The sequence below is a fragment of the Micromonospora sp. CPCC 205546 genome, assembly GCF_036902715.1.
Classification (GTDB): domain Bacteria; phylum Actinomycetota; class Actinomycetes; order Mycobacteriales; family Micromonosporaceae; genus Micromonospora.
Genome location: NZ_JBAKHL010000029.1, coordinates 1 through 57,671, shown reverse-complemented (window position 1 = coordinate 57,671; position 57,671 = coordinate 1). Strand labels below are relative to the sequence as shown.

37 protein-coding genes and 1 riboswitch (1 of these 38 running past the window's edge) are annotated in these 57,671 nt (G+C 75.0%); of the genes, 18 read left to right on the top strand and 19 right to left on the bottom strand.

What is annotated here, in order from left to right; all coding sequences use genetic code 11:
• Positions 1-198, bottom strand: partial view of a serine/threonine-protein kinase gene (locus V6U77_RS16025; protein ID WP_334607128.1) — the 5' end (the start) only. 1,428 nt of this gene lie to the left of the window's left edge; 198 of the gene's 1,626 nt are visible here — the first part of the coding sequence; its start codon is at positions 196-198; the stop codon falls past the left edge of the window.
• A gap of 263 nt (positions 199-461) precedes the next feature.
• Here V6U77_RS16025 and V6U77_RS16020 point away from each other — a divergent pair, with 263 nt between their 5' ends.
• On the top strand, positions 462-2,021 hold the full coding sequence (locus tag V6U77_RS16020; protein WP_334607127.1) for a sensor histidine kinase: 1,560 nt from the start codon (positions 462-464) through the stop codon (positions 2,019-2,021).
• Positions 2,022-2,175: 154 nt separating this feature from the next.
• Here V6U77_RS16020 and V6U77_RS16015 read toward each other — a convergent pair whose 3' ends face one another.
• From V6U77_RS16015 to V6U77_RS15995, 5 genes are all read right to left on the bottom strand, one after another.
• Positions 2,176-5,577: a DUF3892 domain-containing protein gene (locus V6U77_RS16015; RefSeq protein ID WP_334607126.1), complete on the bottom strand. Its 3,402-nt coding sequence runs from the start codon at positions 5,575-5,577 to the stop codon at positions 2,176-2,178.
• 62 nt (positions 5,578-5,639) lie between these two features.
• On the bottom strand, positions 5,640-6,650 hold the full coding sequence (locus tag V6U77_RS16010) for a hypothetical protein (protein ID WP_334607125.1): 1,011 nt from the start codon (positions 6,648-6,650) through the stop codon (positions 5,640-5,642).
• The gene (locus tag V6U77_RS16005; RefSeq protein ID WP_334607124.1) at positions 6,647-7,933 is read right to left on the bottom strand and encodes a hypothetical protein; all 1,287 of its coding nucleotides are present in this window, start codon (positions 7,931-7,933) and stop codon (positions 6,647-6,649) included. Before V6U77_RS16005 ends, V6U77_RS16010 begins: the two co-directional genes overlap by 4 nt.
• Positions 7,933-17,514 carry a DUF6603 domain-containing protein gene (locus tag V6U77_RS16000; RefSeq protein WP_334607123.1) on the bottom strand — a complete coding sequence of 3,194 codons (9,582 nt, stop codon included), beginning with the start codon at positions 17,512-17,514 and terminating at the stop codon, positions 7,933-7,935. The genes V6U77_RS16005 and V6U77_RS16000 overlap by 1 nt, the downstream gene beginning before the upstream one ends.
• Positions 17,511-19,679, bottom strand: coding sequence for a hypothetical protein (locus V6U77_RS15995; protein WP_334607122.1), 2,169 nt, complete (start codon positions 19,677-19,679; stop codon positions 17,511-17,513). The genes V6U77_RS16000 and V6U77_RS15995 overlap by 4 nt, the downstream gene beginning before the upstream one ends.
• A 565-nt stretch (positions 19,680-20,244) precedes the next feature.
• Between V6U77_RS15995 and V6U77_RS15990 the strand changes: the two genes are divergently transcribed.
• The 8 genes from V6U77_RS15990 (at position 20,245) to V6U77_RS15955 (ending at position 28,434) form a co-directional block, all read left to right on the top strand.
• A complete protein-coding gene (locus V6U77_RS15990; RefSeq protein WP_334607121.1) occupies positions 20,245-20,370 on the top strand; it encodes a hypothetical protein in 126 nt (41 codons plus the stop codon).
• A 2-nt stretch (positions 20,371-20,372) separates the two neighbouring features.
• A complete protein-coding gene (locus V6U77_RS15985; protein ID WP_334607120.1) occupies positions 20,373-21,233 on the top strand; it encodes a peptidoglycan-binding domain-containing protein in 861 nt (286 codons plus the stop codon).
• A 137-nt stretch (positions 21,234-21,370) separates the two neighbouring features.
• Complete coding sequence (locus tag V6U77_RS15980; RefSeq protein ID WP_334607119.1) at positions 21,371-24,610, top strand: hypothetical protein; 3,240 nt, start codon at positions 21,371-21,373, stop codon at positions 24,608-24,610.
• Between the two features lie 198 nt (positions 24,611-24,808).
• Complete coding sequence (locus tag V6U77_RS15975; protein WP_334607118.1) at positions 24,809-25,501, top strand: RraA family protein; 693 nt, start codon at positions 24,809-24,811, stop codon at positions 25,499-25,501.
• 135 nt (positions 25,502-25,636) lie between these two features.
• Positions 25,637-25,748, top strand: a riboswitch (SAM riboswitch).
• Positions 25,749-25,780: 32 nt separating this feature from the next.
• On the top strand, positions 25,781-25,912 hold the full coding sequence (locus V6U77_RS15970) for a hypothetical protein (RefSeq protein WP_334607117.1): 132 nt from the start codon (positions 25,781-25,783) through the stop codon (positions 25,910-25,912).
• 109 nt (positions 25,913-26,021) lie between these two features.
• Entirely contained in the window at positions 26,022-26,876 is an 855-nt protein-coding gene (locus V6U77_RS15965; protein WP_334607116.1) for an ABC transporter substrate-binding protein, read from the top strand.
• A gap of 41 nt (positions 26,877-26,917) precedes the next feature.
• A complete protein-coding gene (locus V6U77_RS15960; RefSeq protein ID WP_334607115.1) occupies positions 26,918-27,694 on the top strand; it encodes an amino acid ABC transporter permease in 777 nt (258 codons plus the stop codon).
• A 2-nt stretch (positions 27,695-27,696) separates the two neighbouring features.
• Entirely contained in the window at positions 27,697-28,434 is a 738-nt protein-coding gene (locus V6U77_RS15955) for an amino acid ABC transporter ATP-binding protein (protein WP_334607148.1), read from the top strand.
• A gap of 133 nt (positions 28,435-28,567) precedes the next feature.
• Here V6U77_RS15955 and V6U77_RS15950 read toward each other — a convergent pair whose 3' ends face one another.
• Entirely contained in the window at positions 28,568-29,305 is a 738-nt protein-coding gene (locus V6U77_RS15950) for a phosphotransferase family protein (protein ID WP_334607114.1), read from the bottom strand.
• A gap of 191 nt (positions 29,306-29,496) precedes the next feature.
• Here V6U77_RS15950 and V6U77_RS15945 point away from each other — a divergent pair, with 191 nt between their 5' ends.
• The 6 genes from V6U77_RS15945 to dinB all read left to right on the top strand — a co-directional run bounded on the left by V6U77_RS15945 (position 29,497) and on the right by dinB (position 37,191).
• Complete coding sequence (locus V6U77_RS15945) at positions 29,497-29,910, top strand: VOC family protein (protein WP_334607113.1); 414 nt, start codon at positions 29,497-29,499, stop codon at positions 29,908-29,910.
• A 188-nt stretch (positions 29,911-30,098) separates the two neighbouring features.
• Positions 30,099-32,246, top strand: a complete 2,148-nt coding sequence (locus V6U77_RS15940) for an amylo-alpha-1,6-glucosidase (protein ID WP_334607112.1) — start codon at positions 30,099-30,101, stop codon at positions 32,244-32,246.
• Positions 32,247-32,312: 66 nt separating this feature from the next.
• Entirely contained in the window at positions 32,313-33,533 is a 1,221-nt protein-coding gene (locus V6U77_RS15935; protein ID WP_334607111.1) for a PP2C family protein-serine/threonine phosphatase, read from the top strand.
• Positions 33,534-33,618: 85 nt separating this feature from the next.
• Complete coding sequence (locus tag V6U77_RS15930; protein ID WP_334607110.1) at positions 33,619-35,193, top strand: FMN-binding glutamate synthase family protein; 1,575 nt, start codon at positions 33,619-33,621, stop codon at positions 35,191-35,193.
• A 173-nt stretch (positions 35,194-35,366) separates the two neighbouring features.
• A complete protein-coding gene (locus V6U77_RS15925; RefSeq protein ID WP_334607109.1) occupies positions 35,367-35,891 on the top strand; it encodes a GNAT family N-acetyltransferase in 525 nt (174 codons plus the stop codon).
• 112 nt (positions 35,892-36,003) lie between these two features.
• A complete protein-coding gene (gene dinB, locus V6U77_RS15920; RefSeq protein WP_334607108.1) occupies positions 36,004-37,191 on the top strand; it encodes a DNA polymerase IV in 1,188 nt (395 codons plus the stop codon).
• 77 nt (positions 37,192-37,268) lie between these two features.
• Here dinB and V6U77_RS15915 read toward each other — a convergent pair whose 3' ends face one another.
• Entirely contained in the window at positions 37,269-38,873 is a 1,605-nt protein-coding gene (locus V6U77_RS15915; protein WP_334607107.1) for a Na+/H+ antiporter, read from the bottom strand.
• A 233-nt stretch (positions 38,874-39,106) separates the two neighbouring features.
• On the opposite strand from V6U77_RS15915, the gene V6U77_RS15910 reads away from it, so the two are divergent.
• Both V6U77_RS15910 and V6U77_RS15905 read left to right on the top strand, forming a co-directional pair.
• A complete protein-coding gene (locus V6U77_RS15910) occupies positions 39,107-39,586 on the top strand; it encodes a hypothetical protein (protein WP_334607106.1) in 480 nt (159 codons plus the stop codon).
• Positions 39,587-39,735: 149 nt separating this feature from the next.
• Entirely contained in the window at positions 39,736-40,068 is a 333-nt protein-coding gene (locus tag V6U77_RS15905; RefSeq protein ID WP_334607105.1) for a hypothetical protein, read from the top strand.
• A 186-nt stretch (positions 40,069-40,254) separates the two neighbouring features.
• On the opposite strand, the gene V6U77_RS15900 is transcribed toward V6U77_RS15905, so the two are convergent.
• The 10 genes from V6U77_RS15900 to V6U77_RS15855 form a co-directional block, all read right to left on the bottom strand.
• Positions 40,255-41,142: an SDR family oxidoreductase gene (locus V6U77_RS15900; RefSeq protein ID WP_334607104.1), complete on the bottom strand. Its 888-nt coding sequence runs from the start codon at positions 41,140-41,142 to the stop codon at positions 40,255-40,257.
• Positions 41,143-41,295: 153 nt separating this feature from the next.
• Complete coding sequence (locus V6U77_RS15895) at positions 41,296-43,716, bottom strand: carbohydrate-binding module family 20 domain-containing protein (RefSeq protein ID WP_334607103.1); 2,421 nt, start codon at positions 43,714-43,716, stop codon at positions 41,296-41,298.
• Positions 43,717-43,968: 252 nt separating this feature from the next.
• The gene (locus tag V6U77_RS15890) at positions 43,969-44,898 is read right to left on the bottom strand and encodes an ROK family protein (RefSeq protein WP_334607102.1); all 930 of its coding nucleotides are present in this window, start codon (positions 44,896-44,898) and stop codon (positions 43,969-43,971) included.
• A 40-nt stretch (positions 44,899-44,938) separates the two neighbouring features.
• Positions 44,939-46,396, bottom strand: coding sequence for an argininosuccinate lyase (locus V6U77_RS15885; RefSeq protein ID WP_334607101.1), 1,458 nt, complete (start codon positions 46,394-46,396; stop codon positions 44,939-44,941).
• Between the two features lie 65 nt (positions 46,397-46,461).
• Positions 46,462-47,415, bottom strand: coding sequence for an amidohydrolase family protein (locus tag V6U77_RS15880; RefSeq protein WP_334607100.1), 954 nt, complete (start codon positions 47,413-47,415; stop codon positions 46,462-46,464).
• On the bottom strand, positions 47,412-48,311 hold the full coding sequence (locus V6U77_RS15875) for a creatininase family protein (RefSeq protein ID WP_334607099.1): 900 nt from the start codon (positions 48,309-48,311) through the stop codon (positions 47,412-47,414). Before V6U77_RS15875 ends, V6U77_RS15880 begins: the two co-directional genes overlap by 4 nt.
• Positions 48,308-50,092, bottom strand: a complete 1,785-nt coding sequence (locus V6U77_RS15870; protein WP_334607147.1) for an ABC transporter permease — start codon at positions 50,090-50,092, stop codon at positions 48,308-48,310. Before V6U77_RS15870 ends, V6U77_RS15875 begins: the two co-directional genes overlap by 4 nt.
• A 5-nt stretch (positions 50,093-50,097) precedes the next feature.
• A complete protein-coding gene (locus V6U77_RS15865) occupies positions 50,098-51,171 on the bottom strand; it encodes an ABC transporter ATP-binding protein (RefSeq protein ID WP_334607098.1) in 1,074 nt (357 codons plus the stop codon).
• 93 nt (positions 51,172-51,264) lie between these two features.
• Positions 51,265-52,317 carry an extracellular solute-binding protein gene (locus V6U77_RS15860; protein ID WP_334607097.1) on the bottom strand — a complete coding sequence of 351 codons (1,053 nt, stop codon included), beginning with the start codon at positions 52,315-52,317 and terminating at the stop codon, positions 51,265-51,267.
• Positions 52,318-52,366: 49 nt separating this feature from the next.
• Positions 52,367-53,530: an ROK family protein gene (locus V6U77_RS15855; protein WP_334607096.1), complete on the bottom strand. Its 1,164-nt coding sequence runs from the start codon at positions 53,528-53,530 to the stop codon at positions 52,367-52,369.
• A gap of 416 nt (positions 53,531-53,946) precedes the next feature.
• On the opposite strand from V6U77_RS15855, the gene V6U77_RS15850 reads away from it, so the two are divergent.
• The gene (locus V6U77_RS15850; RefSeq protein ID WP_334607095.1) at positions 53,947-56,640 is read left to right on the top strand and encodes a sugar-binding protein; all 2,694 of its coding nucleotides are present in this window, start codon (positions 53,947-53,949) and stop codon (positions 56,638-56,640) included.
• A gap of 159 nt (positions 56,641-56,799) precedes the next feature.
• On the opposite strand, the gene V6U77_RS15845 is transcribed toward V6U77_RS15850, so the two are convergent.
• Positions 56,800-57,561, bottom strand: coding sequence for a sulfite exporter TauE/SafE family protein (locus tag V6U77_RS15845; RefSeq protein ID WP_334607094.1), 762 nt, complete (start codon positions 57,559-57,561; stop codon positions 56,800-56,802).
• Positions 57,562-57,671: the final 110 nt, after the last annotated feature.

Genomic DNA, 57,671 nt, shown 5'->3' with positions numbered 1-57,671 from the left:
GTCGTCGATCCCGGCCAGCAGCCGCGCCTCCGCGCGGAACGCGGTGCGGAACGCCGGATCGTCGCCGATCACGCCGGTGAGGTACTTGATCGCGACCGCGGTGCCGGTGGCGTCGTGCACGGCGAGGTCCACCCGCCCGGACGCCCCGGCGCCCAGCTGCCGCACCGGGCGGTAGCCGGAGACCTGCCAGCCGCTCACGCGCACACCTCCCCCGTCGCGGGGACGGTGGGGCCGCCTCCGGTCGTCATTGTGGTCGCGGAAGCCGGCGCGGCCATCGGCGCAACGGCTGCTTCCGGCCCCCGGACGTCCGGGACGTCCCGGCGGGTGGTGGCATGGTCGGTTACGGACACACGCCACTGGTACCACCCGCCGGCAAGCGCACCGCGCTCCCACCCGCCGACTCGACTAGGGTGCAGGCCGTGGGCAGCGAGGCGACTCCCGATGCAGCGACCCGTCGGCCGATGACGACCCGTCGGTGGCTCACCGTCCTGTTGCTGACGATGACCGCCCTGGTCCTGCTCGGCGGCGGCGCCGGCGCCGCCGCGCTGCGGCACACCGCCGGGGTCTCCAACCACCTCGCGGACCGCGTCGCCCCGGCCCGTACGGCGGTCGGCCAGCTCGACAGCGGCCTGCTCGCCCAGGCGGCGGCCGTACGCGGCCACGTCGTCACCGCCGACCCGCGTTTCCTCGACTCCTACCGGCAGGACGTCGAGAGCGAACGCGCGACCATGTCCCGGCTGCGCGGTCTGCTCGCCGGTGAACCGGAGGCGTTGGCCGACCTGGACCGCGCGCAGCGGCTGGCCGACCGCTGGCGCACGGAGTTCGCCGAGCGCCTGCTCGCCTCCCGGCAGGCCGGCAGGACGCCGGAGGAGCTGGCGCCGCTGGTGACCGGGGACGCGGACACCTTCGCGGCGGTCCGCGCCGAGCTGACCGGGCTGGTCGGTCGCCTGGACGGGATCCGCGACGCCGGCCGGGACGACCTCGACGCCGCCCGGGCGCTGCGGGACCTGACCTTCGTGGTGATCCTGGCGGCCCTGCTGCTGTGCGGGATCGTCGGCTCCGTGCTGGTACGCACGAGGGTGCTGCGGCCGCTGGACCGGCTGGGCGCCTCGGTGCGCCAGGTCGCCGGCGGCGACTTCCGGCACCGGCTGCGGCCCGACGGTCCCGCCGACATCGCGCGGCTGACCAGCGACGTGGAGACGATGCGCCGCACGGTGGTGGAGGCGTGGGAGCGCAGCCAGCACGACCGCGACGCCCTGGAGCAGCAGGCGGCCGAGCTGCGCCGCTCCAACGAGGACCTGGAGCAGTTCGCGTACGTCGCGTCGCACGACCTGCAGGAGCCGCTGCGCAAGGTGGCGTCGTTCTGCCAGATGCTGGAGCGCCGCTACGGCGACCAGCTCGACGACCGGGCCCGGCAGTACATCGGCTTCGCCGTCGACGGGGCGACCCGGATGCAGGAGCTGATCAGCGACCTGCTCACCTTCTCCCGGATCGGCCGGGTCTACGGCGACCTGCGGGACGTCGACCTGACCGAGGTGCTCGCGCGGGCCGAGGCGAACCTGTCCCGGGCGGTCGAGGAGTCCGGCGCGACGATCACCCGCGACCCGCTGCCCACCGTGCGGGGCGAGCCGACCCTGCTGACCATGCTCTGGCAGAACCTGCTGGGCAATGCCGTCAAGTTCCGCAGCCCCGACCGGACGCCGCTGATCCGGGTGACGGTGGCGGACACCCCGCAGGGCTGGTCCTTCGCCGTCGAGGACAACGGCATCGGCATCGAGCCCCGGTACGCCGAGAAGATCTTCGTCATCTTCCAGCGCCTGCATCCCCGGGGGACGTACCCGGGCACCGGCATCGGGCTGGCGGTGTGCAAGAAGGTCGTCGAGTACCACGGCGGGACGTTGAGCCTGGACGAGACGTACCGCGACGGCACCCGCTTCGTGTTCACGCTGCCGCGGGTGCCGGCGGCGGCCGTACCCGGGCAGCCGGGCGAGCCTGCGGCGGAGTCGACGGCCGTGGCCTGAGCCTCTCCGGCCGGCCGGTCCGCCGCGCCCGCCGGATCGGGGCTCACGCCGGTCCGGCCGGCACGACGGACGCCCACGTCGCGTGGCGGGTCCGCCGCGGCAGCCGGCCGGTCGACGCCGGCCGACCCGCCAGCGTCGACACCGCCGCGCCGCCTCACCGGACGTGGTCACACTCCGGGAGGTTGTCCAGGTTGTTCGGCGACGTGTCGTCGGCGACCGTGCGCAGGTAGGGCCGGCCGCGCTTCGGCCGGACCACCCGGATGGCCGTACGCTGCGTGCCGGGCTCCTGCACGAAGAACGCGAACCGGCCGCTGCCCATCAGCTCGATCGCCTCCAGCACCGGGATGAGGAAGTGGCTGCCGTCGCCGTTGTACCCGCCGACGGCGACGGTCGTGCCACCCGAGGTGCGCAGGCAGCTCACCCGCACCGGCACGGCCGCATCGTGGTACTCGGTGTCGGCGGCCAGCGCCACCTGCAGCCAGCCCTCGCTCGCCGTCGAGGGCTCGTTCGGCAGCAGCGCGTCCGGGGTGCTCGGCACCACCACGTCGGTCCGCCACGTGCCCGGCTCGGCGCGCCGGTGCCAGTGCCACGAACCGCGCACGTCCTGCGGCAGCGGTAGGCGGGTCGTCTCCACGTCGTGCAGGACCGGGCCGTAGCGCAGGGCCGGCGACAGCCGCGACAGCGCCGACGATGTCCACTCCCGCAGCAGCCCCACCGACTTCTGCGGCACCAGTCCCGCCGTGACGTGCACGTCGGAGCCGGGCACCATCAGCAGGGTCAGCGGCACCGGCACCCCCGGGTTGACCGTGAACACCCCGGAGGTGTCCACGTACGGCGAGGTGATCGGGTCGGCGCCGGGCAGCGCGGCCGCCCCGCCCTCATCGGGGAGCCCCGGCGCGAGCAGTGCCACCGCCGGGTCCACGATGTGCAGCCGGTCCATGTCGTCACCGACGCAGTACGCCAGCAGCCCGTCCTGCGACCGCGACAGCGTGCCCAGCCGCACCGGGACGCCGGTGCGCGCGTTCTCCGGGGGCTGCCGCGGATCCTCCACCTCCACCTTCAGGTAGGCCCGCACCACCGCGACCGGCCGGCCGAGCAGCAGCGCCAGGTGCTCGTCACCGGCCCGGCCGGTCACGTCCACCGTCCACCGGGTCGTGTCCAGCACCCGCAGCAGCGACTCCAGCGCGCTCTGCGCCGCACCGGCGGGGTCTCCGCCCGCCCGGGCGGTGGCCAGCGCGTGGTCGGCGGCCAACATGCGGTCGGCGAACCGGGCCAGCAGCGGGTTCGGCAGGAACCGGCTGGGCGGCGCGCCCAGGGTCGCCGGGCGACCCGGGTCCTCCTCCCACGCGGTCACCGTCTGCGGGTCCGGACGCAGCCGCCCGTAGCCGTTGCCCCTGTCGTCGAAGAACTCCAGCGTGCGGTCCACCGACGACGGCACCAGGTACCCGCACACCGGGCTGACGCCCGCGTCCGCGTCGCGTGGCGCGCCGAGCGCGTCGGCGAAGCGCAGCAGCACCCGGGCCGGGGCGGTAAACCGCGGTCGCAGGCCGGCCAGGTCCGGGTGGCCCGGCACGGCGAGCGTCACCCCGTGCGACACCGGCGCGGGTGTCGCCACCGACGGGCCGAGAACCTCCAGGAACCGGCCGTAGCCGTCGACCAGGCGGGCCCGGTCCAGCCGCAGGAACCCGGCCCGCAGGGCCACGAAGTCCGCGGCGCGGGGAGTCTGCGGCGGCTGCGCGGCGTCGGTGGCGTTGGGCGCGTCCACCACGAGGCCGGTGGCGTCGCGGCGCAGCTGCTCGGCGATCCCGACGAGTTCGCCGGAGAGCAGGTCCCGTTCGGCGTCCTGCGGGTCGATCGTGCCGTCGAGCAGCGTCGCCGTCGACGCCGACAGCATCACCCGCCCGCGCAGCGTGCGACCCGTCTCCGGCGCCGGTTCGGTCACCGCGGCCGGCAGGTCGAAGTCGACCTCGCCCAGCGGCCAGTCGTGCGCCCCGCGCGGGGACGGCAGGTAGGTGGCCGACCACTCCAGCAGCAGCGGGTTCCACGGCCTGCTCGGCGGGGTCACCCCCACCGGGCTGGGCAACTGGCCGTCGACCACGGCGCCGGCCGGCGGCTGCGTCGGGTCCCCCGTGCCCGGGTCGAACACCGCCCACCACGCGGCCCGCGCGGCGGCCACCGGCGACGGCTGGGTGTCGGTGGCCAGCGCCAGGTCGGGGGCCGATCCCGGGTCGATGCTGGCCAGCTCTACGAGCAGGTCCGCGGCCACCGCCGGCACGCCGTACTGCGGCAGCAGCCCGGCGAGCGGGTCGGCCGGCAGCACCGCCGCACCCCGACCGGCGTCGCCGCCGGCCACGCCGAAGCCACGTACGGTCTGCCCGTCCACCCGGCACAGCAGGTTGCCCAGGTTGGAGTAGCGGCCGTCCGCGCCGTGCTTGGGACTGCGCCCGCCGCCGGCCACCACCAGCGCCGGCTCCAGCGCGTGCCAGACCCGTGGCCGGGTCCGTTCCACCTGCACGAACGACCCGTCGCCGGCGGCGCCGCCCGAGCCGGTCGCCGGCTGCCAGATGTACTCGTTGCCCGCCGCCGCCGGGGCCGAGCCGAACCGGCTCTGGTGCAGGGAGGCCTCCAGCCGGGCGGGACCGTCGGCGCTGGTCACGTCGGACAACGCGCCCTGCAGCAGCGCCTCGACCAGGCGGGCGGCGTCGGCGGGGTCGTCCGGTTCGGCGGCGACCGCCGCGAGGGCCTCGGCGAGGGTCTCCCCCAGCGCCACGGCCACCGTGTCCGGCGTCGGACGGTAGTCGCTCTCCCGACCGAGCAGGCCGCCGTCGCCGGGCCAGTTCGGCTGCGGCCATCCGATGGACACCGCCGCCGCGTGGTAGACCGACCGGTCCGGCACCGGCTGGTCGGGGCGGCGCGGCGGGTGGACCTCCCAGCCGAGGTCCTCCATCCGCTCGGCGTACTCCGTCTCCTGGGTCACGTGCAGTGGGTCGCGGGCGGGATCGGTGTACCAGCCGAGCACCAGGTACGCCACCGGCCCGGTCACCCCGGTCAGCTCGTCGTGCAGGGCGAACCGGTGGGTCACGTTGTCGTAGTAGCCGGCCCAGCCGAGGTCGCCATGGCCGAGCGCGGTCAGCGGGGACTTCGGCGCTGCTCCGGGGGTCGGCAGGGTGGGGCCGGTCAACGCCCGGTCCACCCGCACCGGGTCGATCGCGCCCGCGTACGGCAGCAGCCACGCCTCGACCGCTCGCGGACCGGGCGTCGCCGGGCCGGAGATCCGCACGACCAGCCACCGGTCGGGCACCGGCGGGAACGTGGTGGCGCCGGTGTCGTCGGCGATGCCGCGGGTCAGCCCGTCGGGCAGCCCCCAGTGCAGGTGCGCGCCGGGCGGTCGGGCGGTCTCCCGCGTGCTGAACGGTTCGGGCAGCACGTCCTGCTGCACCCGGCCGCTGGCCGGCGGGGTCGGCCGGGTCAGCGCCGTGCGCGCCCAGTCGGACGCGTCTCCGGGTTCCCGCAGGACCAGGACGTCGAGCGCGACCGGCACGAGGACAGTTGTCACGGAAGGGGCTCCCTTGTTCGAGGCGGGCCTGACGGCGGTCGGGCCGGCGGTGACGCCGAGGATCAGGCCGGCGGGGTGGAGGCGCCGAACCGCTGCCGCGACGGTGCCTGGAGCAGGGACAGGGCCACGGCGGCGCCGCCGCGCGGCTGGGGCAGGGGATGCGCCTGGTCGAGGTTGTGGGCCAGGCCGGCGACGTCGACGACGCCGGGCACCGGGCCGGGACGCATCGGCACCGGGACGCTGCCCAGGTCCGGTCCCGCGCCGTCGCGGATCGGCGCCCGCCAGCCCGTCCCGTCGGCTTCCAGGCCGAACTGCACGCTCTGCGGCGGTTCCTCCAGCCACACCAGGCGAGGGGCGCCGCGGAACAACGCCACCAGCACCGACGGCGACAGCCGCTCCAGGCGCAGCAGCTCCACCACCAGGTCGGGTCGGGTGCGGGCCAGCTCGTCCGGGTCGACGCCCGGTCGCACCACGGCGGGGTCGTCGCTGTGCCAGGCCCGTACCTCCATGCCGGGCCAGGCGCTGACCAGGGACGAGCGGAGCAGGAACCCGGTGACCGGGACCGGCGCGGCCGCCCCGGCGGTGAGTTCCCCCGCGGCCCGGGCCTCGGCGAGCAGGTCGGCGGCGACCGGGATCGACATGCGGGTGCGCTGCACCTCCCGCACCAGCGGCAGTTGCTCGGTCACCGCGGCGGTGACCTGCGGCAGCAGCGTGCGGGTGCCGGCACGTTCCCGGCTGCCGTCACCGCCGACGGCCAGCGCCCCCGCCCGCAGGCACTCGAGCCAGCCACCGTCCAGCCGGAAGAACCGGATGGACTCCGACGGCAGCAGGCGGGCGTCGGGCACGAGGTAGCGGAACGGCAGGTCGTGCAGCAGGCTCCAGCGGGCCAGCACGTGCTCGACGTACGGCGGCAGCGGCGGCGTACCGGCGGTCGCCGCCACGGCCGGCTCGGCTGCCGCGGCCAGGGCGCGGGCCCGCGGCACGGGCCCCTCGGCGGCCTCCGCGGGCGGGCCGACCAGCGCGCCGAGCCGCTCGGCGAGCAGCCGGCCGCCGGCGGACAGGTGGGTCGTCACGACGGTTCTCCTTCCGGGCGCGGCTGGCGCCCGATGACGGTGGCGCCACCCGGGTGTGCCTGCCACAGGTCGGCGCGGGCGGTGCGGGACAGCAGCCGCTGCGCGAACGTCTCGCCGAGGGCGGCGAGGGGTTGGTCGGCGACGTCGGCGGTGGCCACCGCGCGGTGCGACAGGGTGCCGGAGGCGGCGTACGAGCGGGCGCTGTCCTCGCGGAGGCTCGCCGCGCTGCCGGCGCGGGCCGCGTCGTCGGCGGCACGGTGCCAGGCCACCACCTCGCGGATGAACCGGCCGTCGGCGGCGGCGAGGAGCCGGCCCAGCTCGAACGCGGCGTCGCCGGTCGCGTCGCCCGGCCCCGCAGGCAGCGGGTCGGGCGCCGCGCCGAGCAGCGGTGGACGGTAGCCCATGGTGGCCGGTGTGCCGTCGCGGCGGACGGCGCTCAGCGCGAGCGCCCCGTCGGCGTCCACCAGCGGTGGCTGCCCGGCCGGCGGGGCGCCGAACGCGTCGAGGTCGAGGTGTGCGGCGACGTGTTCGAAGGTGCCACCGGCGGAGCTGGTCACGAACGGCCAGGACGCCAGCACCAGCAGCGTGGGCACGCTGGTCAGGTTGGTCTCCCAGACGTCGTCGCGGGCCTCCAGCGACACCAGGCAGGCCGTGTACGGCGTGGGCGTGGCCCCGCCCAGCGGCAGCCGGTTGGCGGTGACCACGGCGAACCAGCCGTCGTCGTCGCTGCCGGCCAGCGCGGTGTCGGCGACGTTGACCTGGCGGACGTGGGTGAGCAGCCGGACGTCGGCGCGGCTGGGCAGCAGCCCCCGGAACGTTGCCAGGTCCTTGGCCCGCAGGCCGACGACGGCCCGGTTGCCGTCGACCGGCTCGATGCCGTTGAGGCGGGTGAACACCGCCTCGCCGACGAGGGAGCGCAGCGTCCCGGTGGTCAGGCTCGCCTCGTCGGCCCGGACGACCAGCAGTGCCAGCCAGGGGGTGCCGTCGCCGAGCCGCCGCTCCCACGGCAGGGCGCGTCGGCCCAGCACCACGTGCGGCAGGCGGTCACCGAACGCGCCCACCGCGTCCCGGGGCGGGTGCTGCCCGGCGACCTCGGTGGCGTCGAGGACGAGCCGCGGCGCGCCGACCTGCACGTGGATGGCGTGCTCGGGTGGTGCGGTCTGCGCGGTGCCCCGGTCCGTCACCTCCAGCCTGCTCCTGAACCGGTAGGTGCCGGCGGTGAGCGACGGCGTCACCGTGTCGTGCAGCCGGATCGAGCCCGGCGCGACGGGGGTCTGCGTCATCACGCCTCCGTTTCCTCGTCGTCGAAGGCGACGAACGCCGCCGCTGGTGCCGGGACCGCCGGCTCGGTCGCCGTGGCCGCCTCGGCGCCGGCGGTACCCGCGGCCGACCGGGCGGCGGCAGCCGGCCGGTCGGGCACAGCCGCGGGCCTGGTGACCCGGGCCAGTTCCCGCCGAGCGGCGGTGCAGTCCGTGTCGACGGCGTGGTCGGGGGTGCCGATCACACCGGCGACCCGCCAGCCGTCCCCCGCCACCACCTGCACCGAGATCGCCTCGGCGTCGCGCTCCGCGTCGACCGTCAGCAGGATGCGGTGCGGCTGGTCGACGTCCGGTGCGTCCTCCCGGCTGCTCACCCGTACCCCGTCGAGTTCGATGCGGACGTCGGCGAGGCTGGCGGTGGCGGACACCGGGTCCAGGGACACCACGACCGTGCGGGTCGTGGCGGGAAGGTTGGTGACCAGCCCGTCGACGCCGGCGGAGAGCAGCGCCGCGGGCACCGGCACGTGCTCGCCGGCCTGGCGGTAACGGGCCGGCGGGTGCCACGGGTGTGGCAGCAGGACGGTGGCACCCGGCGCGACGAGCACGCCGTCGGTGACCGGGACCAGCGGTGTGTCGGCGGCCCAGCCGGCGGCGGCGCCGGCCGCCGGGGTCACCACCACGCGGGCGGCGTCGGCGGGCACCCGGGCGCCCGCCCGGGCCGGACCGTCGCTGAGCGGCGCGCCGGTGCCGGTGAAGGTGACCAGCCGCAGCGCCGTCGGTCCCTCGTCGAGGCGCAGCCGCAGCCCGCCGGTGCCGGAGGTGTCCCAGACCTGGGTGTCGCCGATCGGCAGGGCAGCGCCGCTGTCCTGTCCCGTGCCGCCCCGGGCGGCGGCGCGGGGTTCCGCCGGCGCCGCGCCGCGGTGCTGGTCGGCGGAGACGGTCGCGCGCAGCCTCGGCCCGGCCGGTGCCGCCTGGGTGCGGCGGGCCGAGGTGACGGCGGTCCCGGCCGGGACGATGGTGCGGCGCAGGCGCAGCACCGACGGCGCCGGCGCGGCGGCGCCGGGGACCGACAGCGGCAGGTGCCGCTGCGTCTCCTCCTCGATCATCGTGGCCAGGGCCACGTCCGGCAGCACGCCGGTCGCCTCGGAGACGGTGATCGGGGCGGCCAGGCCGACCGACGACAGGGCCGAAACCATGGTGGGAGTGGCGCCGCCCCTCGCCGTGCCGGCGAGGGCACTGTCCCACAGGCCGCCGGGGAACCCGGCGGTGGCGGTGGACAGCCGCAGCGACTGCAGCTGCCCGGCGGGCACGGCGGGCCAGTTGGCGCCGACACGCTGTTCTACCGTGACGACCAGGGTCGCGCGGGTCCTGCCCATCTTCGGCCCGGCGGGGACGACGTCGACCTCCCGCCCGTCGGTGTTGTCGTCGGCGCGGCCGCTGCCGGTCAGCCGCCATCCGTACAGCGGCATCAGCGACTCGACCCGGACCGCGAACTCCGGCGCCACCGACCACGGGCGCTCGGCGGTGCCGTCGGGGCGGCTGCCGACCGCCGGCGGCAGGGTGCCGGCGGTGACGGTGCCGCTGGTGGCCGGTCGGGCCGCGCCGCCGCCGAGGTACTTGACGGCGACCGCGTTCCAGTCGAGGAACGGCTGCTGCTGCGCCTTACCGAACTTGACGGTGACCGAGGCGATGGCCAGGTCGACCGTGACGGTGCCGTGCAGCGGCGGGCCCTGGATGCGTACCCGCGCGCCGAGGGACACGCTGACCTTGATCCGGGCGCAGGCGAAGAAGCACACCTTGATGGTGAAGCGGGCGCCGACGCTCACGCTGGCGGTGATGTCGTAGGTCAGCGGGTCCCACCGCAGGAACACGTCGAGGGCGGCGATGAACCAGACCCGCACGGGTGAGCGGTCGTACGACGCCTCCAGCCGGCCGCCGAGCATCACCGCCGACGGGGTGAGGGTGAAGTACGCCTCGCCCTTGACCACCACTCCGCCGCCGACGGACCAGTGGAACCCGACGCGGGGCACGTCCGGATAGTGCGCGGGCTTGTTGAATCGAGGGTGGTAGCCGCCGATGGAGAGCAGCACCTCCGGCCGGTCGAACCACACCACGAAGGCGAACCCGCCGGTGACCTGGCAGTCGCGGCTGAGCAGCCACGAGTTGCGTGTCAGCGCCGCCCGGACGGAAAGCACCTTGTCGACCGTGCTGTAGCGGGCGGCCAGGGCCAGCTCGAGGTTCACCACCGCCGACTGTGTGTCGGGCAACGCCATCCGCATGAGGCCGAGCAGGCCGACCTCCAGTCCCCGGTCGGCGGAGACGTAGGCCAGGGCGGTGGTGTGCAGCAGCTGGAAGGTGGAGAACTTCACGCCGGCCGCGAGCCAGAACGCGCCCCGGGCGGGCGGAATGTCCTTCGACATCCGGGCCAGCGCCCCCATCGGGCCGCCGGATCCGCCGAAGCCGCCGTCGTCGATGGCCTTCACCAGCGGGAACGCCGGCACGCCCTGCGGGTCGCGGGGCACCATCAGCCGACGGTTGTAGCCGGCGCCGCCGGCGAGGCCCAGGACGTACAGGTACGGCGGGCCGCCGAGCGGGAATCCGACGGACAGGAACACGAACAGTGACGTGTAGTCGCCCAGGTCGTCGCGGGGCCGGGCGTACGAGCCGACGGCGGTCAGGCCGCGTCCGGCCAGGTCGACCGAGAGCATGCCGTCGTACTGCACGCCGTTGGCGCCGGTGACCTTGACCAGCCCGCCCGCGACCGACACCCCGGGCGAGCTGAACGACACGGACAGGCCCGCCAGGTCCACCTCCCAGGCGCTGAGGTCGGTCGGGTCGCGCAGCGGCACCAGCAGCGACAGGTCGTCGACGTCGAGGGTGAGCCCGGCGACGGAAACCCCGCCGTCGACGGAGACCCCGACCTTGCCCGGCCCGGAGGTGGCCGCCTTGTACAGCAGCGCCAGTTCGGCGATGTGCAGCGGGCCGTAGCTCCGGTTGATCTCGAACCGGGCCTCGGCCTTCCCGCCGAACAGCACCAGCCACCGGCCGCCGCCCCGGGCGACGAGCACGTCCAGGGGCGGATTCGCCGGGGTGGCGTCGCCGCCGCCGGTCTGCAGCAGCGACACCGCGACCGGGTTGGACCCGCCGTTGCCGGGGGCCATCGGGAACCCCAGCCCGTCGAGCATGACCGCGCCGTCGACCACGGTCGGCCGGTCCAGCGCCGCCGTGCCGGTCAGCGCCAGGTCGGCGCGGACGTGGGCGGCGACGGCGCCGAGGCGGAATCCGCCGGTCTCGACCAGCGCCCTGCCGGGCTTCGCGGCGGCCACCCGGATGCCGAGCCCGCCCAGCCGCAGCACCGGCCGCAGTTGCGGCGCGGCGGTGTCGGTGAGGTCCAGCAGGAGCACGCCCACGCCCCGGCCGGCCTGGCCCCAGCCGGCGTCGACGGTGTCGGGCAGCCCGAAGCGCAGGTGCACGGCGGTGTCGCCGGCGGGCAGGGCGAGCTCCCCGCGCAGCACGACGCCGTAGCGGGTTCCGTCGGTGACCACGGACAGGGCCAGGCCGCCCGGCACCGGCACGGCCACCCCGGCCACGGTGTCGAGGGCCCCGCGCAGCAGCCCGACGGGGGTGGGCAGGGCGGCGGCCATCCGCATCCCGTCCGGGGTGTCGACGGCCACGCCGGCGCCGGTGAGGATCTGCGCCGCGGTGCGCCCGCCGGACCACAGCGGCCGGCGCAGCCAGGGCTCGGCCGCGCGCAGGGCGAGCGTGCCGGCCATCGGCACGACCAGCCGCTGGGCGAGCTGCGTCAGCTCGGCCGGCCCGGGCAGCCGCACCACCGGCGCGAGCTGGACGTCCAGCTCGCCGGTGCCGGCGTCGTCGCTGCCGAGCAGACCGAGCCGCACGGCCAGTCCCGCCGGCGTGGCCTGCGCCGACAGCCGGGCGCGCAGGGCCACCCCGAGGCCCGTGTCGACGTACGCGCGGGCGGCCAGCTGCGCGGTGACGTGCGGGTGGGCGTAGCCGACCACCACGTCGGCGGTGACCGCGCCGGCCGTGACGTCCCGTACGGCCAGCCGCAGCGCCGGCGGCGAGGCGGCGAGGTCGGTGCGCAGCTCGACGCTGCCACCGAGCACGGCGACCCGCACCACCACCTCGCCCGGGGTGGCCGGTTCGGGCACCTGGGCGGCGCCCAGGACGCGGCGCAGCAGCGTCACGACGGCGGGTGCCGCGACCGCGCCGGCGCTGGCGAGCGTCCCGGCGGCCAGGTCCCGGGCGAGGTCGGCGAGCGCGCCGGTGCGGGCGGCGAAGCCGTGCGGCGCGGCGGCCGGGTCGTAGACGCCGAGCGCCGCGGCGACGGTGAGCGCGTCGTCGAGCACCGCGGGGCGCGGGGTGCGCGTGCCGACGCCCTCGACGAGCCGGTCGAGGACCTCCGGCAGCAGGCGCGCCCCGGCGGCCTCCACCAGCGCGTCCAGGCCGCTCACCGCCGGCAGCAGGGTGACCGGGGTGCCCAGCCCCGCCGGGGTGACGGCCACGGACAGGCCCGTGGCGTCGGCGCCCAGCCGCAGGTCGAGCGCGCCCCAGTCACCGGGCAGCGGCAGGTGCAGGGTCAGCTCGCCGCCCGGGCGCACCTGCCGGGCGCCGTCGACGTCCAGCCGCAGCGCGAGATCCAGGGTGGCCGCGCCGGCGTCGTCGGTCCACAGCACGATCGGGCTGTCCGTGCCCACCAGCACCCGTAGCGCCCGGTTCTCGGCGGCCCCGACGTCGAGCAGGTCGACGGTGACACCGCCGGGCAGGGTGAGGGCGTGCACGGGGTCGTCGGCCAGGCCCAGCGGGGCCGCGGCCAGGCGCAGCAGGCCGGCCAACGGCGTGGCCTGCGGCGGGGCGCCGGGCGTGCCGGCGAAGGTGTGCTGCAGCCAGGCTGCCGGGTCGGTCAGCAGCCCGTCCAGGGAGGCCACCCGCAGGTCCTCGCCGGTCAGCTGTTCGAGCAGGACGCCGAGCGCCCCGCCGACGAGCAGCCGGGGCAGCAGCGGGGCGAGCCGGGCGGGCAGGTCCGGGCCGGCGGGCGACAACCCGACCGGCCCGGACAGCCACGGCGCGGCCAGCGAGACCGCGCCGGCGGCGTCCCGAGTGAGGGTGACGCCGCCGACCGCGAGCGCGGCCCGCACCTGCGGGGCGGGGTCGGCCAGCGCCACGGTCGAGGAGCCGGTGAGGGTGACGCCGTGGCCGAGCCGCAGCCCGGTTCCGGTGGTGCGGGCGGTGAGCCGCCACGGTTGGGCCTGGAGCACCAACTCGACCGGCAGCCCGGCGACGCGCCGCCGCCACCGGCCGCCGTCGGCGGCGGTGTCGCGGACCAGGCCGAGCAGCCCGGCGGGGCGGTCGACCAGCGCGGGCAGCCGGGGCGCGAGCCAGCCGGTGGCGTCGGTGCGCAGCGCGGCCACCGCGTCGGCGAGCACGGCGGCCGGCCGGCCGGACGCGGCGCGGTGGATGACGCCGAGGGCGGCGAGCTCGTTCAGCAGCCGGGTCAGCCGGCCGTTGGCGGCGGCCGTCCGGTCGAGTTCCTGCACCAGGGCGTCGAGCAGCTCGGGCGAGCGGGGGTCGGCCAGGTGAACGGCGGCGGCCGACTCGCCGCGGAGGGCGGCGTCGTGCAGCACCACGTCGACGTCGGTCACCGGGCCGGCGGTTCCGGCGCGCACGGTGGCGCGGACGGTGAGGGCGCGGACCCGGGCGGGCATCGGGATGCCGGAGCCGGGCCCCCCGAGCAGCCACCCGTCGGGACGGGCGACGCGGATACGGACCTGCGCGGTGCCGGGCTCGGCCGGGGCCGCCGGGTCCAGCCCCACGGTGCCGAGCCCGAGGCGTACGTCGACGTCGACCTCGGGGTCGCCGTCCACCGGGGCGCCCAGGTCGAGGGCGAGCCGCAGGGCGGCGACCGCGTGGGTGGGCGGCGCGGCCGGTCCGGCCTCCTCGACCGTGTGCGTGGCCAGCGCGGCGACGAGCGCCGCCCGCAGGTCACCCGCTCCCCCGCCGCCGTCGACGTCACCGAGGCTGCCGTGCAGCGCGAGCGCCGGCACGCCGCGCAGGTCGACGGGGGTGCCGATCCAACGGGCGAACGCGGTGGCGGGCAGCGGGCTGGGGCGGGACTGCGCGCCGGACTCCCCGGCGGCGTAGCCGTCGAGCAGCCGACGCTGGAGGTTCAGGGCGGCGTCGAGCAGCGGCGCGGCCGGCAGGCCGGTCGGCGCCAGCACGCCGGCCAGCCGCACCCCCTCGGCCACCGCCGGCGCGTCCAGCGGCAGCAGGGCGCCGTCGAACGCGGTGCCGACGGTGATCAGGCCGAGCACCTGTGCGGGAACGGCAGCCGCGACCTGCCGGGCGACCAGCCCCAGGTAGGAGTGTCCGACCAGGACCGTGCGTACGCCGGGCCGGACCGTGCGCACCGCGTCCTGCACGTGCCGCAGGGCGGCGAGCGCGGTGGCGGCGGGCAGCGTGCCGTCGTCGGCGAGGTCCACCTCGTACCAGCGGGCGGTGGGCAGCGTGCCGAGGTCCACCAGGTGGGGCGGGGTGCCGGGGACCCGCAGGTTCACGGTGGCAACCTGGTCGGGCGGTACGTCGGCGAGCAGGTCGGCCCAGGGCCGCGACCCGGCCAGCGGTGGCGCGAGCAGCAGCACGGCCCAGTCGTCGCCGGCGGCGGCCGTACGGGCGGCGATCTCGTCGCGGAGCTGGGCGAGGGCCGCCGGCGCGGCGGTGAGGGTGTCGTGCGTGGCGGCGACCGGGGTGCCGGTTCGCCAGCCGGCCTCGGCAGGAAGCACGGCGCCGGCGGGCACCAGCCCGTCGCCGTCGGTGAGCACGCCGGCCAGCGCCCCGAGCGCCGCCGCGGCGTGGGTCGGGTCGACGCCGTCGAGCACGTCCGCGATCTCCGGCACGTACGCCCCGGCGGCCTCGGCCGCCTCGATGACGTCGGCCCCGGTGACGAGGATCGGGTCGAGCTCCTGCGGACCGTCGTCCTCGACGTCGGCGAAGCGGTCGGCCAGCGGCGCGATCACCCACTGCGCGGGCGGGCCCTGCGGCGCCAGCCAGGCGAGGAACTCCACCTCGTCGTCGCCGGCGCGGTGGAGCGGCACCCGCCAGGGCGCCGCCTCGGTGCCGCCGCCGGAGACGGGCAGGTCGACCTGCGGCAGGTCCTGACCGGGCAGGGCGGGCAGCCGGTCCGTCAGCGCGGCCTGCAGCAGCCGCAGCAGCGTCACCAGGTACGGCGTCCCGTCGTCGGTGCGAGCGTCCTCGTCGCGGGCCAGGTCGGCGAGCCACCGGCGCAGCGCGGTGCCGGGGTCGGCCAGCAGGGACGGCAGGTCGGCCGGGTCCGGGGGCAGCAGCGGCGGCAGGCCGGCCAGGCGGCCGGTGGTGCCCGGCCCGGCGATGCCGATCAGCGCCAGCAGGTCGCGGGCGGTCGGGCCGGCCCACGACTCGGCGACGCGGGCGAGCAGGCCGCGGGCGGCGCCCCACAGCGCGGCGGGGTCGATGCCGAGGCCGAGGTCGGGCAGGCCGGGGTCGATGGGGCCGGCGGGCGGCAGGGTGAGGTCGCCCAGCAGGTGGGCCACCCCGTCGACGGTGACGGCGAGGTCGCCGACGGTCGCGGTGACCGCCACCGGCGACCCGAGGGACCAGGCGACGTCGACGCGGACGCCGTCGGTGGACACGCGCACGGGCGCGCCGGTGGCCGGGGCCGGCGGGTCGAAGACGGCGGTGGCGCTGACCCCGCCGAGCCAGGCCGGGCCGGCCGCCCCGTCGAGCGGGATCGAGGCCAGCGTCGCGCGGACGTCCACCCGCCAGGGCAGGTGCACGTCGAGATGGGCGCCGCCGCGCAGGGCGAGTCCGAGCTCGACGACGGGCACGGCGGCGGTGCCGGAGTCCCACAGGACGAGGTCCAGCGCCACGGGGGCGCCCGGCGCGGCGGCGAGCGCGTCCAGCGGGACCCGCCACGGGTCGGCCGGGGTGCCCGTGCCGGTCACCACGGGTGTGCCGGTGCCCGCGAGCCGGGCCACGTCGCGCAGCACGCCGGGCCAGCCGTCGGGTGCCTGGCGCAGCTGCCGGTAGTAGGCGGCCAGCGCGCGGGTCGGCGCGGTGGTGAGCAGTCCGAGGTCGACGCCGGGGGTGGTGCCCAGCCCGAGCAGGCGCCGCAGCGCGGCGACCGGGCCGGCGACGGCGGGGCCGAGCCCCGTCTCGATGGCCTCCTCCAGCAGCGACTGCGCGGCGGAGGTCAACGACCGGGCGTCGGTCAGGTCGACCAGCTCGAGGTGGTGCGGGTCGTCGCCGATGGCGACGGTGACGTCGCGCAGTTCCAGCAGCGGGGTGATCGCCCCGCTGGCCGCCCGGTAGCGCAGGCCGGCGTGCAGCCCGCCGACCTGCACGGCACCGGCCGGCTCGCCGGCGGCCGGGAAGAGCCGGCCGCCGTGGGCGGGCGCGGCGACCAGCACGTCGAGGCGTTCGAAGAGCGTGACCGGGGCAGACCCGGTCAGCGGCACCACCAGCAGCACGGCGTCGCCGCGCACGACCGCGTCGAGCGCGCCGTCGCCGGCGTAGGTGACCCGGGCGCCGACCACGAGGGCGCTGGCGCCGGTGGCGGGTTCGGTGCGCACGGCCACGGTGAGGTCGACCGACGGCGGGCCGGCCACCACCGGGATCAGCAGCGGGTCGGCGTCGGTGGGCAGGTCGGTGCGCTCGGACGGGTCGGCGCCGAGCAGGCCGGCGACCGAGTCGAGCCAGCCGACCAGGCCGGGCGCGCCGTCCGGGGTCCGCGCGGCGACCAGCGCGGCCAGCCAGGACCGGAATGCCGCCGGGTCGGTGAGGTCGCCCAGCGGCAGCGGCACCAGGCCGGGGGCCAGGCCGAGCAGGCCGGGCAGGTTGGCCGCGACCAGCCGTACCGGGGCGGGCACGTCGTCGCCCACCTCCGCCAGCACGTGGCGCAGCAAGGCGGTGACGAGCAGGGCCAGCTGCGAGCTGTCCGCGGCCGGGTCCAGCACGAGCGGCTCGGTGGCGCCGGGCAGGCCCCGGACGGTCACGGTGACCCGGCTCAGCGCCTCGTCGGGCGGGGCGACCAGCAGTACGTCCGCCTCGACGCTGGCGCCGGAGTCGCCGAGCGGCGCCCGCGCGCGCAGCCGGATCGGGTGCGTCCTGCTGGCGGCGACGGGGGTGACGGTGCCGGCGGACGCCACGAGCAGGTCGAGCCGGGCGGTGACCGCGGGGCCGCCGGCGACCGGCCCGGCCTCGGCCTCGATCGCGAGGGTCAGCGGGGCGGATGCCGCCAGCCCGGTGCGCTCGACGACCAGGTAGACCTGACCCTTGCCGCCCTCGGCCAGCAGCGGCACGTGCCGGGCGACCCGGTCGGGCCGGCTGGCGGCCCCGGTCGCGAAGCGTGGCCGGGCCGAGGGCAGCAGCCCTTCGATGGCGCGCACCAGCGCGGCGCGCTGCACGTCGTTGGCGACCAGCTTGCCGACCCGTGTCCACGGGTCGGCGAAGAACTCCTCGACCAAACGGACGCGGCCACTGGACGGGGCCAGCAACCCGAGCGCGATGCCGAGGTCCTCGACCTCGGCGGGAATGCCGTCGACGTTGATCATGGACCCACCCATCCCGCGAAGCTTCCGGGCTCGGGGTCGAGCCCGGCCCAGCCGTTGGATTCATCGAAACGGTCGTGCAGCCCGGTGATCCGCATGTCCCGGTCCGCCTTGCCGACGAGGTTGCGTTCGGCGAGATAGTTGATCTGGAACAGCCGCAGCCAGGGCGCGCGCAGCGCACCGGAGGCGCCCTCGTCGAACGGGCGCAGTTCGGTGCGCATCGGCTCGGCCATCCGGGCGACGGCCCGCTCGGTGCGGTTGATCGCCCGGTCGATCGCCTCGGTCACCCAGAACGGCGCGTTGATGTGCTGGTCGATGACGAGCGCCGCGGCGTACTCGGAGGTGACGAAGTCACGGATCCGGTACTGCCGGCCGCGCACCAGCAGCTTCGCCTTGCCCAGCGGTTGCCGGGCGAGCCGCTCGAACCGCCACACGGCCGTCCACACCTGCACCAGGTCGTACGGCACGGAGCACAGCGAGGCCAGCCGGATCCGGCCGCACCACTGCGGGGCGAGGGTGTACGCCCTGCCCTTGGCGGACACGCCGAAGAACGCGTGCCGAGGCAGCACCTCGGTGACCGTGTCCGGGGGTTCCGGGAGCCGCTGCCGGCCGCCGCCGGGCGGAACCCGGAACAGCGTCGCGTACCGCAGCGCGTACTCCTTGCCCTGCCGCGCCGCGCCGGCGGCGTCGAACGCCTCCGGGTTGGCCGCGCGGACCTGCGCCTCGTCGGCGACCTCGGCCACGGCCTCCTTGCCGCCGACCCGCCACCACGGCTCGGTGTCCAGCCCGTACATGCCGAAGAAGAGGTCGTAGTGGTCCGGCGCGGCACGCTTGAACCGGGCGAGCAGGACGGGCAGTTCCTCGTTCAGGTGCGCCGACCACTGCTGGATGCCGGTGGACAGCGTGCCCTTGTCCGCGGCGCGCGCGGCGTCCAGTCGTCCCTCGTTGGGCGCGATCAGCTCGGTGACCCGCAGGCGGGCCCGCTCCTGCGCGGTGGTGAGCCCGATCGTCGCGGCGTTGTCCTGGATGAACCGGGCCGGGTCGAGCCGCCCGGCGTAGGCCGGACCGGTCCAACTGGTCCCGTTCTTCTGGGTGTAGCTGTCGGTGACGCCGACGCACAGGTCCCGGCCGAGGACCATGGTGTGCCGGCCGCCGGGGTTCTCGGTGGGTTGCTTCCAGGGGACAACCAGGCCCTGCGGTGCCGGCTTCCTCCCCTTGACCGGCGGCGCCGGCGGGACGGCGGGCAGCTCGTCGGGGACCACCGTGGGACCGACCACGTCCGGCGGCTGCCACCCGCCCGAGCCGGTGCGGGTCAGCCCGAGCGCGGGGCCGAGGGCGTCGCGGGCCTCCTCGGCGTCACCGTCGTCGGCCGGGCCGACGAGGGACCACAGGCGGCGCAGCAGCGCGTGCCCGGCGGTCACCCCGGCGAGGGTCGCCAGTTCACCGCCGGCGAGCCGGCCGACGACCGTGGCCGCCAGCTCTACGGCGTCCTGCGCGTCGCGGGCCTGGATCCGGCCCAGGATCTCGACGATCCGGAACACCGCCTCGAACGGGTTGCCGACCAGGTCCCGCTCGACGACGTCGGCGACCTCGGCCAGGTCCCGGCCGGTCGACCAGGCGGTCACCTCGGCGCGGAGGGCGACCGGGTCAGGAATCGGCAGGTGCTGGGCAGGCGCGTCGAGCGACGCCGGGAGCCCGGTGGGCAGGTTGTCGGCCCAGCCGGCCACGGTGTCCCAGTCGGTCACCCACTGCGCGCCGTCCGCCGCGATCTCCACCGGCACCGGCAGCCACAGGCCCGTACGCCAGGCGACCTGCCCGCCCAGCGCGGCCAGGTAGTCGCGGTTCCAGGCCCACAGGGCGCGGGCCACGCGCATCTCGTCGTACGGGGTGGCGTCCGGTGCGCCGCTCGGCTTGACCGTCCTCGTCAGCCAGTACGCGATCCCGCGCAGCGTCGCGCCCGGCCCCAGGAACAGCGACAGCGTCGGCCGCGAGGCCGGTGCGCCCCGGCCGCCCACGCGGTTCTGCAGGGTTCCCCGCACCGTCGTCGGCACACCGGCGGCGGAGCCGGCGGGCACCCGCAGCAGCACGTTGTAGGTCATGGGTGGCGTTGCCCCGGGATGGTCGGTCACCAGCCCGGCCGCGGCGACCGCCTCGGCGACCGCGGTCACGACTCGTCCACCCGGCGACCGCTGTCGGCACGCCGTTCACGCAAAGCCATCTTCCCCCCTCGGTTCCCGCCCTCCTCAGTGGATTCGGCGCGGGAGTCCCCGGAGGTTACGGATGATCGCCCGCGGATGACTGTCGCCCTTCAGACGTTGCCGGCCGCGCCGTCGCGAGACGGTCCGAAGCGCCAGACGGCGCCCACCGTTGCGGCACGCGGCCGCGCCACCCGGCCGACCCAGGTCGACGACTCGGCCGGTCCTCGGCTGACCGGTCGATCAGTCGAACGCGCTTTCCCGGCGCTGGGACACCCGACCGGTGGGCCACGTTCGACGGCCGCCGAACGTCGACCGGCGGCGGTCACCGACCGGTCGGTCAGTCGTGATGCCGGGAAGGCGACTCTCCACTTGTCGGCCCGCCGCCGTGATCCCGAAGGTTGCTCACGAGAACGTCAGTCATCCCGCCGGCGACCTGCGGCCACGCCCGTGCCGCACACAGCGACGCGCGACCTGGCCGGGCCGGGCCGCAACGGTCCGGCCGGCGGGGTGACGTTTCAGAGGAGGGGGACCGCTGATGGACACCGCCAGCATCGACGCCGAGTACCTGGTGGCCACGTTCGAGGAGGACGACGACCCGGAGCAGCTGATCGGCGACGCCGTCGACTACGACCTGCTCGCCGCACTGGAAGAGAGGGAGTGACGATGGGCGTGCACCTGGCCCCGACACTCCGCGTGCTGCGCGAGGAGATCAACACCCGCTGGCCGCACCGGGACAGGGCCTCCGACGGCTGGATCGGCGACGCGGCCCACCAGTCCCGCAAGTCCGACCACAACCCAGACGCCGACGACCGCTCGGTCAACGCGGCGGACTTCGACATCGACGGCATCGATCCGCTGCTGGTCGTCCGGCACTGCATCGAGCACCCGTCCACCCAGTACGTGATCTACAACCGGCTGATCTGGAGCCGTACCCGCGGCTTCCGGGCCGCGCGCTACACCGGGTCCAACCCGCACACCAAGCACCTGCACGTCAGCGTCAGCCACTCCCGCACCCTGGAGGACAGCCTGCGCCCGTGGGGGATCGCCACGGCACGGGCCGCCAAGCTCGGCGACCGGGTCCTGCGGGTGGGCTGCAAGGGCAGCGACGTGCGGGAGCTGCAGACCCTCGCCAACCGGCTGGGCGCCCGCCTCACCGCCGACGGGGTGTTCGGGCCGAGGACCACCGCGTGGATCCGGTCCTTCCAGAAGTCGAAGACGCTCGCCGTCGACGCGGTCGTCGGACCGAGGACCCTGGCCGCTCTCCGCGTGGCCACCAGGCCACCGGCGCCGCAGCCGGCTGGCCGGGCCCCGGGGTCACGGACCGTGCGCGCCGGCAGCACCGGCGAGGACGTGGCGTACGTCAAGCGTTTCGTCGGCGCGCGGCGGTGCGGACCGCCGGGCGCCCGCTTCGACGCGAGGACCGCGGCGGGGGTGCGCTGGTACCAACGGATGCGCGGGCTCACCGACGACGGCATCGTCGGCCGGCTCACCTGGGCCGAGATGGGCGTACGCGTCACCTACTAGTCGGTGCGGGTGGTGGGCCGGGTGCGCCCCCGGTCCCCCGCCCGCACCGAACCGCCCCGAAGAGCCGGGGCGCGCGATCGATGACCGGAATTGTCGACGGTGTGGCGGGGGTGCCACGCCCGGTGGGGCGGGAGTCCATGACCCATAGCTTGAGCGAAGAGGGCGTACGCGGGGCCGTCCTGGCGACCGTGGGTACCCGGCGGCCGACCCCGGTGGCCGTCACCCAGAGCCCGACCAGCCGCGTGCCGCACGACCTGTTGCTCGCGGCGCTGCTCGACGCCGTGGACGACCTCGTCGGGTACGCGCCCGAACTACAGCCGGCGCGCCGCCGGCTGTGGGCCATGCTGAACCCGGCGGCCGGCGCGGTAGCGCCCACCGCCCGGGCGATGGCGCGACGGGTCCGGGGCGTGGAGATGGCCTGGGCGGTGACCGTGGCGCTCGGCCCGACCCTGCGCCAGCTGGCCGACCTCGCCCGGCCCGGGCAGTACCTGCCTCCGTTCGAGGGACGGTTGCGCGGCAACCTGCACAAGGCCCGCCAGGCGTACTGCGCCGCGATCACCGAGGCGCTCGACGCCGAGCCGCCGTACCGGATCGAGGCCCTGCAGAACGAGGGCGACCGGCTGTTCAGGGTGTTCTCCGACGACATGCCACTGCTCTACCTGCACGACCGCAAGGGCCTGGAGGCCGTCGTCGGGCAGCTCGCCGACCAGGTCACCGACCTCGTCGCCCTGCGGGCGCAACGGCAGGACGACGCCCTGCCCCAGCGGGACGCGGACGCCGAGACGGGCGTCGGCATGACCGCCCCCGGGCAGGAGTGGTTCCTGCGCCGCCGCCTGCTGGCCGACCTTCAGGCGGTACGTGCCTATCCCTTCCACGACTACCTGCAGCCGTACCTGCGGTTCAGCCAGAAACTGCGCACCATCAGCCTTGCGGTGCAGATCCTGGCCACCCGGGAACGGCTGTCCTGGCTCGCCGACCAACCGGTGCTGCCCAGCGCGGCGACGGAACGGGTGGACGGGTACGTCGTCGAACTCGCGGCGGCCCTCACCCACGCCGAGCAGAGCATCCTGCTGCACAAGCAGGGCACGTTCGTCGAGGCGGCGGAGCGGCACCGGCTCGCCGTCGCGGTGCTGGCCGCCGTCACGGGCCGACCCGAGTTCCAGGAGGACCTCGACGACATCGCCGACACCGTCGAACTCCAGCAGACCGTCAAGGCGATCACGGCCGGGGTCGCGATCGGTGTCGCCACAGCGATCACGGCCGGGGCGGCCGGCGCCGCCGCCGGCGCGGTGCTGGAGTCCGTCATCGGCAGCGGCACGGTGCTCGGCTCGATCGCCGTCTCGGCGGGCGTGGTCGCCACCCGGCTGATGTGGGAGACACTCGTCGCCCGTGGCGCGTCCGAGCTGCTCCTGGGGCCGGACGCCATCACCGCGACGTCGTTCCAGGAGGACCTCGCGTGGCAGGCGCTGCAGGCCGCCGTCGTCCGCGTCGTGCTCTGCGGCTCCGCGGACATCTTCAAGGCCGTCGCCCGCTCCGGCGACCGGGCGGAGCAGGTCGCCCGGCTCGTCGTCGAGCAGATCACCACCTTCGGCTTCGGCGAGGCGCAGCACCTGATCCGCACCGGGGAGCTGCGCAGCCTGCGGGACAGCGTGGTGGCCGCGCTGCAGCAGGCCGCCACCACCGGCGCCGTCATGGTCGGCGGGCTGATGGCGAGGTCGTTCGTCGACCGGCTCGGCACGGCCCGGGGGGCGCTCACCGCCGACGGCGAGCAGCGGCTGCAGGAGTTGGAGGTCGAGCGCGCGGCGGTCGCCCAGGACTTCGAGGCCGTGCGCAACGGCACGGCCGGTCCGGAACAGTTCCGGGCGTGGGCGGGCCGCGCGGCGCAGGCGTGGAACGGGTTGGTCGCCCTCGTCGACGGGCTGCCACCCGGAGCCGAACGCGACGCGGCGCTACTCCGGCTCACCGCGGCCAAGGGCGAGATCGAGCTGCGCCTCGCCGAGGCCGGCATCAGCGCCTCGCTGACCTGGCCGGACGCCGTACCGACCTTCGAGGGCCTGCTGCCGGGCCTGGTGGCCGTCAGCGACGACGGCCGGCCAGTGCTCGACGCCGCCTACCCGCCCGCCACCCGGCAACCCACCGACCTGCCCGACGCCGTGCTCGTGTCCGGCTCCGGCGGGCGGCGCCTGCTCCTGCTGCCCGAGGGCGACCTGCCGGTGCGGGCGACGGCGCCGGAGCGGCTGGTCCACGTGCCCGAGGCGGGCATGCGCCCCGGGCCGTCACCCGAGCCGGTGGTGCTGCCCGGAGCCGCGACCGTGGGCCTGGATCGCCTGCAGGCCGCTCTCGGCCCCGACAAGGTGGCCAAGATCCTCGCGCAGGCGGCCAAGGGGCGGGAGTCGTTCCTGCGCCTGCTCGCGCACCCGGACCTGGCCGGCGTCGGCGCCGTCCAGTCCCGGTCCACCGCCCTGTACGGGCTCGCGTCGCATCCCGCGTCGGTCGCGTTCGGGCGGCAGTGGGGTCCGCTGCTCGTGCTGCGGCTGCGCAAGCGGCTCGGCACGGCGCAGATCGACGACGGGCTCGGCCGGGCCGGCACCCTGCTGGCGGAGGCCCAGGCGGGTGACCGTCCGGCGCTCGTCGCCCGGCTGATGTCGCTGACCAGCCAGCAGCTACGCCGGGAACTGGCGCTCGCTCCCCCGCTGCGCCCGCCCCGTCAGCGGATCACGCCGGAGAACCTGGGCGTCGACCGGGCGCACCCGAGCTGGCGCGTCCTCGCCGACGAGGTGGACCGGGACTTCCCCGCGCTCACCCCGGAGCAGCGCCGGGCGATGACCGACTGCCTGCAGGTCATCGAGGTCGCCGAGGCCGGCGAGTTCGACGCGTACCGACCGCAGACCAGGATCGCGCTCGTCGACTCGTTCGAGAGGATGCTGGTCGACGGCCAGCTCCGGGTGCCGGAGCTGACCATCGTCGCCAACCGCATGCGCGGGCGGCTCGCCGAGCACGTCTTCCTCGGCCCGCTGCCCGTCCTGCAGCAGACGATGTGGTTCCTCGGCGAACGGGTCCACACCTGGCTGACCGGCCGGTCCAATTTGGATGGTCACTGGACGGCCGGCGACGTGCCGGGGTTCCTGGAGCTGAAGTCCGACGACATCCACCTGCAGACCGCCGCGCAGCAGCAGGCGACGGCCCGGCAGTACCTGCGCGACGCGCTCGGGGACTTCGAGAACATCCCGGCCGGCTCGCGGTACCACCTCTGGTTCATCCGCGACCCGGGGCCGGACGGACGGCAGCGGATGCTCGACATCCTCCTGCCGGCGGGCGGCCGGATCGCGGGGGTGCACTTCGGGCCGGAGCCGCCGCCGGGGGTGCCGCAGCGGTAGGAAGGCACCGTTGGCCCGGGCGGTGGCCGGAGGCGGGGCGGCGGATCCGGTCGGGGTCCGTCGCCGCCGCCGCGAAGGGCTCCGCCGCCTCGCCGGTGGCCGCCAGCGGGCCAGCGGGTCCGGATTGGACCTGGCGACCGCGCGGGCCGGCGTTCCTACGATGACGGTCCGCGCATCGGACACCGCCGGGAGGACGTCATGCGGGAGCGCTTCGCCGAGCTGTCCACGCCGCTGCTCGCCGACGCCTGCGTACGCCTCGGCCTGCCCCCGCGCGCGGCGCCGGCCGGGATCCGGGCGGTCGTCGCCGGTCACCGCCTGGTGGGCCGGGTGCTGCCGGTGCGCCACCACGGCAGCGTCGACGTGTTCCTGGAGGCGTTCGCGAACGCCGCCGAAGGCGACGTCCTCGTCATCGACAACGGCGGACGGGCCGACGAGGCGTGCGTCGGGGACCTGGCGGTGCTGGAGGGCGTGGCGGCCGGGATCGCCGGCCTCGTCGTCTGGGGCCTGCACCGCGACACCCCGGAGCTGGTGGAGATCGGCCTGCCCGTCTTCAGCTACGGCAGCCTGCCGGCGGGGCCGGCCCGGCTCGACCCACGGGAGCCGGAGACGCTCACCAGCGCCCGCGTCGGGCCGCACCTGGTGACCGCCGACGACCTCGTGGTCGCCGACGACGACGGGGTGCTGTTCCTGCCCGCCGCGCGGGCCCCGGAGCTGTTCGCGGCGGCGGAGCGCATCGGGACCGTCGAGCGGGTCCAGGCGCGGCGCATCCGCGCCGGGGAGACGCTGCGGGAGCAGACGGCCTTCGCCGACTACCTCGCCCGCCGCGCCGCCGAGCCCGGGCTCACCTTCCGGCAGCACCTGCGCCGCGTCGGCGGGGCGATCGAGGAGTGACCGGGGACCTCCCGGGGCGGACGGGGCGGGTGCCGGGGCGGGGACGGACGCGCCGCCGGCGGGGCGGCGGGGGCGCGTGAGGGTGGTCATAGCGGCTGGACGGCGCAGCGTGACCGGCTGCTAGCCTCGTCGGCAGGTCATGAGCGCCAGCGTCAAGCCCCGGCTCGCTGGCCGGCAACCCTCGTCCGCGCAGGGGTGCCCCGGGTGAAGACCAGGCACCGGAGCGGCTCCGGTGCAAGCGCGGCCTGGTTCCCAGGTCGACACCGACCGAGGAGAGCCATGTCCCTGCGCAGCTTCGCCCCACCGGCGGTTCCCGCCGTGGCACCGACGTCGCCGGCGCTGACCCGGCGCCGCCACATCGACACGATGCGGGTCTGCGCCACCTCCTGTCGCCCCGGCGACGCGCGCTAGGCGCGCCACCCCCTTCTTCCCGGAACCATCCCAGCGGTACGCCCTCCGGGCGCACCGTCGGCGACGCACGCCCGTGCCCGTCGCCGGAGACACCTCATCGGAGACACCTGTGCGCATCCTCTCGTCCCTCACCCGGGCCGCCGCCCTCGGCGTGGCCGCCGTTCTCGCCGCCACCACCCTGACCGCCTGCGGCGACGACGCGGCCGGCGCGGCCGACGACCCGTACGGCCTGCTCCAGCCGGGCGTGCTGCGCGCCGGCACGCTCACCGACGCCCCGCCGAACGTCTACCTCAAGGACGGAAAGTTCATCGGCTTCGACAACGACCTGCTCGTCGCGGTCGCGGCGAAGGTCGGCCTGAGGGTGGAGTTCGTCGGCACCGACTTCTCCGCCCTGCTCTCCCAGGTCGACAACCGCAAGTTCGACGTCGGCAGCTCCTCGATCACGATCACCGAGGCGCGCAGGAAGACCGTCGACTTCGGCAACGGCTACGACTTCGGCCACTTCGGACTCGACGTGCCGGCCGGCTCGTCGATCACCGGCTTCGACCAGCTCGCCGGCAAGCGGGTGGTGGTCGTGCAGGGCACCGTCCAGGACGACTACGCCACCGGCGAGGGGCTCGACCCGGTCCGGGTGCCCGACTACAACGGCGCGATCAACCAGCTCAAGGCCGGCACGGCCGACGCCTGGATCGCCCCGGCCGAGATCGGCGACTCCTCGGCCGCCGGCAGCGGCGGCAAGATCACCGTGGCGGCCAAGCTGCTCAGCCCGGCCCCCACGGCGTACGCGTTCGCCAGGGGCAACGACAAGTTGCGCGAGGCGCTCGACAAGGGCCTCGACGAGGTGATCGCCGACGGCACCTGGAGCCGCCTGCAGGCCCGGTACTACCCGGGCCGCCCGATCCCGGCCGACTTCACGCCGGGCAGCGGCACGGTACCGGTGCCGTCGGCGTCGGCGGCCTCCTGACGACGTAGCGACGACGAGCGAGCGGGGCGGTGGGAGCGACGATGGATCCGTTGCGCACCCTGTGGGAGACCTTCTTCGACGCCGACTCCATGCGCGAGGCGTTGCCCGAGATGCTGACGGTGGGGCTGCCCAACACGCTGATCCTGGCGATCTCCGCCGCCCTGCTCGGCTCGGTGCTGGGCATGGCGCTGGCCGTGGCGGGCATCTCGCGTACCCGATGGTTGCGGTGGCCGGCGCGGGTCTACACCGACGTGTTCCGCGGCCTGCCCGCCGCGGCGACGATCCTGCTCATCGGGGTCGGCCTGGCGCCGCTGGGGATGCGGGTGTGGGGGCCCAACCCGTATCCCCTGGGCATCCTGGCGCTGTCGCTGATCGCGGCGGCCTACATCGGCGAGATCTTCCGCTCCGGCATCCAGTCGGTGGAGGCGGCGCAGTTGGAGGGGGCCCGGGCGCTGGGCCTGTCCTGGGGCGAGGCGATGCGCCTGGTGATCGTCCCGCAGGGGATCCGGCGGGTCCTGCCGGCGTGGGTGAACCAGCTCATCGCGCTGATCAAGGACTCCAGCCTGGTCTACTTCCTCGGCCTGCTGGCCAGTCAGCGGGAGCTGTTCCGGATCGGCCAGGACTACGCGGCCAACACCGGCAACCAGTCGGCGCTGCTGCTGGCCGGGCTGTGCTACCTGACGCTGACGGTCCCACTGACGCACGCCGTCAACTGGATCGACCGGCGGCTGCGGCACGGCCGGCAGCCCACCCCCGGTGACGCCGACGACGACCTCGACCTGGCGCTGCCGGGCGCGGCGGGAGGGAACCAGCGATGAGCATCGACACCACGACCCCGGTGAGCCTGAGCGTCCGCGACGTGCACCTCGCCTTCGGTGCGAACCGGGTGCTGCGCGGCGTGGACCTGGCCGTGGCGCGCGGCGCGACGGCCTGCGTGATCGGCCCGTCCGGGTCGGGCAAGTCCACCCTGCTGCGGACGATCAACCGGCTCGTCGAGCCCGACCGCGGCGACGTGCTGCTGGACGGGCGCAGCGTGCGGGGCGACGACCCCGACGCCCTGCGGCAGCGGATCGGCATGGTCTTCCAGCAGTTCAACCTCTTCCCGCACATGAGCGTGCTGCGCAACGTCACCCTCGCGCTGCGCCGGATCCGCAAGCTCGGTGAGGACGAGGCGGTGGCCGTCGCCCGCGAGCACCTGGAGCTGGTGGGGCTCGCGGCCAAGGCCGAAGCCCGCCCGGCGCACCTGTCCGGCGGGCAGCAGCAGCGGGTCGCGATCGCCCGCGCGCTGGCGTTGCGCCCGCAGGTGATGCTCTTCGACGAGGCGACCTCCGCCCTGGATCCGGAGCTGGTGAAGGGCGTGCTCGGGCTGATGGCCGAGTTGTCCGCCGGCGGCATGACGATGGTGGTGGTCACCCACGAGATGGGTTTCGCCCGCGAGGTCGCCGACACCGTCGCGTTCATGGACCGCGGGGTGGTGCTGGAGGCCGGCGAGCCGGCCGCGATCTTCGAGCGGGCGGAGCACCCCCGGCTGCGCCGCTTCCTCTCGCAGGTGCTCTAGCGGCTGACGACGGTTCGACTCGGCCCGGTCCCTCGCTGGAGACCGCCCAGCCGGGCGACCCCGCCCAGAAACCGCCCGGCGCGGGGTCGTCGGGAACCCTCACGGTGATCTGCCCGAGCCGCGTCGCCATGCGCTAGACCCCGGCGGCGCGAGCGGGGTACGCCTCGTCCGCACACGTCGGCCAGCTCCTCAGCTCCCCGGTGAGCTGTTCGAGGTACTCGGGCGGCCCGGCTTCGGCGAACCACAGCCACAGTTCGGCGGCGTGAATCGTCGACCAGGCCCGGACCACGGCCGGGTCGGCTCCGTACTCCTCGACGAGGACGTCGAAGGACCGGGGGTCCTTTCGCGCCGCGCCCCAGGCTGCCCGCGCCAGTTCTCTGAGCGGGTCGCCCAGGTGGGCCGCTTCCCAGTCGACGACCGCCGTGATGTCGCCGTTCACGGCGAGGAGGTTTCCGTCGGTCCAGTCGCCGTGACAGAACACCGCGCGACCGGCCGGTGGAACGGCGAACGGAAGCGGGGGGCCTCCGGCGTCGCGATAGCGGCGGACGATCAGCGCATCGTCCGGCGCAGCCGGCAGCCCGTCAGGTGGCTCCAGCTCGTGGAGCCGGCGCAGCAGTGTCGCCGAGGCACGGAGCCCGTCGAGTCGCACGTCGGCGTCGTTGCTGTCCAGTCGCTCACCCGGCATGAGCGACATGAGGATCGCGCCCGGGCTCACCTCGACCAGTTCGGGGGCCGGGATGCCCGTGTCGGCGAGCGCCCGTAGGGCGAGCACCTCCGTGTCGTGGCGGGAGGGTTCGGTCATCCGCTTCTCGACCAGGCGGCGCCCCCGGCGCTCCACCAGCCGGACGTGACCGACCGCTCCCTGCCGCATCCCGCCATCCTGCCAGGGCCGCTCGACGAAGGCCCCGGGCCGCCCCGTACACCGGCCGTTGCGCCGCGGGCCACCGTCGCCGGCCCGTGCGGGCGGACCGCACCGGCGGGCCGGCGAAACGCGGCCGTACCTCACCCCCACCGGGCCGCTGATCTGCGACGATGGGCCCGTCACGATCGGAGGAGGATGCGGTGGCGTCTCGACTCAACCCGTACTTCAGCTTCCCGGGCAACGCACGGGAGGCGATGGAGTTCTACCAGCGTGTGTTCGGCGGTTCGCTGGCGATGGACACCTTCGGCTCGATGGGCACCGACGATCCCGCGCTCGCCGACAAGATCATGCACGCGATGCTGGAGACCGACCGGGGCTTCACCCTGATGGGCTCGGACACCCCGCCGGGGATGGAACACGAGCCCGGCACCAACGTCTCCGTGAGCCTCAGCGGCGACGATGCCGACGACCTGCGCGGCTACTGGGCGAAGCTCACCGACGGCGGCACGGTGAGCATGCCGATGGAGAAGCAGATGTGGGGCGACGAGTTCGGCATGTGCGTCGACCGCTACGGCATCGGCTGGATGGTGAACATCAGCCAGCCGCAGGGCTGACGAGGGTGTAGCGCCAACGGGAGCGGGTAGGGACCGCTGTCCGACGGGTCCGGGCGCCACCACGGCGGTGCGCCCCGACCCGCAGCCGCCGGCCAGGGGGTGCACCCGATGCTGTCGACGCTTGCGCACCCGCAGGTCCGGCCTCCCGCCGGGTGCGTCCGCCCCGGCGCGAGCGCACCCCGACCGCGATGACCCGGGTCCGCGAGCTGCGCGTCCGCCCGGACCTGCTCTACGTGGCGAGCGGCTGGAGCACCCTCGTCACCGACGTGCGGGGCCGGATCGCCGGCGCCGATCCCCAGGGCTTCTTCGCCCGCAACACCCGGGTGCTCAGCACCGAACGCCTCAGCGTGGACGGCCGCGAACCGGTCCCGTTCAGCACCGCCAACGTCGCCGGACACGCCCAGCTCTCCTACGCCGCCCTCGGCGACGGCGAGACGCTGCCCTCCCGCGCGGCCTACCTCATGGTGGAGCGCTTCGTCGGCGAGGGGCTGCGTACCCGGCTGACCGTGGTCAGCTACGCGGCCGTGCCGCTGGACCTGCGGCTGGGGATCCACCTCGCCGCCGACTTCGCCGACACCAGCGAGGCCGAGACCGGCCGCCGGGTGCAGTCCGGCACGGTCGACGCGAGCTGGGACGAGCGGGAACGGGAACTCCGCCTGACCTACCGGTGCGACGGCCTCGACCGGGCGGTGGCGATCGGCGTACGGGCCGACACGCCCGTCCGGTACGCCGACGGCGGCCTGACGGTCGACGTCACGGTGCCACCCGGGGAGTCCCGTCGGGTGGAACTGCTCGTCGAGCCCGTCTTCGACGGCCAGCGCCTCGCCGCGCCGCCGCCGACCTTCGCCGAGCCGGGCGACCGCGCCGCGCGCGCCCGCGGCACCCTGGCCGCCGAGCTGGCGCGTCTGACCAGCAGCAACTTCGACGTCACCGCCGCCTGGCGGTGCGCGGTCGACGACCTCTGCGTGCTGCCGCTGGGGGAACCGCAGGGCCCGACCGCGCCCATGGCCGGCCTGCCGATCTACCAGGAGATCTTCGGACGCGACACGATGACCGCGTCGTGGCAGGCCCTGCTCGCCGGGCCCACGATGCTGGCCGACAGTCTGCGGCTCAACGCCCACCACCTGGGGCGGCGCATCGACGACTGGCGCGACGAGGAACCCGGCAAGCCGCTGCACGAGGCCCGGCGGGGACCGGTGTCCGCGCTCGGGCTCGACCCCTTCGCCGGCTACCACGGCGACTGGTCCACCGCGCCGGACTTCCTGATCTTCCTCGGCCAGTACCTGGCCTGGACCGGGGACCTCGACACGGTACGGGAGCTGCTGCCGACCGCGCGGCGTGTCCTGGGCTGGATCGACCGGTACGGCGACCTCGACCGGGACGGCTTCCTCGAATACCATCGCCGGTCCCCGGCCGGGCTGAAGAACCAGGGCTGGAAGGACTCCGACACCGCCATCGTCGACGAGCACGGCGAGGTGGTGCCGAACCCGATCGCGACCAGCGAGTTGCAGGCTTACTGGTACGCCGCGCTGCGGCACGCCGGCGTGGTGTTCGCCGCGACCGGTCACCCCGCCGTCGGCGCCGGGCTGGTCCGCCGGGCCGCCGCCCTGCGACGCCGCTTCCACCGGGCCTACTGGATGCCGGAGCGGAACTGCTACGCGCTGGCGCTGGGCCCCGACAACCGGCAGGTGCGCTCGGTCAACTCCAACGACGGTCACCTGCTGGCCACCGGGATCGTGCCCGCCCGCCTCGCGCCGCTGGTCGCCGACCGGCTGCTCGCCCCCGACATGTTCAGCGGTTGGGGCGTGCGCACCCTCTCCTCGGCGCACCCGGCGTACAACCCGTTCAGCTACCACCGGGGCAGCGTCTGGCCGGTCGAGGCCGGCACGATCGGCCTGGGCCTGGCCCGGTACGGCTGCTGGGAGCACCTGCACCGGCTCGCGGAGGGGATGTTCTCCGCGGCGGCGCTCTTCACCGAGCACCGCCTGCCGGAGGTGCTCAGCGGACTGCCCCGCGACGCAGCCCATCCGCACCCCGGCGTCTACCCGGACTCCTGTTCCCCGCAGGCATGGTCCGCCAGCGCCGTCGTCGCGCTGGTCCAGGCGCTGCTGGCGCTGCGCCCGGTCGCGCCGCTGCGGACGATCTTCGTCGACCCGCACCTGCCGCGGTGGCTGCCGGACCTCGTGCTGGAGGGGGTGCGCGTCGGCGACCGGACCGTCGACCTGACCGTCCGGCGTGGCCGCGGCGGACGCACCTCGCTGCGCGCCCGTGGCGACCGGATCGCGGTGATCCGCCGGCCCACGCTCCAGGCGTCGACGACCCGTCACCGGCTCTGACCGGTGGCCCGGGCCGGCAGCCGTCGCGCGGAAGGCGGACGCGGCCGTCAGGGCTAGGATCCGGTAGTGGTCGAGCAGGGGCTGATCCAGGACGACGAACGGTTGCGCCGCATCGAGGCTGTGACCGACGCGGCGCTGTCCCGCCTGGACGCGGCCGATCTCTTCGACGAACTCCTCGACCGGGTCCGGGACCTGCTCGACGTCGACACGGCGGCCATCCTCATGCTGGACACGCACGCGCAGCAGCTCGTGGCCACCGCGGCCAAGGGGCTGGAGGAGGAGGTCCGGCAGGGCTTCCGCGTCTCCGTCGGCCGGGGGTTCGCCGGCCGCATCGCCCTGACCCGGCGGCCGGTGATCGTCGAGGACGTCACCCCCGGCGCCGTGGTCAACCCGGTCCTGCTGACGATGGGGCTGCGGTCGCTGCTCGGCGTGCCGATGTTCGCCCGGGGCGAGCTGATCGGGGTGCTGCACGTCGGCACGCTCATCCGACGCCGGTTCACCACCGACGACGTACGCCTGCTGGAGCTGGTCGCCGACCGGGCCAGCCTGGCCAACCTCGCCCGGTCCAACAACCTCGACCAGAGCGCCGCCCTCGCCCTGCAACGCAGCCTGCTGCCCACCCAGCTGCCCGGCGTGCCGGGCCTCGACATGGCCGCCCGGTACGTGCCCGGGCACGTCGCCGGGGTCGGCGGCGACTGGTACGACGTCTTCGCCCTGCCCTCGGGTTGGCTGGGCCTGGTCATCGGCGACGTGTCGGGCCACGGCCTGCAGTCCGCCGTGATCATGGGGCGCATCCGCAGTGCGCTGCGCGCCTACGCGCTGGTCTGTGACGGTCCGGCGGAGGCGTTGACGCTCCTCGACCGCAAGGTCGGCCACTTCGAGGCCGGGAACCTCACCACGGCGCTCTACGCCATGATCTCCCCCGACCGGACCCGCGTCCGGCTCTCCGCCGCCGGGCACCTGCGCCCCGTCCTCGCCGTGCCGGGCCGGCCGGGCACGCCCGTCGAGGTCCACACCGATCCCCCGCTCGGCACCGGTCGCCGACCGCCGGCCCGGCAGCACACGGAGGTGGACTTCCCGCCGGGCGCGGTGCTCGTCTGCTTCACCGACGGCCTCGTCGAACGCCGCCACGAGGTCATCGACGTCGGCCTCGGGCAGCTCGCCGACGTGGTCCGGCCGGGGCCGGCCGAGCAGGTCTGCGCCACGGTCATGGACGCCCTCGGCGTCGAGCAGCCCACCGACGACGTCGCCCTGCTGGTCGTCCGCCGCCTCCCGACGTCGCCCTGAGCCGCCCGCCGTCCGGGGCGTCGCCGCCGGCCGGGTGACCGCAGGCGGCGTTTGGCGGGCGACGATCGCGGAAAGAGTGGCGGGCATGAAGTGGGCAAGCCGAGCCATACCCGCCGCCGTCGCCGCCGTCGCGGCCCTCGCCGCGCGTGACCTGATGCAGCGCGACCACGCGTTGCTGCGTACCTTCCCCGTCCTGGGTCGGGCGCGGTACCTGCTGGAGTCCATCGGGCCGGAGCTGCGCCAGTACATCGTCGCGGGCAACAACGAGGAGCGGCCGTTCACCCGCGACCAGCGCCGCTGGGTGTACGCCTCGGCGAAGCAGCAGAACAACTACTTCGGCTTCGGCACCGACAACAACATCGAGTTCACGCCCGGATATCCGATCATCAAGCACCGCACCTTCGGTCGGGCCGTCCCACCGTCGACGCCGGGCGCCGGGCACGACGTGCGGTTGCCGTGCGCCAAGGTGCTGGGCGCCGCCCGGGGGCGTGCACGCGCGTTCCGGCCCGAGTCGGTGGTGAACATCTCCGGCATGAGCTTCGGGTCGCTGTCCGGCAACGCCGTCGAGGCGCTCAACCGGGGCGCGGCCCTGGCCGGCTGCCTGCAGAACACCGGCGAGGGCGGCCTGTCGCCGTACCATCGCAAGGGCGGTGACCTGGTCTTCCAGATCGGCACGGCGTACTTCGGCTGCCGCGACGAGCACGGCCGCTTCAGCCTCGACCGGCTCAAGGACCTGGTCGCGGGCGCGCCGGTACGGGCGCTGGAGATCAAGCTCAGCCAGGGCGCGAAGCCCAGCCTCGGCGGCCTGCTGCCGGCGGCCAAGGTCTCCGCCGAGATCGCCGCGACGCGCGGCATCCCGCAGGGGCGCGACTGCGTCAGCCCGTCCCGGCACGCCGAGTTCTCCGACTGCGACAGCCTGCTCGACTGGGTCGAGCTGCTCGCCGCCGAGACCGGTCTGCCGGTCGGCATCAAGTCCGCGGTGGGCGACCTCGGCTTCTGGGAGGAGCTGACCACCCTGATGCGCGACACCGGGCGCGGGGTCGACTTCGTCACCGTCGACGGCGGCGAGGGCGGCACCGGCGCCGCGCCGCTGATCTTCACGGACTCGGTGTCGCTGCCGTTCCAGCAGGGCTTCGCCCGGGTCTACAAGGTCTTCGCCGAGCGCGAGCTGCACGAGCAGGTGGTGTTCGTCGGCGCCGGCAAGCTCGGCCTGCCCGACAACGCGGTGGTGGCGTTCGCGCTCGGCTGCGACATGGTCAACGTGGGCCGCGAGGCCATGCTGGCGATCGGCTGCATCCAGGCCCAGAAGTGTCACACCGACACCTGCCCCACCGGCGTCGCCACGCAGAACCCGTGGCTCGCCCGGGGCGTGGATCCGGGCTCGAAGTCGGTCCGCGCGGCCAACTACGTCCGCACGCTGCGCCGGGACCTGGTCAAGGTCGCCGAGGCGTGCGGCGTCGAGCACCCGGGCCTCGTCGACACCGACTCGATCGAGATCCTCGACGGCCGGACCGCCTCCCACCCCCTGCACGAGGTGTACGGCTACCGCCCCGGGTGGGGACTGCCGTCGGCGGCCGATCGGGAGGAGATCGTCCGGCTGATGTCGGCGGAGGCCCCGCAGGGCGGCACCGCCCCGCCCTCGCCGACCGCGATGTCCTGATCGTCCGCGACGCGTCGCACGAGGCGATCTCGCCTGGTATCCGGTCCGGGTGCTGCCGCTGGTGGCCGTGCACCGGATCGTCGCCGCCTGCGCCCGTCGGGCGGCTGACGGGGTGAGCGGGCGCCGCCGTTAATGGCGCGCGTCGGGTGCACGGCCGCGCCTATCGTGGCCCGGTGCTGATCAGACGCGAGACCGCCGCCGACGTCGACGCGATCCGGGCGGTGCACCTGGCCGCCTTCGCCGACCCGGAGAAGTCGGACGCCGTACCCGTCGAGGCGGGGTTGGTGGACGCGCTGCGGGCCGACGACGGGTGGCTGCCGACCCTCTCCCTCGTCGCGGCGGACGACGCCGGGCGGGTGGTCGGGCACGTGGTGTGCACCCGGGGTCGGGTCGCCGGCGAACCGGTCGCGCTGGGGTTGGGTCCGCTCGGCGTGCTGCCGGCCTGGCAGCGGCGCGGGGTCGGCTCCGCGCTGATGCACGCGGTGCTCGGCGCGGCCGACGCGCGCGAGGAGGCCCTCGTGGTGCTGCTCGGGCATCCCGACTACTACCCGCGCTTCGGGTTCCGCCCGGCGGTCGACCTCGGCGTCACCCCGCCGCAGCCGTGGGGGCCGCGCCACTTCATGGCCCGGCCGCTGAGCGCCTGGCGGTCGTCGATCCTGGGGGCGTTCGCCTACGCCCGCCCGTTCGACGAGCTGTAGGCCGCCGCGCCGCTCGGGCGCGCGGCCCCGGCGCCTCCGGCGGGGATGTCCGCGGGGCCGCGTTCGGGCAGGTCACTGCCGTCATCGCGGGCCTTCGTGCGAACATGTGTTCGTGTCGCGCGAGGCCAGCATCCTGCACGCCGACCTGGACGCGTTCTACGCGTCGGTCGAGCAGCGCGACGATGCGCGCCTGCGCGGCCGAGCCGTGATCGTCGGCGGCGGCGTGGTCCTCGCGTGCAGCTACGAGGCGAAGGCCCGGGGCGTACGCAGCGCGATGGGCGGCCGGCAGGCCCGGCGGCTCTGCCCGGAGGCGATCGTCGTGCCGCCGAGGATGGCGGCCTACACGGCGGCGAGCCGCGCGGTGTTCGAGATCTTCCGGCGGACCGCCCCGCTCGTCGAAGGGCTCTCCATCGACGAGGCGTTCCTCGACGTGGGCGGCCTGCGCCGGCTGGTCGGACCGCCCGCCGACATCGCCGCCCGGCTGCGCCGGGAGGTGCGCGAGCGGGTCGGCCTGCCGATCACCGTCGGCGTGGCCCGCACGAAGTTCCTCGCCAAGGTCGCCAGCGGCGTCGCCAAGCCCGACGGCCTGCTGGTCGTCCCGCCGGACGGGGAGCTGGCGTTCCTGCACCCGCTGCCCGTGGAGCGGCTGTGGGGCGTCGGGCCGGTCACCGCGGCGAAGCTGCGCGAGCGACGCGTCCGCACGGTCGGGCAGGTCGCCCGCCTCGGGGAGGCCACGCTGGTCTCGCTGCTCGGCGCGGGTGCCGGTCGCCACCTGCACGCCCTGGCGCACAACCGCGATCCCCGGCCGGTGCAGGTCGGCCGCCAGCGTGCGTCGATGGGCGCGCAGCACGCCCTCGCCGCCGTACCGCACTCCCCCGCCGAGCTGGAGGCGATCCTCGCCGGCCTGGTCGACCGGGTGACCCGGCGGATGCGGGCGGCCGCGCGGGCCGGGCGGACGGTGACGCTGCGCCTGCGCTTCGGCGACTACACTCGCGCGACGCGTTCGCGCACGGTGGCCAAGGCGACCGCCGACACGGCCCCGCTGCTCGGCGCGGCGCGGGCGCTGCTGCGGGCCGCGCTGCCCGAGATCGAACGGCGGGGCGTGACCCTGCTCGGGGTGTCGGTCGGAAACCTGGACGACTCCCCCGTCCAGCCGCCGCTGCCGTTCGACCGCGATCCGGGGGCGGACCTGGACGCGGCGGTGGACGCGGTGCGGGACCGGTTCGGGTCGGGGGCGCTCACCCGGGCGGTGCTGCTCGGCCGGGACCCCGGCCTGGAGATGCCGCTGCTGCCGGACTGAACCGCCGCGCCGTCGCGGGACGCCCGACGGCGGTGACCCGTGACGGCAGGACGGCGCCCGGGACCCGTAGGAGACGGTTACGACGGGGGCAGCGACGGCAGCACGCTCTCCTCGTGGTCCAGTTCCCGCTCCAGGATGCGCATGTCGGCGTCGGCGAGGCGACCGGCGTTGCGCCAGGCGAGCAGTTCGTCGCGCTCGGCGGCGATCATCTCCCGCCGGGCCCGCAGGGCCGCGCGGTAGCGGTCGTCCACCGGCAGCACCTGGTCCTCGACGTGGGAGAGCACCGCGACCCGTTCGGTGTAGCGCCTGTGGCGGCCCTCGGCGGCCCTGCACAGCGGGGCGGCGACGTCGCGTACGCCCGGGTCGGCCTCGACGAGGGCGTCCAGCCGGTCGAGGGCGGCCCGCACCGCCGCGGCGCGGGCCTCGTTGCGGGCCAGCGCCCGGCTGACGTCGGTGCCCGGCAGCCGCAGCCGGCGCAGCAGCGGGGCGAACGTCAGGCCCTGGCCGACGAGGGTGACCAGCACCACCAGGTACGCGCAGAACAGCAGCAGGTCGCGGGCGGGCGTGCTGGCCGGCAGCGTGAACACCGCCGCGAGGGTGATGACGCCCCGGGTGCCCGCCCAGCTCAGCGCGAGCAGTTCCCGACCGGACAACGGCGGGTTGCCGGGACGGGGGTCGCCGCCGAGGCGGACGTGCATCCGGGCGGGCAGGTGCGCGGCGGCCAGCAGCCACAGCGGACGCACCAGCAGCACGGTGCCGACGGTGACGGCCCCCGCCGCGACGACGGTGCCGACGTCGTAGGCGGCCAGCCCGCGTACGACGGCGGGCAACTGCTGGCCGATGAGCAGGAACACGTAGCCCTCGAGGAGGTACTCCACCAGGTGCCAGACCGAGCGGGTCTGCAGCCGTGCGCCGCTGGACTGCAGGGTCGCGCTGCGGTGGCCCAGCCAGAGGCCGGCCACGACGACGGCCAGGACCCCGGACACGTGCAGGCTCTCGGCCGCCACGTAGGCGGCGAACGGGGTGCCCAGGGACAGGGCGTTGTCGGTCAGCGGATCGGAGGCCTTCCTGCGCAGGTACGCGATGACCCACGCCACCGCCATGCCGACGGCCAGTCCGCCGGCGGCGACGAACAGGAAGTCGCCCACGGCGTGCCCGACGGAGAACCTGCCGCCGACCGCCGTCGCCACGGCCACCTGCAGGATCGTCAGGGCGGTCGCGTCGTTGAGCAGCCCCTCCCCCTCGACCAGCGTGGTCAGCCGGGGCGACAGGCCGGCCCGCCGGCCGATCGACAGCGCCGCCACCGGGTCCGGCGGGGAGACCGCCGCGCCCACCGCGATGGCGAAGCTCAGCGGGACGGCGGCCACCACCGCGTTGAGCCCGAAGCCCACGGCGAGCGCCGTGACCAGGACCAGCGCCACCGACAGGCCGATCACCGTCCGGGCGTTGCGACGCAGCGCGATCAGGCTGGACTGCAGGGCGGCGGCGTAGAGCAGCGGCGGGATGACGAGGTAGAGCACGACCTCGGGATCGAGCTCCAGGTTCGGGCCGGGCAGGTAGCCGTAGGCGATCCCGGCGAGGACCAGCAGCACCGACGCCGGCAGGTTGGTGCGACGGGCCAGGGCGTTGGCGAGGACGACCACGAGCAGTCCGCCGAGGGCCAGAGCCAACAGCGCGCCCATCCGCGTCGGTCCCTCCGCTTGTCGGCATCCGCCCTCGGCGACCACCGTAACCGATCATGCGGCGGTGGTCGGTGGGGTGCCCTCCCGGCAGCCGAGGCGGGGCGGATGCGATCCCGAGAACCAGTGGATCCGCTGCGCCCGGCGGTGGGTGGGTGTGCCCACGTCCTGCCTGAAGGCCGCCCACATACTTACCCGAGCAGCGTGGACCGGCCCGCGGGAAGAAGGCGACAGACATGACCGAGCCGCACCGACTGACGTCGCCGATCACCGCGCTCGTCCTGGTGCTCGGCACACCGGTGGCTTCCTGGTGGCTCATCGGCGACCTGACCAACGACGAGGCCCGACGACTCGCCGCCGAGGGCGTCGAGTTGGACTACGCGATCCGGCCGGTCAGCCTCGGCCCGGCGGGGGACCGGATCGTCGGCGTCCTGGCGTGCGTCGGCGTCGTCGTCGCGCTCGCCTGGTTGCTCCGGGCCACCGCACGCCGCCGTCTCGACCCCCGGTGGTGGTGGGTGCTGGTGCCGCTCGTCGGAGCCGGCGTCCTCGTCGGCCTCGGCTGGCGGGTGCTGACCGCCGGAGGAATCGGCGCCAACATCGGAGCGGGGCTCATGGTCATCGCAGGTGGACCGGCGCTGGCGGTCCTGCTGATCGTCGCCGCCGTCGCGGCGGTGCGGATGCGCCGGCCGCGGCGGGGCCCGGACGCCTCCGGGTGACGGCCGGGCCCCGCCTGTCTCGCCCGTCCCCCGGCCGGCGGAGGGGCTCCGCGGTCCTACTCCGCAGCCTGGGAGGGGTGTCGAGGTTTCGTCGGCGTGGAAACTGGAGAAGCTGAAGATCGCACCTGCGCTCAAGGGGGATCAAACTCGTGTCCGACACCACTGACCGGTCCGACCGTCAGGCAGACCGTCCCGCCGAGGTGACCGACCCGTTGCTGTGGAAGCTCGCCCTGGACGTGGCCGACGCCCACGAACCGGACGGGGACGGCGGGTGCCGCAACCTGCTCTGCGCGGGCCAGGCCTGGCCCTGCCCGGCCTGGAACAACGCCCAGCGTGCCCTGCGCATGGCCCGGTCCGACTCCGGGCAGTCGTCGCCACACGCGGTGCGGCCGGCCGGCGGCCAGGACCGCTCGGACCGGTCCGCCGGCGGGTTGGCGCAGCGCACCCGGTCGAGCGACCCCCGGGCCGCGTCGGCGGCCTAGTGCTTCAGCCGTAGGTCGGGAAGCCATCCGTCAGGGCGCCGCCCGGCTGCTTGGTGACCCACATCCGACCAGCGCGCCGCCGGCCTGGCGACCCCGAGGCCAGCCGCGCGGATCTGCCGCGGTTCCTTCCCCGCCACCCGGCTCGCGGGCGGCGTCGGCCGTGCGCCTGGCGCGCAGGACAGGCCCCTACCGGCGGCCGGTGAAGTCCTCGGCGTGGTCGCGGGCCCACTGCGCGTACGTCAGGGCGGGCCGGCCCAGCAGACGCCGGACGGTGTCGGTGACCGGCTCGGGTCGTGCGACCATCGCCGCGTGGCCGGCGATGATGCCGGCGGCCACGCTCGCCGGCATCGAGGGGAAGAGCTCGGCGGCGGCCTGTGCGGAGTCCATCTCCTCGTAACGCAGCGTCCGGCCCAGCGCGGCACCGATCGCCGCGAGCTGCTCCACCTGCGTCAACTGCTCGGGGCCGGTCAGGTGGTAGGCCCCGCGGTGGTGCTCGTCGTCCGTCAGCAGTCGCGCTGCCACCGCCCCGAGGTCCGCCTCGTGCACCAGGGCCCGGCTGGCCTGGGGCACGAACCACCGCAGTACGTCCGACCGCCGGATCTGCGGCGCCCACGCCAGGGTGTTCGCGGCGAACCCGCTGGAGCGCAGGAAGGCGTACTCGGCGGCCGAGGCCGCGATCAGGGCCTCCACGTGGGCGTGGGAACCCATGATGGTCCCGTCCGGCCCAGCGGCACCGTCCGGGTTGTCCGGTACGCCGTGGGCGGACAGGTAGACGATGCGCCCGACCCGCTCGGCCAGCGTCGCCACCAACCGACCGGCCGCCCGGTCGGCGGTGACCGACGGAAAGACGAGGAACAGCGCATCCACGCCGTCCAGGGCGGCGCTCAGGCCGTCGGGCACGGTGAGATCACCGCCGAGCACCTCCACCCGCGGCCCCAGGGCCACCGATGCCCTCGCCGGATCGCGGGACAGCACGCGCACCCGCGCGTCCCCGGCCCCGACGAGCCGGGCGACGACCTGCCCACCCACGCGACCGGTCCCACCGGTCACCAGTACCGTCCGCCGCACGCTCATACCGACCACGTCCTGTCCGCTCGATCAGATCCGACGTGTCGACGGTAGAAGTTGAAGTGGACTTGAGAGCAAGCGCCGGCGAGGCCACGGCAGCCGCCGCGGGTGCGACGGCCGGGGTGGCCGGCCCCGGGGCGGGGCCGGCCACCGGTTGCGTCAACGCCAGGTGTCGGTGCGGGTGTGGGTGCCGCCCGCCGGGGTGGTGAAGCTCCGGTTGCCGCCGGCCTCCCAGGTGACGGAGCCGTCGGGGTTCTTCTTCAGGTACTTGTACTCGACGGCGGTGTTCGGCGGCAGGCTGACGGTGGCCCGCCAGAGCGGGTAGTCGGCCGGGGACAGGGCGACGGCGTGCGCGGGGTTCCAGCCGCCGAGGGCGGGGAGGTTGCCGACGACGTACACGTTCTGGCCGAAGGAGGTGGTGGCGGTGGCGTGGAAGGCGGTGGCGACCGGCCCGGCGGTGTCGCCGCGGAAGGTCTCGGTGACGGTGTGGCTGCCGCCCGCCGGGGTGGTCAGGCTCCGGTTCGCGCCGGACTCCCAGGTCACGGCCCCGGCCGCGGTCTTCTTGATGAACTTGTACTCCACGGTGGCGGAGCGGGGCAGGTCGACCACGCCGCGGAACACCCCGCCGACGGCGGGCAGCCGTACCGCGTTCGCCGGCGCCCAGTCGCCCAGCGCCGGGACGCCGCCGACGACGTAGACCTCCTGGCCGGCGGTCACGGCGGCGGTGACGGTGAAGGTCGTGGCGACGGTGTCCCCGACGGGCCCCGGCACGTAGGTGTCGGTCCGGGTCGTCGTCCCGCCGGCCGGGGTGGTGAAGGTACGGCTGCCGGCCTCCTGCTCGACCACCGTGGCGCCGCTCCTGACCAGGTACCGGTAGGTCACGGCGGTGGCCGCCGGCAGGTCCACCGTCGCGGTCCAGGTGCCGGTGCCGGTACGGGTGAGCGGCACGGAGGCGGTCGGGTCGCCGTTGCCGAGGGCGGGGGTGTCGCCCACGAGGTGCAGCGTCCGGTCGGCGGGCAGGGAGGCGGCGGCGGTGAACGTGGTGGCCACCTTGGCGGCGGGGCCGCCCCGGGCGTCGGCGTGGATGGCGACCGCGCCGTTGGCGGGGATGGTGACGGTGGCCCGGCCGCCGGTCACGGTGACCGTGGCGCCGGTGCACCCGGCGGCGGTGGCGGCGCCGGAGATGACGTCGCAGTACGCGCCGTCGGCGAGGCCGGTGACGAACTGGGCGGTGCTGGCGGCGGTGGAGTCGTTGATGCCGATCCACCCGCGATCGCCCCGGTGGAAGCCGATGACGTTGCTGTTGACGACCGTGAAGTCCGAGATGGTCTTGACGGCCCGGGCGGTGTTGGCCCAGCCGACCATGCCCTTGATGCCGGTGGACCGGGTCAGGCAGGTCCAGTTGTCGCCGCAGACGGTGTCGGTCACGTGGCCGCTGCCGGTGGCCGGCGGCGACTGGTTGCGGTTCGACCAGGTGAAGCTGTCGTAGACCGAGGGCTTGCCGTGCGGGTACGCCAGCGCGAAGTAGTTGGCCAGGGTGTAGTCGCTGCCGTTCTTGTACGACAGCACCACCCCGTCGCGTTCGAGGTCGTGGTTGGTGACCATGGCGAAGACGTTGGCGCCGGGCGCGTCGAGGTTCCAGTTCGGGATGTTCGCCAGGTTCGCGATCGAGCCCTGGAAGCTGGACCTGAGGCCCTTGGCGTACGCGAAGTCGAGCACGTCGCCGTTGCCGATGAAGGCGCGGGCCTTGAGCGCGTCGTTCGAGGCGCCGTCGAAGATCTCCTGGGCGACGTACGGGCGCCTGTTCTCGGCGACCGTGTTGTCGAGCCTGCCGAGGATGGCCGCGAAGTCTGCCTTCCTGACGTGCTTGACCGCGTCGACGCGGAACCCGTCCACGCCCAGGCCGATCAGGTCGTTGAGGTACGCGGCGATCTTGTCGCGGACCTGCTCCTTCTCGGTGTAGAGGTCCGACAGGGAGAGCAGTTCGCAGCTGGTCACCTGGGACTCGTTGTTCCAGTCGGTGATGCCGCCGGAGGTCGGGCAGTTGTCGCCGGGGTGGTGGAAGTCGCCGTGGCCGTACGGCACCGCCGGATAGCCGTAGCCGGTGAAGGTGGTGCCGGCGTAGCCGACGGTGCCGGCGGGGTTGTTGACCCCGGCCATGTGGTTGACGACCGCGTCGACGTAGACGCGTACGCCGGCGGCGTGGCACGCGGTGACCATGGCGGCGAACTGCTGGCGGTTGCCGAACCGGCTCTCCAGCCTGTAGGACACCGGCTGGTACACCTCGTACCAGGGGTGGGCCCCGTCGGCGCTGGTGGGCAGGCTGACCGACTCCTGCGGCGGCGCGACCTGGACCGCGCCGTAGCCCGCCGGTCCGAGGTGGTCGGTGCAGGCCGCGGCGACGGAGTTCCAGTTCCACTCCCACAGGTTGGCCGTCACCTCGCTGTCGTTGAGGGCGACGGCGGCGCGGGCGGGCGCGGCGGCGCTCGCCACGAGCGGGGTGACGCCGGACGCCACGACGGCGGCGGCGAGGAGCAGGCGGGGGATGCGGGCGCGCAGGGGCGGTGTCGATCGTGCCATGACAGGGAGACCTTCTTCCGGGGACGAAGAGGCACTGACGAGAAGGGACGGCCGTCCGCGTAGCAGAGACAATGCTCGATACCCGGCAGGTTCTGCAATACCTTGCAGCAAACTTCTCGAAATTTCATGGCAACATCGGCATCAGCCCTCGAAGACTCCGCCTATCGCAGGCAAAAGCCATGAAGCCGGCGATCCACGATGGACCGTCGGCTTCATGGTCTGCAAGTGCTTGCAAGGGCTGGACCGGACCGGTCAGCGGGGTTTCGGCACCGCCTCGCGGGCGAGGATGACCGCGCCGAGCAGGGCCGCGTCGTCGGCGAAGCGCGACAGCACCACCTCCGGCGGGTACGGCAGGACCGCCGCCATCCGCTCCCCCAGCAGGCTTCGGATCAGCGTGTTGCCGGCCACCCCGCCGACCAGCACCACCCGCTGCGGGTCGAGCAGCAGGCAGCAGGTGACCAGGTGGCGGGCCAGTTCGTCGACCCGGGCGGTCAGCGCGTCCCGGGCCGCGCCGGGCCGCTCGGCGGCGGCGGCCAGGCCCCGCGCACCGGCCGCCACGCCGAGGGAGTCGGCGAGCCGGTCCAGCGCCCGGCCGGAGAAGCCCAGCTCCAGCATCGTGCCCGGCCACGGGCCGCCGGCCACGGCGTACCCGATCTCGCCGGCCGCCCCGTGGTGGCCGGCCAGCACCGACCCGCGGACCGTGACCGCCGCCGCCACGCCGGTGCCCAGCCCCACCACCAGGCCGGGGTCGGCGTCGCGGAGCGCCCCGAGTCGCAGCTCGGCCAGGGCGGCGGCGTTGAGGTCGTTGTCGACCGCCACCGCCGGCACCGCCAGCCGGTCCCGGACCGCGTCGGCCAGGCGCAGCCCGTCCCAGCCGGGCACGTTCGGGGCCAGGTCGATGCCGTCGGAGCGGACCACGCCGGGCGAGGCGATCCCGGCCGCCGCGACCGGTGCGCCGGTGTCCCCCAGCAGCCTCGCGGCCAGCTCCAGGGCCCGGTCCAGGGCCTGCGGAGCACCCCGCTCGGCGTGCGTCGGGACCCGCTCACGGGCCAGCAGCCGGCCCTGCGCGTCGGCGACCCCGACCGCCATCTTGGTGCCGCCGAAGTCGATGCCGAGCAGCACGCCCCCGTCACCGGACGGCGGCGCGGGCTGGGCTGCCCGACCGGCCAGCCGCACGCTCACCGGGCCACGTCCACGTGCCCGGCCGCCGCCTGCCACGCGCTCATCGGGCCGCCCCCCGCGCGGCGACGGCGTCCAGCGCCTCGTCGGCGGCGGCCAGCCGGGCGCGCACGCCGGCCAGCCGGCCGGCGACGGTGTCGAACGTGCCGCGCAGCACCGCCACCTGGGCACGCACCGCGTCCGCGCCCGGGCCGTCGACCTGGACGCGGTCGAGCACCAGCTCGGGGCGTACGGCGGCGGCGATCAGGTCGGCCACGGCGGCGTCGTCGAGCCCGTCGGCGATCCCCTCCGCCGCCGCCCGGACGTCCTGCGCGGTCCAGGTGCCCGGGGCTCCGCCGGAGACCAGCCGGCCGACCACCGAGTGGGCGGCCCGGAACGGCACCCCGTGCCGGGTCAGCGCGTCGGCCGCGGCGGTGGTGGTGGCGCCGGAGGCGACGATCTCCCCGGCCGACGGCGGCTCCAGCGGCTCGATCTCGGCGAGGAAGCCGCCGAGCAGGGCGAAGAACCGGTCGCTGCGGTCGTTGCTCTCCCAGAGCCGCACCTGCACGTCGGTGGTGGCGTTGTTGGAGTCCTCCCACCAGGCGGCGCCGACGTTGTTGAGCACGCTGGCGGCGTCGGCGGCGGTGGCGCCGGCCATCGAGACGAGGTGCTCCAGCACCACCGGGTTGCGCTTCTGCGGCATGATGCTGCTGCCCTGGGTGAAGTCGCCGGGCGTGCTCACCCAGCGCCAGCTCAGCCAGTCCATCAGGGTGCGGGCCAGCCGGGCGCCGGTCGCGAGGGCCTGGGCGTTGAGGGTGCCGACCCGCACGAGGTGGTCGGCGCCGGCCACCGCCTCGTACGAGTTGGTGACCAGGCCGTCGAAGCCGAGCAGCTCGGCCACCCGGGCGGGGGCGATGTCCAGGTCGGTGCCCGCGAAGGCGCAGGAGCCCAGCGGCGAGGTGTTGAGGGAGTCGATCAGCTCGGCGTAGGCGACGGCCTCCCCCGCGAGGGCCTCGGCGTAACCGGCGAGGGCGTGCCCGATGGTGGTGGGCTGCGCCGGGCGGCGGTGGGTGTAGCCGGTGATCACCACGTCGGCGTAGCGGTGCGCGGCGTCCAGGGCGGTCGCGCCGGTGGCGAGCACCCGGTCGAGGACCCCGAGGAGCTGGTCGCGCAGCAGCATCCGGAACACCCCGGCGTCGAGGTCGTTGCGGCTGCGCGCCATCTGCACGTCCAGCTCCGAGGTGGGGATGCCGCACGCCTGCGCCAGCCGCTTCTCCATGAGGTAGTAGGTGTCCTCGAAGCTGCCGTCGAACTCCGGCGCGCCGGCGGTGTCGGCACGCAGCTCGGCCAGCCCGCGCAGCAGCCGGGCGCCCCGCTCGGCGGGCACCAGCCCCTGCTCGGTCAGCATCACCACGTGGGCCTGACTCGCCCGCACCATCGCCGGGAAGAGGTACCCGACGTGGTGGTCGTAGGTCGGCCGCAGGTGGTGCCGCTGGTAGGTGGTCAGCGCGGGTGTGCTCATGACGGTTCTCTACTTCCTTCCGTGCCGGGCGAAGCGTCGAAGCGCCGCGCCCGGGCGTCAGCCGGTCAGTCGTCCAGGCCGAGCAGTCGCTCGGCGTTCCCGGCGAAAATCGCGCGTAGGTGCTCATCGGGCAGCCCCAGTTCGCGGCAGATCCGCAGCTGGTCGTCGAGGTAGCGGGTGACGTAACCGCGCGGGAACCACGACGAGTCGCTGCCGAACACGATCCGGTGCGGGCCGATGGTCTCGTAGCAGCGCCGGAACAGCTCCTCCAGGGTGAGCTTGTACGGCATCCAGCGCACCCACTGGTTCGACCCGGAGGTGTCGACGTGGATGTTCGGGCAGCCCCACGCGGCGAAGAGCAGGTCCTGCACGTGCTGGACGCCGAAGTGCGGCACCACCACGGCCAGCTCGGGGAAGCGGCGGGCCATCCGGGCCAGCTCGTCCGGGCCGCCGTACCGGCCGTGGGACAGGCCGCCGGCACTGCCGTAGTGACCGATGTGGATCAGCACCGGCACGCCGAGGCGCTGGGCGGTGCCCCAGAGCGGGTCGAGGGCCTCGTCGTCGAGCGGGCCGCGCAGCAGCGGGGCGAAGAGCTTCAGCCCGCGCAGGCCGCGCTCGACCACGGTGCGTTCCAGCTCGGCGGCGGCGTCGGGGCCGTACGGGTCGTGGTGGGCGAAGCCGAGCAGCAGGTCGGGGTGGCGATCGACCACGTCGGCGACGGTGTCGTTGCCGCCGCCGGTGACGAAGACCGCCCGGCGCACGTTCACCGCGCGCAGTTCCTGGGCCCAGCGGTCCGCCTCGTCCTGCCAGCGCTCCGCGGGCGGCTCCGGGTCGGGAAATCCCCACGCCTGCCGCCACCGCGCCGCGTACGGGGCGGAGCCGGCGGCCCGTACGGCCCGCTCGTGCTCGCCGCCGGGGTGCATGCCGGCGGCGTGCTCGCAGCCCCGGACGGTCTCGTCGGCGCCGATGCGGAAGTGCAGGTGGAAGTCGACGACGTCCAGTCCACGCTCGACGGTCACGGCGCCTCCTCGGGCTCGGGCCCGCCGGCGGTCGCGTCGGTCGGCAGCGGGGCGTCGGTGGGCGGGGCGGGCGGCGGGGCGGCCACCCAGGCGGCGACGACCTCGCGCAGCCGGGCCCCGGCCAGCTGCCGGACCCGCCGGCCGGCCTCCTCGCCGGCCAGCGAGATGTGCCCGGACCAGCCCTGCCACGGGTCGGGCCGGGACTCCACCAGCACGTACGGGTGGGTCACCGGCAGCTTCGGCTTCGGCGGCAGGTCGGCGACCGCGTCGAGGCGCACCGCGTCGGGGTCGAAGCCGAGCACCCCGGAGGTCTCGTACGCCCCGCCGTGCCCACGGGCGGGCAGCGGCCCGTACAGCTCCGTGGTCTCGGCCGGGGTGACCAGCTGGAACCAGTTGACCAGCAGCAGGCTCGCCGTGCGCCGCCCGGAGACCCACTCCATGGCGGCCCGGACGGTCGACATGTTCGCGTCGTGTCCGTTGACGATCAGCAACCGGGGGAACCCGGCGGCGACGATCCCCTCGATGACGTCGGCGAGGTAGCCGACCGCGATCTCGGGTCGGATCGCCACGGTGCCCGGCCACGGCCGGGTCTGACCGGGGCAGGCGGCGTACGGCACGGCGGGGAAGAGCACCCCGCGCGGGCCCGCCGCCCGGCCGGCCGGGGTGGTGGTGCCGCCGCCGGACGGCGCCGCGTCGTCGCCGCCGAGCGCGCTTTCGGCGGCGAAGCCCTCGGCGAGGATCAGGTCGGTGCCGAGCGGCAGGTGCGGGCCGTGCCACTCGACGGCGCCGACCGGCAGCACCGCGAAGTCGGCCGCCTCGGCGACCGCCGCCAGTTCCCCGCCCGGGATCCGGGCGGCGGGGACCAGCCCGCCGCCCGCCGGCCAGGCCGCGCTCACGCCGTCCACCGGGCAGCCTCCCGACTGGAGCGCCGGCCGCCGTCGAGCCGGCCGGAGAGCACCATCACCACGAAGATCAGGACCACCTGGAGCATGCCGTACGCGGCGGCGGTGCCGACCTCGAACGAGTACATCCGGTTGTTGATCTCCACGGAGATCGGCGCGGTCTCGGAGGTGTAGATCAGCACCGAGGCGACGAACTCGCCGACGCCGTGCACGAAGGCGAGCAGCGCGCCGGCCACCACGCCGGGCAGCATCAGCCGCAGCGTGACCGTGCCGAACGCCCGCCACCAGGGCGCGCCCAGGTTGCGCGCGGCCTCCTCCAGCGACGGGTCGATCTGCGCCAGGGTGGCCGAGCTGGACCGGAACACCAGCGGCAGGAACCGCACGAAGTAGGCCAGCGGCATGATCCAGAAGGTGCCGATCAGCACCTGCCCGAAGCTGAACGCGTTGCCCGTGCTGAACGCCGAGATCAGGTTGATCGCGACCACCGTGCCGGGCAGCGCCCAGGCCAGCATGACCGCCACGTCCAGCAGGCCCCGCCCACGGAAGTCCAGCCGGCGCACCGCGTACGCGATGAGCACGCCGACGACGACGCAGGCGACGGTCGCGATGAGGCTCATCTGCAACGAGTTGAGGATCGGCTGGAAGGCCGCCGGGTCGGAGAAGATCGTGACGAAGTTCTGCGTGGTGTACGCCGCCGGGATGACCTCGGTGGTCCAGGAGCCGTCCTGGGAGAAGGCCACCAGGGCGATGGTCGCCACCGGCGCGAGCAGCACCGCGGTGGCCAGGATCGAGGCGGCCAGGGCGACCCACTTGCCGAGCGGGTTGGTGATCTCGCGCCGGTGCGCGGCGACGCCCTTGGACTGGGAGCGGTAGCTGCGCCGCCCCTCGTACCAGCGCATGCCGAGCAGGAACAGCACGCTGACCACGCCGAGCACCGAGGCGTACGTGGAGGCCATCGGCAGGTCGCCGTTGGTGCGGTTGATGTAGATCTGCATGGTCATCGTCTGGTCCACCCCGAACAGCAGCGGGGCGGTGTACGACGCCAGCGAGGTCATGAAGACCAGCAGCGAGGCGGAGACCAGCGCCGGGGTGAGCATGGGCAGCAGCACCGTGCGCCACACCCGCACCCGCCCGGCCCCCAGGTTGTACGCCGCCTCCTCCACCGACGGGTCCATCCCCGACAGGGCGGCCGAGGCGGACAGGTAGAAGTACGGGTACATGGTGAAGGTGTGCACGACGAGCACCCCGGCGATGCCGCTGAACGGCAGCACCGGGTTCTCCGCGCCGAAGAGCTGCTGCAGCCCGCGCGGCAGGATGCCGGTCTCGCTGTAGAGCAGCTGGAACGAGATCGCCCCGATCAGCGGCGGCAGCGCCGCCGGCACGAGGATGATCGCCTCGATCAGCTTGCGGCCGGGGAACGAGAAGCGCTTGAGCAGGAAGGCCATCGCCACCCCGACGATGCCGCAGAGCAGCACGCTCGCCGCGGAGATCATCAGGGACGTGACCAGGGAGGACCGGGCCACACCCCCGCCCGTGACGAAGCTGCCGTAGTTCTCCACCCCGTCCACGCCGACGCTCTCGGCGAAGGTGGCGAACATGGGCTGCACCACGTACCCGAAGAGGATCAGCGCCAGCGGGAAGACCAGGAGGTACGGGAACCAGCGGGAGCCGCTGCCACCGGCGAACCGGTCGGCGAACCTGCGGCGCGGGCCGCCCGGCGGCGTCGGCTCGCCGGTGACCGGGGCGACGGTGGCCGGGCTGGGGGTGGCGGGCATGGTGCTCACGGCCGCACCACCCACATCCGCTCCCGGTTCAGCCGCAGCCCGACCTGGTCGCCGGCGGCGAGCCCGGCCGGCACGTCGATCGCGGCGACCTGCACCGGCTCGCCGGCCACGTCGACCACGAGGTTGGTGGCCATGCCGGTGAACTCCACCTCGGTGACCCGGCCGGGCAGCACGCCCGCCTCGGTGGTCGAGGTCAGCCCGATGTGCTCAGGCCGCACGGACACCAGCGCGGTGTCGCCCTGGCGCAGGCCGTGGTCGGCCGGGGCGGGCGCGGTGATCTCGCCGCCGGCGGGCAGCCCCACGGTGACGGTCTGCCCGGCGGCGGCGGACACCGGCAGGGTGAGCACGTTGCTGCGGCCGATGAAGCGGGCCACGAAGCTGGTCGCCGGGCGGTGGTAGATCTCCTGCGGCGCGCCGATCTGCTGCACCCGGCCGGACTGCATCACCGCGATCCGGTCCGACATGGCCATCGCCTCGGCCTGGTCGTGGGTGACGTAGATGGAGGTGGTGCCGGCCTCGCGCTGGATGCGGCGGATCTCGACGCGGGTCTCCTCACGCAGCTTGGCGTCGAGGTTGGACAGCGGCTCGTCGAGCAGCAGGGTGCGGGGCCGGATCACCAGCGCCCGGGCCAGGGCGACGCGCTGCTGCTGGCCGCCGGAGAGCTCGTCGATGCGCCGGTCGCCGTAGCCGGCGAGGTGGACCTGGCCGAGCGCCTCCTCGACCCGTCGCCGCGAGTCCGCCCGGCCGACCTTGCGGATCTTCAGGCCGTACGCGACGTTCTGCGCGACGCTCATGTGCGGGAAGAGCGCGTAGTTCTGGAACACCATGCCGGTGTCACGCTTGTTCGGCGGCCGGCGGGTGACGTCCTCGGTACCGAACCGGATCCGCCCGGAGGTGGGGAAGTAGAACCCCGCCACCATGCGCAGGGTGGTGGTCTTGCCGCAGCCGCTCGGACCGAGCAGCGTGAAGAACTCCCCGGCGGCGATGGTGATGTCGACGTCGTCCACGGCCGCGGTGTCGCCGCCGCGCGCGAAGCGCTTGCTCACCGACTCCAGCGTGACATCGATCATGAGGCCCTCTCCTTCATGCGGTACCGGACCTTCTCGGGTCGTCAGGTGGGGGCGCGGGGGCGGGACGGGCCCGCCCCCGAAACGCCCGGGCGGTCAGCCCTTGTTCTTGATCTGGCTGTTCCAGTGGTTGATCCACTCGGTCTCGTTCTTGCCGATCACGTCCCAGTCGACGTCCAGCGGCTTGAGGCCGAGCTGGGCCAGCCACTCCGGCTTCTCGGCGATGTCCACGGCCGGGATCTGGTAGTAGTCCTTGGCCAGGTCACCGCGGAGCTTGTCGTCGAAGAGGAACTCCATGAACTTCTGGGCGCCGGTGGTGTTGCCGCCCTTGACCGCGGCGATGCCGTCGACCAGCACCGGGGCGCCGGAGGCGGGCATCACGTAGCCGAACGGCATGTTCGACTGGTTGGCCTGAAGCAGGACGTCCTGCAGGTTCCAGGCGCTGAGCACGCCCTGCTGACGGGAGAGCTTCAGGTAGAGGTCGGTCGGGTTGGCCGCGTACGCGCCGGTGTTGGCGTCGAGCTTCTTGAGCCAGTCGTAGCCGGGCTGCGGGTTGCTGCCGTCCGGGGACTGCCGCATGATCATCGACGCGTAGATCGACCGCATCGTGCCGGACGCGGCCACGTCCCGGATGATGATCTTGTCCTTCCACTCCGGCTTCAGCAGGTCGTCCCAGTCCTTCGGGGCCTGCTCCGGGGTGAGCGCCTTGTTGTTGTACATGATGACCTCGGGGAGCAGGATCTCCCCGAACCAGCGGCCCTCGGCGTCCTTGTACTTCGGGTCCATCTTGCCGGCGAACGCCGGCTGCCAGGAGGTCAGCAGGTCCTCGCCGGCACCGGCGGAGAGCCCCTGCTGGGTGCCGCCCCACCAGACGTCGGCCTGCGGGTTGGCCTTCTCCGCCCGGACCCGCTCCAGGATCTCCTGCGCGCCCAGGTTGAGGATCTCGACCTTGCCCTTGTACTCCGGGTACTTGGCGGTGAACTGGTCGACGACGTAGGTGGAGACCTTCTTGTCGCGGGCCGTGTAGATGGTCAGCTTCTCGGTGCTCCCGCCGCCGGCCGCGTCGTCACCACCGCCGCCCCCGCCGCAGGCGGTGCCGGCGGCGAGCACGGTGGCGAGCGCACCGGCGAGGAGAAGTCGACGTCTCATGAGGTACCTCCGAGGGAGTGGGGGGAACTGCGGTGTGCGTGCTGTGCGGTCAAGGGGTGGGCAGCAGGGTGGGCATGCCGGCGGCGGCCGCGGAGAGGGCGTAGCTGACCGCCCCGTGCAGCACCGCCCGGTCACCGAGCACCGCCCGGCGCACCTCCGTGGTGCTCGGCGCGGCGGCGGTGACCATCGCCTGGAGCCGGTCGACGGCGGCGTCGTCGAGCTGGGCGGCCGCCCCGCTGAGCAGCACCCGCCCCGGGTCGACGACGCAGACGCAGGAGACGATCAGCCGCGACCAGGCCGCGAGCACGTCGTCCAGGTAGTCGGCGGCCCGTTCGTCGATGGCCGCCAACGCCACCAGGTCGGCCACGGGCGAGTCCGGCCGCCGCCCGGGCGCCAGCGCCACGATCCGCTCGGCGACGGCGTTCTCCGACCAGCGGGCCTCGAACGGGCCGATGCCGTCGTGGCCCCGGTCGGTCGGGTCGAGCGGCAGGAAGCCGACCTCGCCGGCGGCCCCGCCGGCGCCGCGGCGGACCTGCCCGTCGAGCACCAGGCCGGCGCCGATGCCGTCGGCCACGTGCAGCAGCAGCAGGTCGGCGACGTCGCTGCCGGCGCCGACGGCGTGCTCGCCGGCCGCCATCAGGTTCACGTCGTTGTCCACCACCACCGGCACCCCGAGCCGCCGCTGCACCGACTCCCCCACCGGCCGGCCCTCGACGAGGCCGACAGAGGGGGCCAGGCGCACGGCCCCGCCGGTGGAGATGCCGGGTGCCGCGATGGCCACCCCGCGCAGTGCCGGCAGCCCGTCGCCGGCGAGTTCGGGCACCGAGCGGCAGATGGTGTCGACGATGTCGCCGGCGAGCCGGACCGCGCGGTGGGCGATGACGGCGCCGTCGCTGTCGGCGATCTCGCAGCTGATCCGGGACGGCTCCAGGGAGACGGCGGCGACCAGTTCCGCACGGGGATTGAACTCCAGCATCGCCCGCGGCCGGCCGGTGCGGGAGGTCCCCGGGCCGCGCTCGATGAGGTAGCCCTCGGCGATCAGCTCCCGCACGAGCGGGGTGAGCGTGGCGGGGCTCAGCCCGGTGAGCTCGGTCAGCTCGGCGCGGGAGAGCAGCCGCACCTGGCGGGCGGTGGAGATCACGGACAACCGCTTGATCTCCTTCGACCGCTCCCGGCTCACCGGGCTCGTTGGTGGCGTCACCACGTCAGTCACACTTCCTTTCTACGGCGAACGAACTTTCGGGTCAAGCATCGAGACCGTCTCGTTACTTGCGGACTCCCCCTGTGACCAGCGGAAACAGCCCTCCTCACGGCCATCCTGAGGCCGGCACGCACGAACCCTCACCGCCAGCAATGCCTCGCCTGGCGGGGAGTTAGTTTCTTTCGCAAATGAAGAAAGACCTTGCAAAGCATTGACGGGCCAGCGCGCCGGTCCCTAGCGTCACCGGGCGAAGGCCTTCCAGTGTGTACGGACCTCCGTACCGCCGCGTACCCCGGTGGCGCCGGTGCTCGCTCGTGCCCGGCACCCCTTCCCCCGCCCTCTCACCGTGCGACCCGACCCCACGTCGACGCGATGCGTCCGACGTCGAGGGTCGCTGCGCGGACCTCGCGTCACGCGAAAGGATCTGCATGCGTCTCAAGGCGTTCCTGCTACCCACGGCCCTGGCACTGGCCCTGTCCGGGACACCGGCCGTGGCCCTCGCCGCCCCCACCGACGCCCGGCCGGCGGACGCCGTCGACCTGGACGTCCTGTTCGTCAGCGCCCACCCCGACGACGAAGCCGGCAGCCTCGCCACCCTCGGCCAGTGGAAGGAGAAGCACGGCGCCAGGGCCGGCGTCGTCACCATCACCCGGGGTGAGGGCGGCGGCAACGCCGTCGGCCTCGAGGAGGGCCCGCCGCTGGGCATCATCCGCGAACGCGAGGAGCGCACCGCGATCGGCCGCGCCGGGGTGGAGAACCTCTACAACCTCGACCGCGTCGACTTCTGGTACACCGCGTCCGCGCCCCTGTCCGAGCAGATCTGGGGGCACGACGACACCCTGGCCCAGATCGTCCGGGTGATCCGCCAGACCCGGCCCGAGATCGTCATGACGATGAACCCGTCGCCCACGCCGGGCAACCACGGCAACCACCAGCAGGCCGCCCGGTTCGCCGCCGAGGCGTTCCACGCCGCCGCCGACCCGAAGGCCTTCCCCGAGCAGGTCACCAGGGAAGGGCTCAAGCCGTTCCGCGCGGCGAAGTTCCTGCGTACCGGCGGCACGGGCAGCTCGTCGACCGGGCCGCAGTGCGCCACCGGCTTCGTGCCGGCCGTCCCGACCGACCAGGTGTTCGGCGTCTGGGAGGGCGCCCGCAGCGCCGACGGCAGGACCTGGGCCGAGGTCGAGGTCGAGGCCCGCCGAGACTACGTCACCCAGGGCTGGGCCAACACCGCCGCCGCCCCCACCGACCCCGCGAAGATCCGCTGCGACTTCTACACCCTGATCGACAGCCGCGTCCCGTACGACCCGGCGGACACCACCCCCGAGGCGATCCTGCGCGGCTCGGTGCTCCCCCCGGCCGCCGGCGGGCTGCCCCGGGGCACCGAGCTCCACCTGACCGCCGACCGGTTCGACCTCGCCCCCGGGCAGAGCGTCGAGGTCACCGCCCACGTACGGGCGCCGGGCAACCGGGCGCTCACCTCGCCCCGGGTCTCCCTGCGGCTGCCGCAGGGCTGGACCGCCAGCGGTTCCGGCGCGGTGCGCGGCGCCGTACCGGCCGGCAAGGAGCGGACCGTCACCTTCACCGTGACCGTACCCGCCGGCGCCGACACCAACGCCCAACACCTCGTCGGCGCGTCCCTGACCACCGGGCAGGGCACCGGCCGCACGGACCGCGCGGTCCGGGTGGTCGCCGACGTACGCGGCACCCTGGAGCCGCTGCCCGAGGTGGGGCTGTTCCGCAGCTGGGCCGGCGACAGCGGCTACCCGCAGCTGGACACCCTGATCAAGCCGGTGCTGACCATCGGTTCCGGCAAGAGCCGGACGGTCCGCGTCGACCTGCGCAACCACGGCGAAACCGCGCAGAGCGGCACGGTGGCCCTCGGCCTGCCGGCCGGCTTCACCGCCGACGCGGCGACGAAGAGCTACGCCGCCCTGGCGCCGGGCGCGACCGGGGCGGTCACCTTCACCGTCACCAGCGACGCGGACCTGCCGACCGCCAACGCGGGCGGCGTCGGCGGCGACTACGGGATCACCATCACCACCACCAGCGCCACCGGCAGCACCGTGGAGAGCGGCGCCCTGGAGATCGTGCCGACCAGCGAGGTGCCGCACGCCGGGCACGACCACGCCGTCGACGGCGTGGCCTCCCCCGGTGAGTACCCCGGCGAGGAACTGGACCTGTCGCGCATCTGGGAGGGGCAGGCCACCACGCCGCAGGACGCCTCGGCCACCGGCCGGATCGCCTTCACCGAGGACGCGCTCGTCGTGTTCGTCCAGGTCACCGACGACGTGCTCGGCAGGAAGGTGGTGCCGCAGGACTGCAAGCGGCAGCGGCGTACCGACAGCGTGGAGATCATCGTCGACCCGAAGGGGAACTCGACCGACACCTCCACCGTGTTCAAGGCGGGCATCTTCCCGGTCACCGACGACCCGGCCAACGGCGACCCGCCGTGCTGGCAGCGCGACGCCGACAACCGGCAGGGACCGGGCGCCACGACCGCCCCGGGGATGACCGTGGTCAGCAAGGTCAGCGCGCCGTACACCGGCTACACCATCGAGGCGCGCATCCCGTTCGCGGTCCTGCCCGACGCGATCGACCCGGCGCGGATGGGCTTCAACGTGCTGGTCTACGACTCGGACACCCAGGACCTCAGCTCCCAGTCCCGCCTGGGGTGGTCCACCTTCACCGGGGTCCGGGCCGACCCGTACCGGTACGGCCTGGTCACCCTGCCCGGCCTGACCCCGGCCGTGCGGCAGCCCAGCGCCCCGGTGTTCCCGGACACCGCCGCCCGCAGCGTGCACAGCCCGCAGACCATCGCGCAGTCGGCGCAGGACGGTGTGGCCCCGGCCGCCGTCGCCCGGCTGCCCGAGCGGACACTGCGGCTGACCGGCCAGCGGCAGGTGTCCGGCGGCGTGCAGGTGACCGTCCGGGCCGACCGCGCCGGCACGGTGTACCTGCACACCGCCGACGGTGACCGGTCGTTCGGTGAGCGCTCGGTGCAGGTGCGCTCCGGCCGCCCGGTGACCGTCGTGGTGCCGGTGACCGGTGGCACGCCCACCTCCGTCCTGGCCGCCTTCGAGGCCGGGGGCGCCGCGCTCGCCCGCCAGGTCCCGCTGACCTGACCGGTGCCGGACGGGCCCTGTCATCCGACCGGATGGCAGGGGCCCGTCCGGTCTCGCGGGCCGATCGGCCCCGCGCCTGCCGACCGCCCGAGTCGCCGTAGGCAAGGCGACCGGCCCGCCCTCGTCTCCGCCCGGTCTCTCGGCGCGACCCGAGCGCGGCTACAGGACGTTGCGCCGCAGCAGGACCAGACCGAAGACCACCCCGAACGCGACGATCACCGCCCGGAGCGGGCCGCCGGGGAGCCTGCGAAGCAGCCGGGCCCCGACGTAGCCGCCGACGACGGTCGCCGGGGCCAGGATCGCGACACCCGCCCAGTCGACGGTGCCGAAAAGGACGAAGAGCACCACCGCCACGAACGAGATGACGGCCGACAGCAGGTTCTTCATGGCGACCGTCCTGGTGAGCGCCTGGCGCTGCAGCAGCGCCAGGCCGGCGACCAGGACGATGCCGAATCCGGCGCCGATGTAGCCGCCGTAGAGGCCGCCGAGGGCGACCGACACCTGCAGCGTCGCCGGGTGGCTGCGCCCCTGACGCAGCGCGGAGCGCCGGACCAGCCCGTCCAGCCGGTCCTGCGCGGCGAGGACGGTCGACGCGGCGAGCACCAGGAACGGCACGATCACGTCGAAGACGCGGCTGGGCGTGACCAGCAGCAGCGCCGACCCCGCGACCCCGCCGCCGACCGCCGCGGGCAGGACCCGGCGGATGTCCGCCACGGGCGGCAGGTCCCGGAAGCCCCCGGCGACGCTCGCCACGTTGCCGGGCAGGACGGCGACGGTGCTGGTGAGCTTGGCGGTGAGCGGCGGTACGCCGGCGGCGATCAGCGCCGAGAAGGCGATCAGGGAACCGCCGCCCGCGACCGCGTTGAAGGCGCCCGTGGCGACACCGGCGGCCAAGAGCAGCGTTGCCTGGATGGGATCCATCAGGTCCCAGGCTAGTGGCGATGCCCGGCGACCGGGCGCGTGTCCGCCGGGCGGTCCGCCCGGCCGCGGCGGGCGGCCCGGGGGCGGGCGGCCCGGGGGCGGGCGGCCCG

What these genes read in the sequence shown, in the direction of transcription:
- V6U77_RS16020 (WP_334607127.1), top strand. Translation starts at nt 462, where the DNA reads ATGACGACCCGTCGGTGGCTCACCGTCCTGTTGCTGACGATGACCGCC.
- V6U77_RS16005 (WP_334607124.1), bottom strand. Translation starts at nt 7,933, where the DNA reads ATGACGCAGACCCCCGTCGCGCCGGGCTCGATCCGGCTGCACGACACG.
- V6U77_RS16000 (WP_334607123.1), bottom strand. Translation starts at nt 17,514, where the DNA reads ATGATCAACGTCGACGGCATTCCCGCCGAGGTCGAGGACCTCGGCATC.
- V6U77_RS15990 (WP_334607121.1), top strand. Translation starts at nt 20,245, where the DNA reads ATGGACACCGCCAGCATCGACGCCGAGTACCTGGTGGCCACGTTCGAG.
- V6U77_RS15985 (WP_334607120.1), top strand. Translation starts at nt 20,373, where the DNA reads ATGGGCGTGCACCTGGCCCCGACACTCCGCGTGCTGCGCGAGGAGATC.
- V6U77_RS15980 (WP_334607119.1), top strand. Translation starts at nt 21,371, where the DNA reads ATGACCCATAGCTTGAGCGAAGAGGGCGTACGCGGGGCCGTCCTGGCG.
- V6U77_RS15975 (WP_334607118.1), top strand. Translation starts at nt 24,809, where the DNA reads ATGCGGGAGCGCTTCGCCGAGCTGTCCACGCCGCTGCTCGCCGACGCC.
- V6U77_RS15970 (WP_334607117.1), top strand. Translation starts at nt 25,781, where the DNA reads ATGTCCCTGCGCAGCTTCGCCCCACCGGCGGTTCCCGCCGTGGCACCG.
- V6U77_RS15960 (WP_334607115.1), top strand. Translation starts at nt 26,918, where the DNA reads ATGGATCCGTTGCGCACCCTGTGGGAGACCTTCTTCGACGCCGACTCC.
- V6U77_RS15950 (WP_334607114.1), bottom strand. Translation starts at nt 29,305, where the DNA reads ATGCGGCAGGGAGCGGTCGGTCACGTCCGGCTGGTGGAGCGCCGGGGG.
- V6U77_RS15940 (WP_334607112.1), top strand. Translation starts at nt 30,099, where the DNA reads ATGACCCGGGTCCGCGAGCTGCGCGTCCGCCCGGACCTGCTCTACGTG.
- V6U77_RS15930 (WP_334607110.1), top strand. Translation starts at nt 33,619, where the DNA reads ATGAAGTGGGCAAGCCGAGCCATACCCGCCGCCGTCGCCGCCGTCGCG.
- V6U77_RS15915 (WP_334607107.1), bottom strand. Translation starts at nt 38,873, where the DNA reads ATGGGCGCGCTGTTGGCTCTGGCCCTCGGCGGACTGCTCGTGGTCGTC.
- V6U77_RS15910 (WP_334607106.1), top strand. Translation starts at nt 39,107, where the DNA reads ATGACCGAGCCGCACCGACTGACGTCGCCGATCACCGCGCTCGTCCTG.
- V6U77_RS15900 (WP_334607104.1), bottom strand. Translation starts at nt 41,142, where the DNA reads ATGAGCGTGCGGCGGACGGTACTGGTGACCGGTGGGACCGGTCGCGTG.
- V6U77_RS15895 (WP_334607103.1), bottom strand. Translation starts at nt 43,716, where the DNA reads ATGGCACGATCGACACCGCCCCTGCGCGCCCGCATCCCCCGCCTGCTC.
- V6U77_RS15885 (WP_334607101.1), bottom strand. Translation starts at nt 46,396, where the DNA reads ATGAGCACACCCGCGCTGACCACCTACCAGCGGCACCACCTGCGGCCG.
- V6U77_RS15870 (WP_334607147.1), bottom strand. Translation starts at nt 50,092, where the DNA reads ATGCCCGCCACCCCCAGCCCGGCCACCGTCGCCCCGGTCACCGGCGAG.
- V6U77_RS15865 (WP_334607098.1), bottom strand. Translation starts at nt 51,171, where the DNA reads ATGATCGATGTCACGCTGGAGTCGGTGAGCAAGCGCTTCGCGCGCGGC.
- V6U77_RS15860 (WP_334607097.1), bottom strand. Translation starts at nt 52,317, where the DNA reads ATGAGACGTCGACTTCTCCTCGCCGGTGCGCTCGCCACCGTGCTCGCC.
- V6U77_RS15850 (WP_334607095.1), top strand. Translation starts at nt 53,947, where the DNA reads ATGCGTCTCAAGGCGTTCCTGCTACCCACGGCCCTGGCACTGGCCCTG.
- V6U77_RS15845 (WP_334607094.1), bottom strand. Translation starts at nt 57,561, where the DNA reads ATGGATCCCATCCAGGCAACGCTGCTCTTGGCCGCCGGTGTCGCCACG.